We start from the raw sequence: 57671 nt of genomic DNA, 5'->3' as shown, positions 1-57671 counted from the left end.
TATGCTTTATCCCAAGCCAAATAAGTTGATCAATTTCGTCTTTTGGCTTTTCTTCTTCTACTTCGGTTTTGCTTTGTTCTCTCATTCTTCTATAAGGGTTATTAAGTTTGTTTTTTAGTGATAGTTCGAATAGTCTGTCCGATAATACAAGTATTTCTTCCAGGTTCCGTACCTTACTAATATAAACTCTCGGTATATTACTAAACCCAATATAAGCTCCAACTAAAGTTAAAGCCATACTTGTAACTGTATCAGTATCCTCTGCATTTAAACATTCTCTTAAAATTTCATCAAAGTTATTAGGGTGTCTTAAAAAGGCGTACATGGCTAAAGGAAGTGACTCTAACACATATGCACTACTCCCAATAATCTTTTCCACTTCACTTACTGTCCTATCTTCATCTAAATAATCATATAAATCAAAATTTATTCTGTTATATAAATTTGTGTCTTCCTTTGCTTTTGTTGTGTAAAGTGTGGTTTCTATCCCTTTTATACTTTTTCCCACCATAGATAAAATATCATTTAATTGCTTCTTGTCATTTAGAATAAAGGGTTCCGTATTAAGTAGCTGGGCAATAGCAACACTTAGTCCAATACTTGACGCCGTGGCCATCTCATCTACATGTGTAATAACACCTTGAATACCAGCTAACATCTTAAGAGAAGTATAATCACCATAATTAATAAGTGCCGCTGGGGCACATCTCATTGCTGCACCATTTCCAGCTGAATCTACACCACTTCTAAACCATTCTAATCTTCGATCTCTATAATTAGTAATAAATGTCTTAAGGGTTTCCCCGCTATCTGTAATGGGGTATTTAATAAATCGATTCGCTATATCTTCAGGATTAAACCCTTGATTAATTATTAATGACTCAGCAATTAAAATAGTCATCTCTGTATCATCAGTTACAGTTAATGACATAGAATGCCGGTTACTTTTAAATAAATTCATTGCATATTCTTTTTCATTACCATATTGCCCATCAACAAAATTGCCAAAGGCATCACCAATTGCTAGACCAACAAAGGCACCCCTTATCTTATCTAAGTAATCTATTTTCGACTTAGGAACTAAGTTTATACTTTCATTGAATTGCATAAATTTTGGTATATTATTTTCATAAACTAAAAAGTCATAGAGTTTTTCTAAAGTTTCTGAGTGCATTTTTTCACCTCTTAATAGCATATTAATCTTACTCGTGCAAATTGCAATTGAGAAAATTGCTAATTAAACTTAGGGATTAAATAAAAATAATGCAAAATAAAATTGTATAATTTCCTAACCTGACTTAATAGATGCTAAAGTGATTTATATATTTTTTCACATTAACTTTATTTCGACTTTATATCTCAATTTCCTTTAATTAATTAATATATCTTTTAAAGTAACAATTAACTTTACACTGACTGTATATTGACTTTACTTTTTTAACATGTTATATTTTAAGAAATTTACCTTTAAATTAGTTCTGAGAGACTAATAAGGGAGTATACACTCCCAAGAAAATTCTGTTAGGGAGGTTTTATGATGAAGTTAAAAGGAAGAAATCTAATTGATCCAAATGACTTTTCAATAGAAGAACTAAATAAAGTAATTGGATTAGGTTTAGATATTTACAAAAATCCTTCAGTTTATTCAGATATATGCAGAGGGAAAATATTAGGGACTTTATTTTATGAACCAAGTACAAGAACCCGTCTTAGCTTTGAGTCTGCAATGCTACGTATGGGGGGTAGTGTACTTGGTTTTTCTGATGCTTCTACTAGCTCTGTTAGCAAAGGGGAAAGTATTGCTGATACAATACGTGTACTGGATGGCTACGCAGATATTCTGGTTATGCGACATCCAAGAGAGGGTGCCCCTAAGCTTGCATCCGAATTTTCATCTGTTCCCGTTATTAATGGAGGCGACGGCGGACACCAACACCCGACCCAAACTTTAACAGACTTAATAACAATTAAGCATTATAAAGGAGATATTTCTAACTTAAAAGTTGCATTTTGTGGTGACTTACTATTTGGACGTACGGTTCACTCTTTGTTAAAAACCTTGAGTCGGTTTCCTAATATGGAATTTGTGCTTATTTCACCAGAGCAATTAAAAATTCCCCAACATTTAAAAGAGGACTTATTAACGCAGTATAATGTTACCATTACTGAAACAGATTCTTTAGAAAGCTATATTAATGAAGTAGATATTTTATATATGACACGAATACAAAAAGAGCGTTTTTTTAACGAAGAGGAATACGTAAAGCTAAAAGATAGTTATGTATTATGTAAAGATAAACTTAAAGAAGCTAAAAAAGACATGCTTGTAATGCATCCGTTACCAAGAGTTAATGAAATTCACTATGATGTTGATCATGATCCTAGAGCAAAGTATTTTGAGCAAGCAAAGCTAGGTGTTTATGGGAGAATGGCGCTTATGGCACTTCTATTGGGGGTGGTAGAATGTTAAAGGTAACTAGTATTCAGCGGGGGATTGTAATTGATCATATCTCATCGGGGAAAGGCTTAAAGATTTTCCAAAAATTAAATTTAGATAAGCTGAATTCTCCAGTTGTTCTTTTAATGAATGTACCAAGTAAAGTGCTTGGAAAAAAAGATATTATTAAAATTCAGGATTCTATTGATTTAGATTTAAAGGCCTTGGGGCTAATTGATCCAAACATAACGGTTAATATCATTGAAAATGGTGAACGAGTGGAGAAGAAAAAACTTGTGCTTCCAGAAAAAGTTACTGGTCTATTTCAATGTAAAAATCCTAGGTGTATTACCTCTATCGATGATTATGCAATATCAGAGTTTACCCTTGTTGAAGGAGATAAGACAAAATATAAGTGTAACTATTGCGAGGAGATTACCGAATATAAGCTGTAAAATTAAGCGGATTAATTCTAGTAAACTTTCAAATTTTATTTTTACTTATATTTAACTGAAAGAACACATTCGCTTTATTTTATTATCAGCGAATGTGTTCTTTTTAGTATTTTAAATCATTCTGATTTTGGTAAGAAAAGCGTTGCTTTTTCCTCTTCGTTTATTAGTTTAGTTAAAATATTTTCTTTTTTTCCATTGGCTAATACCATAGGTATGCCGTAATAGTTTACTGTCTTTGCTGCTTCAATTTTTGTACAGATTCCACCGGTACCAAAATCATTTGTATCTCCAACTTCAATGGTTTCTAACAAATGTACTGGGTCTGTTACGACTTCAAGTAGCTCTGCATCTTTAAATACTTTAGGATTTTTATTGTAAACACCATCAATATCACTAAATAATACTAGTAGATCTGCATTCCATAGATTAGCTGCTAGGGCTGCTAGGCTGTCGTTATCTCCTATTTTAATTTCTGCGACACAAACTGTATCATTTTCATTGATCACCGGAACAACGCCTTCATCAACCAGTGTAAAAAGTGTATTTCTAATATTTAATGTTCTGTTCGGGCAAGAAAAATCCTCTCTTGTTAAAAGCATTTGTCCAATATGAATTTCATGGGTTTCAAAAACTCTTCTATAAGCATCCATTAACTCGACTTGCCCTATTGCACAAAGGGCTTGTTTGTAATGAATATCTTCTTTTCTTCGCCAACGCTGTATTGTAGATACACCGGCTATTCTTGCACCGGAAGAAACGATCACAACTTGTTTCCCTTGATTCATTAGATCATTAACATTGTCACTTAATTTCTGCATAAATGCTTTATTTATTGTACCATCATCATTGGATAAGGTATTACTACCTATTTTAATTACAATTTTTCTGCTATTTTTTAATAACTCAGCTATCATGATGTACCCCTTATTCTCTTATTTGTCCTTGACCAACAATTGTGTATTTTACAGTAACTAATTCATTTAATCCCATTGGTCCTCGGGCATGCATTTTTTGTGTACTAATACCCATCTCAGCCCCAAAACCAAATTGAGATCCATCAGTAAAACGGGTAGATGCATTTACATATACTGCAGCAGCGTCGATTTCTCTGCTAAACCTGTTTGCATTTGATAAGTTCTCTGTTAAAATCGCCTCTGAATGCTTTGTTCCAAATTGATGTATATGATCGATCGCTTCGTCTATATTCTCTACTACTTTTACGGCTAATATAAAGTCAAGATATTCTTCTGCCCAATCTGTTTCTTTTGCCACTTTGACATCTATATGCACTCTAGATTTTTCACAAGCTCTTAACTCGACTCTACCATCTACACGCTTATGAAGCTCTTGCAATAAATCCTTAGCCATGTTTTTGTGTACTAGAGTGGTTTCACAAGCATTACATACCCCTGCACGTTGTGTTTTTGCATTTTCAATAATATCAACAGCATTTTTTACATCTGCAGTTTCATCTACGAAAATATGACAGTTACCTACGCCAGTTTCAATCGTTGGTACTGTTGCATTTTTCACTACCATTTGTATTAGGTCGTTTCCACCTCTTGGTATGATTAGATCTATATAGTCATTTAATGTTAACATCTCTTTTACAATTTCTCTATCCACATCGTCTATAAATCCAATAACATTTTCAGAAATTGGACTATTTCTTAATCCCTCTTTTACCACTTTAACTAATGCTCTGTTAGAGTTAATCGCTGTTGAGCTTCCCCTTAACAAAATACAGTTTCCACTTTTTAAGGTTAGGGCAAATGCATCGATTGTGACATTTGGTCTTGATTCGTATATAATCCCTACTACGCCAATCGGTACTGTCATTTTACTTACTATTAGTCCGTTCTCTAGTGTCCAAACATCATTACTTTTCCATACAGGGTCATTTAAGTCTATGATTGTTTGTATATCCTTTGTCATGCCATCAATTCTTGTTTCGTCTAACTTTAAGCGGTCAATTAAACTTTCTTTCATACCTTTTGCTCGTGCATTTTCAATATCCTTCATGTTTTCGTTAATAATGAAGTCTTGATTTTTCTTTAGGCTTAGGGCCACTTGTTTTAGTGCTTCATTTTTTGATTTCGTATCAACTGTAACTAAAGTTTGTGCTGCTTTTTTTAGTTCTTTACAAGTATTTAATAACTGAGACATATGATCACTCCTTTTTTATATTATATATCTGTATCCTTAACATATTAGAAAAAGTAACAAAAACTCAAAAAATCCCCTCCCTGTAAACAGGGACGAGAGTTTATTTTACCCGCGGTACCACCCTAAGTTGGTCTTTTGTTAGACCCTACTTAACAATTGTTAACGGAATTACCCGTAATAGCTTGTTAGGCTAAAAGACTCCAGAGTGGGTTCAAAAAGTTAAGTTTGCAAGGCTCTCAACTATGCCTTACTCTCTGTGAAACATCCCTTTTTTACTACTCTCTTTCTTTGTTTTTATATGTTTAATTAAAACTAATTATATATAAAATTCTTTTTTGTGTCAATTATAGAATTGGGAAGTGTAGGGTTTCCTCAATTATAATAATGAAGTCTAACTAATTCAATATAAATTATACTGTTATCGCATTATTCTACATGTTTCTACAATATGTATATGTTAGTGTTTTAATAAATCGAAATAAATTACAACTTACTAGGAGGGGATACTGTTGTTGGGCACTATTGAATTTAGTCTTATTGGTATTCTTATGTTAATTTTAAATGTTGGCGCACTAGCTTTTATAATTGCGCTACTATATCGGATTTATAAAAAACTTAAATAACTACCTTTGAAGCTTTATGGGTTTTGTACAATATGGTGTGGGTATATCCATAACATATTTTTATATTGGAAAGTAAAATTACTTATTTTATTCTTTTAAGATTTAAAAGAATAAAAAGTTTGTTTAAGTTATAGAATCTGTGGGTATACTTAACAATGTGAAATTATTCCATGATTATAAGGAAGGAGTTTTTAATATGAGATATGTTTGCATACCATGTGGTTATGTATATGATCCTGAGTTAGGTGATCCTGATGCAGGGATAGAACCAGGTACTGCTTTTGAGGATATTCCTGATGATTGGGTTTGCCCTATCTGTGGTGTTACAAAAGATATGTTTGAGCCTACAGAATAATAAATACTTGTTTACAGTTTACATCTCTCTTTAAAAAGGAGCAGATATTTTTTAATATCTGCTCCTTTTATATTACTAATAAAATAAATAAAATCTTTATTTTTGTATAGCATAAAAACTTATCTATTCTATTGTAATGGGTAAATCATTCTCTTCAAATTGTTTTTCTATCGCTTTCCACAAATCATCTATCCCTAATTTCTTTAAGGAAGATATGGGTACGACTTTTGCATCTGAAGCCATTTGTAGTTTTTGTCTAATATTTTTTATGCTTTTTTGTTGTTGGTTTTTTGATATTTTATCCGACTTCGTTGCCACAACAATTCTACCATAGCCATAATGTCTTATCCATTCATACATTAGCTTATCATCTGCTGTTGGGTCATGGCGTATATCAACAAGTAGAAGTACTTCTTGTAAATTAGGTCTACCCGCTAAATAAGTCTCCATCATTTTGCCCCAAGAAGCTCTTTCAGATTTAGAAACCCTAGCGTAACCATAACCGGGTAGATCTACTAAATAAAATTCTTTATTTATGATATAAAAATTTATTGTTCTTGTCTTTCCAGGATTTTGACTTACTCTTGCAAGATTTCTTCTACCCAATATCGTATTGATCGTTGAAGACTTACCAACGTTTGAACGGCCTACCATTGCAATTTCTGGTAATTCATCCTCTGGGTACTGGGCCGGTGCTACTGCTGAAATTACAATATCTGAAGTTTTAATCTTCATTGTTTTCGCCCCTTTTTAGCGCATATTCTAGTACTTCATCCATATGGTCTACAAAATTTAATTTAATTGTTTTTCTAATGTTTTCTGGTATGTCATCTGCATCTTTTTTATTCTCCATTGGAAGAATGATATTTTTAATTCCTGCCCGCTTTGCGGCTAATACCTTTTCTTTTACACCGCCTATAGGCAACACTCTGCCTCTTAGTGTGATCTCCCCGGTCATTGCAATATCTTTCCTCACAGGTATATTTGTTAATGCAGATATAACCGCAGTTGCCATGGTTATACCAGCTGATGGTCCATCCTTTGGTGTTGCACCTTCAGGGACATGAATGTGTAAATCAACTTTTTCATGGAAATCTGGATCAATCTCAAATTCTTCTACTTTTGAGCGAGTATAGCTTATGGCAGCTTGGGCGGACTCTTTCATCACGTCACCAAGTCTTCCAGTAAGGGATAGCTTTCCTTTCCCTTTCATTGGTGTTACCTCTATTGATAAAGTGTCTCCACCAACAGCTGTCCAAGCTAATCCTCTTGCTACACCAACTTCGTCTTTTTCATTCATCATCTCAAAAGAATAAATCTTTTTACCTAAATATTTATTTAGATTATTAGGCATCACTCTTACGGTCTTCACCTTTTCTTCGACTATCCTTTTTGCTGCTTTACGACAAACATTTGCAATCTGTCTCTCTAAATTTCTAACACCTGACTCTCTAGTGTAGTAGGTTACAATATCTCTAATTGCTTTTTCAGATACTTGAATTTGATCTTTCTTTAAGCCATGCTCTTTTACTTGCTTAGGCAATAAGTATTTATCCGCTATTTTATATTTTTCTTCCTCAGTATAACCGGCAATTCGAATGACTTCCATACGATCTAATAAAGGTCTTGGAATCGTATCTAATGAATTGGCTGTTGTAATAAACATAACCTTTGATAAATTAAAGGGTATTTCGAGATAATGATCTGTAAAAGTATTGTTTTGTTCTGGGTCAAGCACTTCAAGCAACGCTGACGCAGGATCCCCTCTAAAGTCACTAGCTAGCTTATCTATTTCGTCTAAAAGTAGTACCGGATTCTTAGAGCCTACTTGACGCATGGCAGAAATAAGCCTTCCTGGCATTGCTCCCACATAGGTTCTTCTATGGCCTCTTATCTCAGCTTCATCTCTAACTCCACCAAGAGACATTCTAACAAACTTTCTATTTAAAGATGCTGCTATGGATTTGGCAATGGACGTTTTTCCCACTCCTGGAGGCCCAACTAAGCATAGAATAGGCCCTTTCATGGATTTTGAAAGCTGTCTAATTGCTAGATATTCAAGGATTCTTTCCTTCACTTTTTCTAAACCATAGTGGTCATCATCTAAAATCTTTGATGAAACCTTTAGGTCTAGACGATCTTTTGTCTCTTTTTTCCAAGGTAAATTAAATATCCAATCAACATAGTTTCTAACTACCCCTACTTCAGCAGAAGATGGAGCTAGTTTCAATAGTCGATCTACTTCTCTTTGTACTTTATCGTGTATATCCTTTGGAAATTTTAGTTTTTTCAGCTGTTGTTTGTATTCGTCAACTTCTTCTACTAAGCCCTCATCTTCTCCAAGCTCTTTTTGTATTGCTTTTAACTGCTCTCTTAAGTAATATTCTTTTTGCACTTTATTGATTTGCTTTTTAACTCTGCTATTAATTTTCTTTTCTATTTCAAGAATTTGAATTTCTTCTAATATGTATTTGTATAAAACTTCTAATCTTTCTGTAACATCGAAGGCTTCTAAAATCTGTTGATTTTGGGTTGGTTTTAATACAATATTTGACGCAACCATATCTGCTAGTCTTCCTGGAACTTCAATTTCATTCATTGCTAAAAGCACTTCCGAAGAAATTTTATTGCTAACATCTATGTAGTTCTCAAATGCCTCTAACACACCACGCATAAGTGCTTCAATTTCTTCATTTGTTTCTTCTTCCTTGAACCCTTCTTGTTCTTCCACTTCTACTGTAAAGTAGGGGGTTTCTTGTGTGATATCACTTATTTTAGCTCTAGAAATACCTTCTACTAATACCCTGATCGTATCTCCAGGAAGTTTTAGCATTTGCTTAATTTTAGATATTGTTCCTGTATGATAAAAGTCTTCTGGTTTTGGTGCATTTACTTCAACATCTTTTTGAGACACTAAGAAAACAAGCTGATCGTTTACCATAGCTTCTTCTAATGCATTAATCGAACGCTCACGACCAACATCAAAATGTAACACCATATATGGAAAGATCGTTACACCTCTTAATGGAATTAAAGGAATCGTACGTGTCTTTATTGATTTTTCTTCCATCCTAAATTCTCCCTTCTCTTCTGCAGCATTTATATAAATATTTTACCCCTATCCGAAATATTATATCATTATTTACAGTTTTTTTCTTTCAAAATAAAATTTTACCACACTAAAAGGAAAAATACGACCTGTACTTTAATGATTCTATCGTAAAAGTCGTATTTTTTAGGGTATATTATTTTTTTTGTTCATCACGTCCTAATGCTGCTACTAAATCTATTAGATCCACAGGAGATTTTTTGTCATCTCTCTCATCATAAATAGATAATTGAATTACTTCTTCAATTGTTGTAACTGGAATTACTTCAATATCTAAGGTTTTAAAACGATCTTGATAATTATCTTTTGGTATAATCACTCTACTGCAACCAGCTTGTTTAGCTGCATTTATTTTTGAAGAAATCCCACCTACTGGCTTAACTTTCCCTCTTATAGAAACCTCACCTGTCATCGCTAGCTTGTTATCAATTAATTTGTTTGTTAAAGCAGAATATATTGCTGTTACCATTGTTATACCAGCGGAAGGACCATCAATTGGTATGCCCCCTGGAAAGTTTAAGTGGATTTCATAGTTATTGGGATTTATTTTAAAATTATTTTTAATAACCGTTAATACATTGTCTACTGAGTCCGAGGCTGTACTTTTTCTTTTTAGAGTTTTTCCTGGACTATTTGTCTCCTCAGATTGTATGATTCCTGTAACAATAACCCTTCCCTTATTTTCTTTTGGAACCTCTGTAGCTGTTACTTCGATGTCGATCAATACTCCCATATTTGCTCCGTAGACGGCTAGCCCATTTACACACCCAACAGAAGGTTCATCATAGACTTTTTTATCTGGTCTTGGGCTGTAGTGTCCACTCTCTATCACCCATTCTACATCTGCTATGGTTATCTTTTTGCGCCTGTTTGTTAAGGCTAGTCCCGCTGTAATTTGTACAATATTTACTGCCTCTCTACCGTTTGTAGCGTACTTCTTAATTTCTTCTACGGCTTGTTCTTCTATTTCAAATCCACTTTTCTTACTTGCATTTTTCGCAATTACCCCTACTTCTTCTGGTAAAAGTGGTCTAAAATAAATCTCTACACACCTTGATCTTAATGCTGGAGGCAATTCTGCTGGGCCCTTTGTTGTTGCACCAACTAATCTAAAGTCTGCTGGTAACCCATTTTGAAATATATCATGTATGTGCTGGGGTATATTTGTATCCTCTGCGTTGTAATATGCACTTTCTAAGAAAACCTTTCGGTCTTCTAAAACCTTTAGCAGTTTATTCATCTGTACTGGATGTAATTCACCAATTTCATCAAGAAATAGCATTCCTCCATGGGCTTTTGTAATCGCCCCGGGTTTTGGCTGCGGAATCCCTGCTTGGCCTAAAGGACCCGCACCCTGATATATAGGGTCATGAACGGAACCCATTAAAGGATCTGCTATGCCTCTGTCATCAAACCTTAGGGTTGTTGCATCCATTTCTACAAATTTTGATCTAAAGTTGAATGGTGAATGTGTGTTTTTTTTAGCTTCTTCTAAAATAACCCTAGCAGCAGCTGTTTTTCCAACTCCGGGGGGGCCATATATTATTACATGCTGGGGATTAGGGCTGCAAAGGGCTGCTTTTAGCGCTTTTAGTCCATCTTCTTGTCCAATAATTTCATTAAATGAACTAGGACGTGTATGTTCTGATAAAGGAACAGTTAGTGCATTTTCCCTTAATTGTCTTAGTTTTTCTGTTTCTTTTTTTGATTCCTTTTCTATGGCTGACTTGCTTCCATGTTGACTTTTAAGCAGTGTTAAAAAGTAAAGTCCAATAACAACAGCAAAAAAGAATTGAATTAAAAATATAAAGTTTGGCAAGATCCTGTCTCCCTTCTAAAGAAAGTCATTGGATATCTATAAATTTATTATACACATAGAAAGTTATTTTAATCCGTATATAGTAGATATCATGATAAGCAAATACAGGAAGTAAGAAAGGTACAGAAAAAAATCAAGTTATGTTATACTGGATAATGAGTAACTATATAACTGTGGTAATTACTAAAGGAAATTGTTTGTATATTTATTCTATGAAAACCTGTAATAATATAATTATTCAATTTCCTAATTTGTTGACGGATCTCATAATCAACATTTTATTTTTTTATCTGGAGGAATTTTTATATGCTGTCTTTAAAAAAGCTTTTTCTTATTTTTTTAAAAATCGGCGCCTTTACTTTTGGTGGTGGTTACGCCATGGTGTCTATTATGCAAAAAGAGTTTGTTGAAAAAGAGGGTCTTGTAACCGATGAAGAGTTTTTGGATATTACTGCAATTTCTCAAAGCTTACCCGGTCCAATTGCAGTAAGTACATCTTTATTTATTGGTTTAAAGTTAAGACAAAAAAAAGGCGCTACCGTAGCCCTATTAGGTACGATTTTACCTTCATTAACTGCAATCATTGTCATTGCCACTTTCTATCATTTAATTCGTGATATTGAGCAAATACAATACTTTTTTAATGGTATTCGTCCTGCAATTATTGCTTTAATTTTATTAGCTGCAATAAAGTTATCTAAGCCTCTCCCACGAACTTTATTTAATATTATTATCGTCATTTTATCCTTTATAAGCATTGTATTCTTTAATATCCATCCTATTTTTGTAATCATTGCTTGCGGTTTTTTCGGTTTCATTTTTCATCGTAAAGGAGGATCTGTATGAGTTATATAAGATTAATGATTGCTTTTATAAAAATTGGTGCTTTTAGCTTTGGTGGTGGATATGCCATGCTTCCAGTTATTGAAGAAGAAGTAGTACATATAAATCAATGGTTAACGGAGAGTGAATTTATTGATATAATTGCTATTTCCCAGATGTCACCTGGTCCCATTGCAATAAACTCAGCTACTTTTGTGGGCTATACGCATCTTGGTCTACCTGGTGCAGTCTTAGCTACACTAAGTGTGATCGCTGTTCCATTTTTATTAGTTTTATTTATATCTCAATTTTTAAATAAATACCGGGATTCTAATTTTATTAAAGGGGTTTTTTCCGGGATCCGTCCAGCAGTTATTGGACTTATTGCTGCAGCTTGTATTTCTTTAGTTGATACGTCTATTACAGATATCTATAGTGGTGTTATTTTCTTAGTTATTCTTTTAACTTTAATTAAATTTAAACTCCATCCTATTGGTGCAATTTTTATTTCTGGTTTTTTAGGGATGGTTTTATACGCTATCTAATTGCTTTGCTCATTATAAAATTTAATCAATTTTATTTGAAAGAGGAAATTAATTAATGTTATATGCAAATTTCCTCATATATTAATTCTTTTTATAGAAACTGATTTAGCACCTTAATTAAACTGCTTAGTTCATCTACAATTGGAGTGTGTCCACTATTCTCTAACACTGCCAAACTTGCATTTTCACCAATTTCTTTTACTACATAATCAGACATTTCCCTAGATATAACCGGATCTTTTTTCCCATGTATAACTAAGGTTGGCATTGTAATATGATCAACCTCTCCACTGCCTTCAACAACCCCATTATGTTTATGAGAAATATTAAATGTTATTAAAGCATAGTTTAAATCTACGAGATTTCTTTGTTTAATCATTTCTTCTAAGTAAGCTTTATATCGCATAAATGGTGGTTTTTTCACTGTGTATAGAAAATTATCACAGAATTTTTTTAGAATCCATGTATTTCTAAAAGAAATTGCCTTTAATAAGTAACGTACCTCTTTAGCTACCTCATCCTTTGTTGTAACCTGTTCGCCGTTGGGCTTTCCACTTAAAATGTCTTTTTTATGAAAAGGATATCCATAAGTACTAGCAGAGCATAACAAAACAAGCTTTTCTATTAATTCAGGATAGTCAACAGCCAGCTGCATAGCAACTGCCCCTCCAGCAGACCACCCCATTACTGAGCATTTTTTTATATTTAAAGCCTGTATAAATTGTTTAACATCTTCAGAAAAATCTTTCATTTTTTCTATTGGTTGATTATAAGTAGAAATTCCAAAGCCTCTTAAATCTACAGCATATATTTTGTATTGATTTTGTATTTTTTCCATTAACATATCATAATTTTTGGATGAATTCATATTCCCGTGTATTAATACTAAAACTTTTTCCCCACTTCCTGCTTCTCTATATCCTAAAATCTCACCATTTTCTAGCTTAATTTTTTTTAGTGAAATACCTCGCTCTACTTCTAAATCAAAGGGCTTAATTTTATAAGGAGAAACTGTGTTGTATGCTATATTACAAACTTTAGGATATAATTCTCTACTTTTTTGGCTAAAATCATACATTGCTTTGAATACTTTATAAGACACTTTTTTCACGCTCCTTTAATTGCCTTAGTTATTATAATCTCCTATTAATCTTTATATTATTAACTAACAAAGTAGTTTGTTAATTATGTAAAGACTAATATTGTCTTTATTACCACTTAGAACTTTACTATGTATAAACTAAAATGCCCCAGATACACTGGGGCATTTTTTATGATGCAGTTGTTTCTTCATCATCTTCTGATTTCTTGTTTAAATCTTCTTTTTTTAGTACGATTGTAGGTTCACTACCATGTTCCACCGTATCTTTTGTGATAATTATTTTTTCAATATCTTCTCTAGATGGTACATCATACATAATGTCCATCATAATATTTTCAAGAATACCTCTTAGCCCTCTAGCACCTGCTTTTCGCTCAATTGCTTTTTGAGCTACTAGTTCTAATGCTTCTTTATTGAACTCAACTGAAACATCATCTAATTCAAAGAGCTTGTAATACTGCTTTGTCAAAGCATTTTTAGGTTCTGTCAATATTCTTATTAAAGCCTCTTCATCTAAAGCATCAAGGGTTACTAACACTGGTAATCTTCCTGCAAACTCAGGAATTAGACCATACTTTAATAAGTCTTCAGATTGCATCTTCATTAATAGACTTCCAATATCTAAGTTTTCTTTACTCTTTAATTCAGCACCGAATCCCATGGATGATTGGCCCATTCTTTTCTTTATAATTTGATCGATACCATCAAATGCACCGCCACATATAAAGAGTATATTGGTTGTGTCAATCTGTATAAACTCTTGATGTGGGTGTTTTCTTCCACCTTGTGGTGGTACACTAGCAACAGTACCCTCAAGAATTTTTAACAGTGCTTGCTGCACGCCTTCACCACTAACGTCTCTTGTTATGGAAGGGTTTTCTGACTTTTTCGCTATTTTGTCTATTTCATCAATATAGATAATCCCTTTTTCAGCTTTTTCAATATCGTAATCTGAAGCTTGGATTAATTTTAATAAAATATTCTCTACGTCTTCGCCAACATAACCTGCCTCTGTTAAAGAAGTTGCATCTGCGATCGCAAAAGGTACATTAAGTAGCTTAGCTAATGTTTGTGCCAGTAAGGTCTTACCTGAGCCTGTAGGACCAACCATTACTATATTACTTTTTTGTAGCTCTACATCATCGCTTTTTCCTTCAAAATTAATTCTTTTATAATGGTTATACACTGCAACTGCAAGTGTCTTCTTGGCTTTATCCTGTCCAATAATATATTGATCTAGTATATCTCTTATCTCTCTAGGTTTTGGTAAATCCACCATACCTATGTCAACATTTTCTTCAAACTCTTCCTGAATAATTTCTTGACACAGCTCTATACACTCATCACAAATGTATACATTTGGACCAGCAATTAATCTTTTAACTTGGTCCTGGGACTTACCGCAAAAGGAGCATTTCAATTGTTTTTTCTCTTCATACCTAGACATATATTCACCTCTTTCAACAACTATTATTTCCTAGCGGTAATCACTTCATCTATAATACCATATTCCATTGATTCTTTAGCTGACATAAAAAAGTCACGATCTGTATCTCTTTTTACTCTTTCAAGAGGTTGCCCAGTTCTTTCAGCTAAAATTTCATTCATGGTATCTCTAGTTTTTAAAATACGCTCTGCATGTATACGAATATCTTCTGCTTGACCTCTGGTTCCACCTAAAGGCTGATGAATCATTACTTCTGCATTTGGAAGCGCAAAACGTTTTCCTTTTTCTCCAGCAGCTAGTAGAAAGGCTCCCATACTTGCTGCCATCCCAATGCAAATGGTTGATACATTCGGTTTTACATAGTTCATTGTGTCATAGATAGCCATACCCGCAGTAATTGATCCTCCAGGACTATTAATATAAAGTTGAATATCTTTATCTGGATCCTCCGCCTCAAGAAATATAAGTTGCGCAACAATTAATCCGGCTGTTGTATCGTTTACTTCATCATTTAACAAAATAATACGATCCTTTAACAACCTTGAATAAATATCGTAGGATCTTTCTCCCCTGTTTGTTTGTTCAACAACAACTGGTACTAATGCCATATATATCTCCTCCCAATGCCTTAATTAGAAATTAGCTTACTTTTGCATTCTCTACTAAGAAATCTACTGTTTTCTTTAATATTAGATTATCTTTTAAGTAGTTAATTTCTTGCTCACCTAATCTTTCTTTCAAAGCAGCTACTTCTTGGTTGTACTGCTCTGCCATTTTCTCTACTTCTTTTTCGATATCTTCTTCAGATACCTCAATATTTTCTTTATTCCCAATTTTATCTAAAACTAACTCACTTTTTACTTTTTTCTTTGCATCTTCTCTCATTTGATTTCTTAGATCCTCTTCTTTTGAACCTGTAATGTTAAAGTAAGTTTCTAAGTTTAGACCCTGATAACCTAAAGAATATTCAAATTCTTTTAGCATATTATCAATTTGTCTTTCAACCATAGCGTCGGGAATAGTAATGTCAACTGTATTTGATACAGCTTCTACAACATTATTTTGAAACTCTTGCTCAGCTTTATTTTTAGCAGTCTCTTCAAGTTTATTCTTTAGATCGGATTTTAATTCTTCAAGTGTATCAAATTCTGATACATCTTTTGCAAACTCATCATCTAGCTCTGGTAATTCTTTTTCTTTAATTTCATGAATTTTCACTTCAAATGTAGCTTCTTTTCCAGCTAGATCCTCAGAGTGATATTTTTCTGGGAAAGTTACATTAACTTTTAAATCATCATTAATGTTTGCACCAACTAATTGCTCTTCGAATCCAGGTATAAATTGCCCTGAACCAATATTTAAGTTTTGTTTTTCAGCTGTTCCACCTGGGAAAGCAACGCCATCAACCATTCCTTTATAATCGATGACTACCATATCTCCATCTTTGACTGCTCGATCTTCAACTGAGATCATTCTTGCATTTTTTTCAACCATAGCATCTAGTTCTTTTTGAACGTCCTCTTCTTGTACATTATACTCTACTTTTTCTACTTCTATACCTTTATAATTTTCAACTGTAAATTCTGGCATAACCTCTACTTCTGCTGTAAATACTACATCTTCGCCTTTTGTGATTTCATTTTCTATATCAATTTGCGGATGTGAAACAGGATCAATATTTTGCTCTTTTAAAGCCGCCTCATATGCTTCTGGGAAACAAATATTGATTGCATCCTCATAGAATACTTCTACTCCGTATTGTGCCTCAATAATTTTTTTTGGTGCTTTACCTTTTCTAAATCCAGGTATGTTAAACTTTGATTTCATCTTGTTATATGCTTTAGTTACTGCTTCCTCAAACTTTGATGCCTCTACAACAATCTTTAGGGTTACTTTTGTATCTTCCTTTTTAATTACTTCTGAATTCATCCTTAGTCCTCCTCAAATTTAAATGTATATATTTTTGTATAAACCTTCTCATATGTATGATTTTTCAAGCTTTAACTGCTATTGTTAACCATATGTCTATACAATTATAACAAATGTAGAAAAATTTAAAAACAAAGACATCCATAAATGTGCGGATGTCCTATGCCTATCAGATTCTTTCCAAATTTAATAGTATCGAATTTGACTAGTATTGTCAATAAAATTACTCTTTTAATTTTATAAAGCTTAAAGTACTCAATAACATCCTTTAAAAACCTTAATATTTAGTGCCTATTTTAAAATAACCCTGTATATTTCCACCTTTATTAAGTTTGGACTAAATACTTATAGACTTTATACTATTTTAATTCATAAAATAGGTGAAAAATTTTAATACTAATAGATGTATATATACCAAATCTCATTTTGTATTGTATTTATTCATATACAGAATAATGCTGATGATTTTGAAAATTATCAATTTTTTAATGCAAGTTATATTTACTGCGTAATTGGTGATGAGATACTTACAATTTTAATAAAGGAGTTGATAATTGTTGATTGAATTTAAAAGTGTGAATAAAAGCTATGATGGGAAAGTTAACATCATTGAGGGCTTAGATTTAAAAATTCAAGATGGTGAACTTGTTATTCTAATCGGAGAAAGTGGTTCCGGCAAAACCACGACAATGAAAATGATTAATCGAATCCACGAGCCCACTGGTGGATCAATATTAGTTAATGGAAAAGACATTATGAAACAGAACGTTATAGAGTTAAGAAGAAATATAGGATATGTCATTCAAAAGGTGGGACTTTTCCCACATATGACAATTGCCGAGAACATAGAATTAGTACCTTACTTAAAAAATTGGGATAAAGAAAAGCGCCGCAAAAGATCTTTTGAGCTATTAGAGTTAGTCAACCTAGACCCTAATATTTATTTAGATAGATACCCAAATGAGCTTAGTGGGGGTCAACAACAAAGAGTTGGGGTAGCCAGAGCCCTAGCTGTTAATCCTGATATTATTTTAATGGACGAACCCTTCAGTGCTCTAGACCCTATTACTCGGGAACAGCTTCAAGAAGAGCTGTTAAAACTACAAGATGAACTGCATAAAACTATTGTTTTTGTAACCCATGATATGGACGAAGCCTTAAAGCTAGGAGATAAAATTGCTGTGATGAAAGATGGCAAGGTTATTCAATTTGATACCCCAGAAAATATTCTTAAAAATCCTATTGATGAATTTGTTGAAAACTTTGTTGGTAAGGATAGAATCTGGCGTTCACCTGAAATGCTGTATGCAGAAGATATTATGATCAAGCGACCAGCTACTATTTCTTTAGAGAGAACACCGGCAAAAGCTTATGAAATAATGAAAGAAAAAAATACTGATTACTTGCTTGTTGTAGACAAACCTGGAGATCGACCTAAAAAAGTACTTGGTTTTATCAGACCAAGAGAGTTAAGAGGTCATGATACATCAGATTATAAAATGAAAGATTTACTTAATAAAAAAATTGTTACTGTAAATGAGAAAACAAATATGGTAGAAGTTTTAAACCTGATGAAAGAAAATAAAGTGAAAAACATATCCGTAATAGGTGAAGATGGTTATTTAAAGGGTCTAATCACCCAACCAAGTATTCTAAACTTATTTGCCGACGCAATTTCTGATATACAAGAAATGGAAGGTGATGATAACTAATGATAAGGGAATTTTTTGAATTTTTCATGAATAGAAGTGATCAAGTTATAAGGCTAACCCTTGAGCATTTACAAATAACAGGGACAGCAGTTTTTTTCGCAGTGCTCACCGGAGTCCCTTTAGGTATTTTAATTACCCGTTACAAATCATTGTCTAACCCAATCCTTGGTATTGCAAATGTGTTTCAAACTTTGCCAAGTTTAGCCCTATTTGGACTTATTATTCCAATTATGGGTATTGGTCGTATACCTGCGATTTTTGTACTATTTCTCTATGCTTTATTACCGATCATTAAAAACACTTATACTGGTATTAAGAACGTGGATGAATCCGTTATTGAAGCTGGTATTGGAATGGGTATGACAAGAAAACAAATTTTAACAATGGTTACACTCCCCCTTGCCCTTTCAGTCATTATGGCAGGTATTAGAATTGCAACCGTAATCAATATTGGCACGACCACCATTGCAGCGCTAATTGGTGCAGGCGGTTTAGGGGATTTAATTTTTAGAGGAATATCAATGGATAATGCATATATGATTTTATCCGGTGCTATACCTGCTGCTGTTCTCGCATTATTGGTTGACTGGCTTTTAGGTATTGTAGAGCATTACTTAACACCAAAAGGACTTAGAAATAAGTAAGAAATTTATAGGAGGCTAAATATGATGTTTAAAACGAATAAAATTAAAAAATCCCTAGTCTTATTATTAACACTCTTAATCATTTTGTCTTTCCCTTTAACCGGCTGTAGAAGAGGTGATGTTATAACTATTGGTTCAAAAAACTTTACAGAGTCAAGACTACTTGCTACAATGTTCCAAGTTCTAATTGAAGAAAAAACGGATTTAAATGCAGAGGTTAGAGAATTCGGTGGTACGCAGTTAGTTTTTAGAGCACTGCAAGGCGGAGACGTTGATGTATATCCAGAATATACTGGTACAGCCTATACTGTTATGTTAGACAAGGAAGCAATCGCCGATCCTGATAAGACATATCAAATTGTAAAAGATACTTTTAAAGCTGAGTATAACCTTGATTGGTTAGGTCAATTAGGATTTAATAACACTTATACCTTGACAGTACGAGAAGAAATGGCAAATGAATTAGGACTTGAAACTTTTTCAGACTTATTAGAACATGACCAAGATATGATTTTAGGGGCTACATTTGAGTTTCTTGAAAGATCAGATGGTTACCCAGGACTTCAACAGCATTACGGTTTTGAGTTTGCAGATACTAGAGGGTTTGATCCTGGATTAACATATAGTTCCGTTAGAAATGGTCATGTGGATGTAATTGATGGTTTTTCTACAGATGGTAGAATTCCTGCTTTCAACCTAGTTCCATTAGAAGATGATCAAAACTTTTTCCCTCCATATTATGCAGCACCATTAATTAATGGCGAGAGCCTTGGAGCTCATCCTGAAATAGGAGAAGCCCTTTCTCTTCTAGAAAATCAAATTTCTGAAGAAGAAATGGCAAATATGAACTATCAAATAGACGAAGAAGGACGAACAGAAGAACAGGTAGCAAGGGAGTTCTTACAGTCTAAAGGGATTATATAATTCAACATAGGCTTAATTTCAAAAGCGTAAGATCCATTGGATCTTACGCTTTTTTAAAATGTACTAATTTAATTTAAACTAATTATTACTCGGAATTTTGGTAACGCTTAAAATTCTGATTCAACAGTTGTTTCATTTTCCCCCTCTATTACTTGTTCATGTAGATTAGGATTTGAGAAACTAAATATTAGTACAGCTATATTTGTTAATAAAAGTAATGAAAAAATGATTATAGGTATAACCTCTTTAGAATATATATATATCCCCAAAGAAGTTAATAGTGAATACAGTAAAAGTCCTAAGGAAAAGTTTAAAAATTGCTGCCCTAACTTTTGTTTAAACACGATCAGTAACCCAGAAATAAAGAGACAAAAAACTGTAATGCCCTCGATAATAAGTTGGAAAGTCACACTGATCACTTGAGGATTTTCGCCCCCTACTTGACCTGTAAATAATAAAATCCCCCAAGTTACAGCAATTAGAAAACTAATGAAAAATGTATAAATCATAATGATCAGTCTCAAATTCCATCCCCTCCCAGAGTAGTTACACATTATTAATATATGAGACAAAATAACATAATAATCTTTATTTTATGCAATTCCGCTTTCTTTTATCATTCCATCAATTATTTTATCTATTTCTGTCCAGCCTTTAACCCTTACCATTCCTGGTAATAAGCTATGTTGATTATAGTTGCAGTCTAATAATATCACTTCAAACCCTGCTGAAGATAATTCAACACAATTTTCAAAACTGTCTTCAATAAAAATATCGCAATGAAGTTCTTTGGCTTTTTCTGCCTTGTGGTGACTCCCTAGCAGATATAGCTCTCCTTTAGGTAATTTATGATCCTCAAGCCACCTACGGGTAATGTCTGTCATATTTTCATTTCTAGCAGTAACATAGTATATTTGATGTTTTTCATTTAACTTCCATAAAACTTCATGAACATTACTACGTATCTGTGCTTTAGCATGCATTTCAGGTCCAAGGGCACGATAGAATTCTATAAATGCTTCAAAACTAACACCCATTACTTCATGTATCTCATACTGAATTACCTCTTCTACTCCAATAGTCTTATTAAAATATTGATTCGCATAGTCAAGCCAATAATAAGGTTCTGTCAAAGTACCGTCAATATCGATACATATATTTAAGCCGGTCATATAACTCCTCCATTCTTTCTATTTATATTATACGCTTTTTCCAAGGTTTTTTCATTAATCTATAGATTTTTAATTGCAGTAGATTTGTATTGTAACCTTATCAGCTATTTCTCATAAACTGTTAAGAAGAACAATATTTAAAGAAGGTGATCTTAGTGGAATTATTAAATTATAAATCAAAATACCGTGACTTAGTATGTGGGGCAGACACTAAAATCCCTCTAATCGACGGAAGATACACAGAAAATATTAACTTTGACAATGCAGCAACCACTCCCCCATTTAATTCTGTATTAAAGGACATTGTTGAGTATGCGCCTTTATATTCCTCCATTCATAGAGGAATGGGGTACAAATCACAGCTTTCTTCCAATTTATATGAACAATCTCGCTATATTATATCAAAATTTGTAAATGGAGACTTAAATCATAAAACAATTATTTTTGTTAAAAACACAACAGACGCTATTAATAAACTTTCCTATCGGCTTTTAGAAGATTATAAAGATGGTGTAATCTTATCCACTACAATGGAGCATCATTCCAATGATTTACCCTGGCGAGAAAAATATAAAGTAGATTATGTAGATGTGGATCAGGAAGGCAAACTATCCTTAAGTGACCTAGAGGATAAGTTGAAAAAATACGCTGGTAAGGTTAAACTTGTTGCCGTTGCAGGCGCCTCTAATGTAACTGGTATTATCAATCCTATTCACAAAATAGCTAAACTTGCCCATAGGTACAATGCTAAAATATTGGTCGATGGGGCTCAATTAATTCCCCACGCCCCTGTAGATATGAAACCAGTAACCTCAGATGAACATATTGACTTTTTAGTTTTTTCATCTCATAAAATGTATGCACCTTTTGGAGTCGGTGTCATTATCGGGTGGAAAGATATATTTGAAAAAGGAAAACCTGATTATGTAGGTGGTGGTACTGTAGATATCGTTACCCATGATTATATAAAGTGGAACAGTGCGCCTTACAGAGATGAAGCTGGCACACCAAATATTATTGGTGTCATTGCTTTAATATCAGCAATAAAAACCTTAAGCCATATTGATATGAAATCTGTTCATGCCTATGAGGATCAGTTAGCTCAATATGCATATAAATCTATGAAGAAAATTCCTGATATATTGCTCTACGGTACAGAAAGTTTTGGTGAAACACGTTTAGCAATTATTCCTTTTAATATTTCTGGCATACATCATGAAACCCTAGCATCAATTCTTTCCTATGAAGTAGGAATCGCTGTAAGGAGTGGGTGTTTTTGTGCTCAACCTTATGTGCAGAAATTATTAAATCTTACAGATAAAGATGTAAAAAAATATATGTCAAACAAAGATGCTAAAAGACCAGGTATGGTTCGATTAAGTTTCGGTCTTTATAATACTTATGAGGAAATTGATGTTTTAATTAAAATGCTTCATAAAATTTCATCAAATAAAGCACACTATATAAAGAAGTATAGTTAAGTTTTTATATTACAAAGGAGGTCGTTCATTGAACAAAAAGATGAATCTTCTAATGTTTAGTGGCGAATATGACAAAGCTATGGCTGGCCTCATTATTGCAAACTCGGCTCGGGAGATGGATATTGATGTAACAATGTTTTTCGCTTTTTGGGGACTGTTGCTTTTGCGAGATCCGGATAAAATGACTTTAGAAGATAAAACAACCTATGAAAAAATGTTTTCTATGATGACACCTAAATGTGCTGAAGATCTACCCTTATCTAATATGAACTTTGCAGGGCTAGGAAAAGAAATGTTACTTGATATGATGGAAGATGATGACGCACCACGTCTAAAAGATTTTCTTAATGGTGCACGAAAAAAAAATGTGCATTTCTCCTGCTGTAAGCTCTCTCTTGAAATTATGGGACTTAAGAAAGAAGAGTTAATTCCCGAAGTAGAAATTGTCGATGCCAAACATTACATTAATAATGCAATAGAGTGTAATATGCAACTTTTTATATAATTAAAGAATGTATATATTAGAAAACAAATAAAGCTGTTGTCGTTAAGACAACAGCTTTGTTATGGTTTAATTGTGAGATGCTGCAACTTCTTTTAAATACTCTACACTTACTTCATTATCCGTATCATTGTGAATCGGGTATTTTTCTTTAGCCAAATAATGTGTATGCAATAATCCATGAGCTTTATGGCTATTTGGCTTTCCAAGAAACTCTTTATATAGTTTTTGTATCACTGGATTTTCATGAGATTTTCTTACTTGTTGTAGAGCATCTTCTTCATATAATGCTTTTGCTCTCGCAACTCTAATGTCTAAATCCATCTTTTCTGTTGCTGTCACATGAGGTTGGCCTCCACCTGTAACACAACCACCACTACATCCCATCATTTCAATGAAGTGATACTCTTTTTCTCCTGATTTAACCATCTCAAGTAACTGAGCAGCCTTTGATGTTCCATGGGCTACGGCAACTTTTATGGTTTTATCCCCTACTTTTACTTCTGCTTCCTTTATTCCTTCTATTCCTCTTACTTCTGTAAACTCAACATTTTCTAAGGCTTCTTTACCTAGGACATCTGCCACTGTTCTTAAAGCTGCTTCCATTACGCCACCAGTTGCACCGAAAATGACACCGGCCCCGGAATATTCGCCTAATGCAGAGTCGAAGGATTCATCTTCTAATTTAAGGAAGTTGATTCTTGCCTGCTTAATCATTTTTGCCAGCTCACGAGTTGTTACAACCGCATCTACATCTCTCAGACCGTTTACTGTAAGCTCTGGTCTAGCTGCCTCACTTTTCTTAGATGTACAAGGCATAACAGATACAACATATATATCTTTAGGGTCAATATTTTCTTTTTCAGCGTAATAGGATTTAACCATAGCACCCATCATTTGATGTGGTGATTTACAAGTAGATAGATTTTCAATAAATTCAGGATAGTTATATTCACAGTATCTAACCCAACCAGGTGAACATGAAGTAATCATTGGTAATTTCCCATGGTTCTCTAAACGATCAATTAACTCATGTCCTTCTTCCATAATTGTTAAATCCGCAGCAAAGTTTGTATCAAAAACTTTATTAAATCCTAGCCTTTTTAATGAAGCTACCATTTTTCCTGTTACTCTTGTTCCTATTGGCAATCCAAATTCTTCACCTAGGGCGGCTCTTACTGCTGGTGCCGTTTGTACGACAACATGTACGTTTGGATCTTCGATTGCTTCCCAAACCTTATCTATATCCTCTTTTTCTCTTAAAGCTGCTACTGGACAGGATGTAATACACTGACCACAATAAATACATGGTGTATCCTTCATACTTTTATTAAAGGCCGGCGCTACTTCTGTATGGATCCCTCTATTTGTAAAGTCTAGAATTCCAATTTTTTGAACATCTTTACAGACACTTACGCATCTACCACATAAAATACATTTACTACTATCCCTAACAATTGAGTCTGACTTGCTATCTAATTTGCTTTCGGATTTTCTATTTTTAAAGGTTATTTCCTCTACACCTAATTCTTCTACCATTGTCTGCAACTCACAATTATTGTTTCTGTTACAGGTTAAACACTCTCTATTATGACTTGCTAAAGCTAATTCTAGTACTTCTTTTCTAGTTTCTCTTAATTGTTTGGTATTTGTTTTGATTGCCATACCTTCCCTTACGGGATGAACACAGGCAGTTTGCATTCCATTAGAACCTTCAATTTCCACAAGACAGACACGACAAGATGCAACTTCATTAATACTTTTTAAATAGCATAGTGTTGGTATATCTATGTTTACAGATCTAGCTGCTTCTAAAACTGTATAGTTTGCTGGTACCTCAGTCGTAATATTATCGATTGTAATCGTTACATTTTTAACATTCTCCACCGAAAAGGCACTCCCTTCACAATTTATATTTTAATGACAAAAGTGTATATAAAAATTAAAAATTTCTTATCACTTTATAGTATAATGACCTTTATTTAGATTGTCAATAATTTAACATAGTTAAATAAAACTTTAATAATTCAGAATTTTCAATAAAACTAGTAGTACTAATATAGTGGCCGGGATTTTATCTATCTATTTCGTAATAGACTTCAGTAATGTAATGATCCAACTACTCTTAATCCAAAAGACTCTATTACAATACCATTGTAATAGAGTCTTGGTTGTTATGCTTTTATTATCTTTATTCCAGTCATATGGTCATTTAGATTTTGTTTTTCTAGTTCTTCATTTTCACTTAGTACCATTTCTTGCGCAAGGGTTTCCTTCATTATATAGTCTTTAAAGGCTTCAACTGCTGTATTTACAGCATCATCACCATAGTATGATATATTTATTTGATCCGTTACTTCTAATCCACTGCTTTTTCTCATTTGTTGAACCTTAGACACAAATTCCCGAGCAAATCCTTCATTTACTAAAGTCTCCGTAAGGGAGGTGTCAAGGATCACAAATAAGTTATTCGCCATTTCTACAGTAAATCCTGATTTGGCTGCAATGTTAATCATTACATGGTCTTTTCCTAGTTCAAAAGTTTCACCATCTAATTCAACAGTGATTAATTCTCCTGCTTCTAGTTTAGGTACCACACTCGATGCATCTAACTCAGCTAAAGCTTTTCCTAAAAGCTTTATTTTACTACCTAATAAAGGTCCTGCTACTTTAAAATTAGGTTTTAAATTAAAGTCCATAAAGTCTTTTAAGTTTTTCTCAAAGCTTACTTCTTTTATATTTAGTTCTTCTTGGATTAAAGGTACTAAATCTGAAATAAGGGATTCATATTTACCATCAATTAATATTTTTTGCAGTGGTTGACGAACTTTTATTTTAGCTTGTGACCTTGCAGCTCGGCCTAAACCTACTAAATCTCTTACTAAATCCATTCTTTCTTCTACATCTTTTTTAATTAGATTTTCATTAACCACTGGATAGTCAGCTAAGTGTACTGATAGTTCTCCCGTCAGCTTTTCAAATATTTCATCAGCTAAGAATGGTGCAAATGGCGCAACTAATTTTGTTATTCCTACTAAAATTTCATAGGTCGTATTGTAAACCGCTTTCTTATCATCGGTTAATTCTGAATCCCAAAAACGTCTTCTTGCTCTTCTTATATACCAGTTTGAAAGATCTTCATTTACGAAATCCTGTATCTTTCTTACAGCCTTCGTTAGGTCATAGATTTTTAATTCCTTCTCAACCTCTGCTAATAAACTGTTGTATTTAGATATAACCCATTGATCTAATTCTGGGCGATCTTTATATTCTATAAAGAAGGTTCTTGGATCTATATTATCTGTATTTGCATATAGGGTAAAGAAAGTGTATACATTTTTAATCGTTGTAAAGAATTTACTTTGTACCTCTTTTAAACCGTCTATATCAAATCTTGTTGGTGTCCATGCTGGAGATACATATAGTAAGTACCATCTTAGGACATCTGCTCCATATTGATCGAATAATTCAAAAGGATTGACTGTATTTCCTTTAGATTTTGACATTTTCCTTCCATCTTTATCTAAAATCAAGTCATTTACTAGCACATTTTTATATGGTGCTTTACCCATTACAAATGTTGATATTGCTAAAAGAGAATAGAACCATCCTCTTGTTTGATCAATTCCTTCGCATATAAAATCAGCTGGGAATAGCTCTTCAAAGTTTTCCTTATTTTCAAATGGGTAGTGATGCTGTGCAAAAGGCATAGCTCCACTATCAAACCAGCAGTCTATAACGTCTGTTACTCTTGTCATAGAACCGTCACATTTTTCACATTTTATATGAATGTCATCTACATATGGTCTGTGTAGTTCTACACGCTCATCTATGTCTTCTATTGCTTTTTCTGCCAACTCTTTTCTAGAACCAATAGAAGCTGTGTGGCCACAATCACAACGCCAAATATTTAACGGCGTTCCCCAATACCTACTTCTTGAAATCGCCCAATCATTAAGGTTTTCGAGCCAATTTCCAAATCGTTTTTCACCTACATAATCCGGGTACCAGTTTACAGTATTATTATTCTTAATTAATTGATCCTTTAGCTTTGTCATTTCAATATACCAGCTTGGCTTTCCATAGTACAATAACGGTGTAGAACAACGCCAGCAATGTGGGTAATTATGATCAATCTTTTCTTTTTTGAATAATTTTCCTTCTCCATGAAGCCACTTGATAATATCAACATCGCAATCCATTACAAAGCGACCTTCCCAAGGAGTTGTCGTGTATTTTCCAGCTTCACATACAGGTTGAATCACTGGTAGGTCATATTTCCTTCCAACTTGGTAGTCATCTTCCCCAAAGGCTGGTGCAATATGAACGATCCCTGTACCATCACCTGTCGTAACAAAATCAGCTAAAGTAACAAAGAATGCTTTTTTATCTGGCTTTGTAAAAGGCATTAATTGTTCGTACTCTACATGTTCTAAATCTTTTCCTGTTAGTTTTTCAATAACTTCAAAAGACTCCCCTAGTACTTTATTTGCTAAATCCTCAGCTAAAATGTAAGTTTTACCGTCTAGATTCGCTTTTATATAAGTTACCTCTGGATGAACAGCTAATGCAACATTTGATGCAAGGGTCCAAGGCGTAGTTGTCCATACTAGGAAGTATTCTTCAACATCCTTTCTTTTTATTGGTACAATTACTGTATTAGATTTAATTTCTTTATAACCCTGAGATACTTCGTGAGACGCAAGACCTGTTCCACATCGAGGGCAAAATGGTAATATCTTATGACCATCATAAATCATGCCCTCTTTAAAGAATTTATCTAATATCCACCAAACTGATTCAATATAATTATTATCTAACGTGATATAAGGATTATCTAAATCAATAGAATATCCCATTCTCTCTGTCATTTCTCGCCATTGTTTTTCATAAGTAAAAACAGATTCTCGGCATCGATCATTAAAAGGTGCAATTCCGTAGTTTTCTATCTCTGCTTTACTCCCTAACTCTAATTGTTTTTCTACCTCTATCTCCACTGGTAGTCCATGGGTGTCCCAGCCGGCTTTTCTTTTTACTTGGTATCCCTTCATGGTCATATATCTACATACAGAATCCTTTAGGGTTCTAGATATAACGTGGTGAATTCCTGGTCTTCCGTTTGCAGTAGGTGGTCCTTCATAAAAAACAAAAGGCTCCGCACCATCTCGGTTGGTAATACTTTTTTCTAAAATATCATTTTGTTTCCACTTTTCACTTGTAACACTTTCCTTTTGTGCTACAGGCTCATTGGATAAGGATTTAAACCCTTCCATTACATTCATCCTTTCGTTACTTTTTATAGTCTAAATTTAGTATTAATATTAGATATATATCTTTTAACTTTAAAATCAAAAAATCCCTAAAGTAAACATGAATTTACTTTAGGGACGATATTTATCGCGGTACCACCCTGATTGCACATAATATGTGCCTCTCTTATCGCATATAACGTATGCCTACGTAAAAGCTTACTTTATAACATTTCAGCTTTTAGACTCCAAGGTGATCTTCATAAAAAACGTTACAATAATCTCTCAGCATATGATTATCTCTCTGTAGTAATCGGACTTTTTACTAATTATCCTTTTCATAGCCTCTAACCTATTTTAGATTTCCATATTAAAAAAGATTATACACTTAATATTAAAAGAATGTCAAGAATATTCTAGGAAAAATGCGTAATTCCCTTGCTATTTGTTGACGAATTTTTATATAAAAAGTATAATTATACATACGGTAAAATAATTACACAATTCTAAGCAATATTTCTAATCAATTTTCCAAACCTTTTCTTATATAAATACAATTGATGTTCACAATGATACAAATAATTTGCCCATTATGATATAATATTATTAGAATTTCTACTGACTTATATAATTATTACCAAATTATATTGTAAATATACTGAATATTGTTAATTAAGGCTCAATTCAGATATGTTTTATTACACTGAATTTATAGTCGTTTTATAAAATTACAAAAATATAAAGGAGTATGATATTAATGAGTGGAAAAAATTTAGCTTACAAAATTCTTGAAGATCATCTACTCTCTGGCACTTTAAAAACCGGTGAAGAGATTGAAATCAAAGTTGATCAAACCTTAACGCAAGACTCAACTGGAACAATGGTCTATCTTCAACTTGAAGCAATGGGTATCGATAAAATCAAAACCGACTTATCTGTTGCTTATGTAGATCATAATACATTACAGGCAGGATTTGAAAATGCAGATGATCATGAATTTATTAAAACTGCAGCCGCTAAATATGGTCTTGTTTACTCAAAACCTGGCAATGGCATTTGTCATCAGCTTCATGTTGAAAACTTTGGCAAGCCTGGAGCTACTTTGATTGGTTCCGATAGTCATACCCCAACAGCAGGCGGTATCGGTATGATTGCTATTGGTACAGGGGGATTAGATGTTGCAATAGGTATGGCTAGCGGTAGCTACTTTGTTCAAGTGCCTAAAATCCTTAACGTTAAATTAAGTGGCAAATTAAATGATTGGGTATCTGCAAAAGATGTTATTTTATATATTCTTCAAAAGCTTTCTGTAAAAGGTGGCGTAGGTAAAATTGTTGAATATTCAGGTGAAGGTGTTAAATCGCTTTCTGTTACAGATAGAGCAACTATTACAAACATGGGCGCTGAACTTGGTGCAACCACTTCTGTATTCCCAAGTGATGAATTAACTTACGAGTTCTTAAAGGCTCAGGGTAGAGAGGAAGATTACAAAGAACTAAAGGCAGATGATGATGCTACATATGACGAAGTACTTGAAATTGATCTTTCAGAAATTCCTCCATTATTAGCTCAACCCCATAGTCCTGATGCAGTTGCTTCAATTGATGATTTGACAGGTATTAAAGTTGATCAAGTTTTAATCGGAAGCTGTACGAACTCATCTTATAATGACTTAATGAAGGTTGCAGCAATTTTAAAAGGTAACAAAGTACATCCTGATGTAAGTTTAGGTATTTCTCCTGGATCAAGCAACATTCTTCAAATGCTTTCTGACAATGGGGCTTTAGGTGATATGATTCAAGCCGGGGCTAGAATTTTAGAATGTGCTTGTGGTCCATGTATAGGTATGGGGCAAGCGCCTGCTACTGATGCAGTTTCTTTAAGAACTTTCAATCGTAACTTCTATGGTCGAAGTGGTACAAAAAGTGCTAGCGTTTATTTAGTTAGCCCTGAAATTGCTGCTACTGCAGCCATTACTGGACAGGTTTCAGACCCTCGTTCTTTAGAAGGAGACGTAGATATCACTATTAAAGAACCAGATAACTACTACACAGATAAAAACTACTTCATTTTTCCTTCAGAGGATAACAATCAAACTAAGGTGAAAATGGGACCAAATATTAAACCTTTCCCAATTAATAAACCTTTAAAAGATACCGTAGAAGGTAACCTAGTTTTAAAGGCTGGGGACAATATAACAACTGATGATATCATGCCATCTAATGCAGCTTTATTACCATTTAGATCAAATATCCCTCATCTATCTAAGTTTTGCTTCAGCACGATTGATGAAAACTTCTGGAAGCGTTGTGAGGAAAACAATGGTGGTATTATTCTTGGAGGCGACAACTATGGTCAGGGATCTAGCCGTGAACATGCTGCTTTAGCACCACTATACTTAGGTATAAAAGTTGTTGTAACTAAATCATTTGCAAGAATCCATAAAGCTAACTTAATAAACAGTGGAATTGTACCTTTAGAGCTTGTTGATGAAAATGATTATGATCAACAGGATCAAATGGATGAATTAGTAATTAAAGAAGTTGTAACCGCACTAAAAGAAGGTAAAGTAATTGATATATATAACAAGACAAAAGATACAACTTTTAAAGCTAAATTTAACGGTTCTTCTAGAGATGTTGCGATCTTACTAGCAGGCGGTAAATTAAACTACACAAAAGAGAATTTGGAGGGTTAAGTATGGGAAATAAAATAACTTTAAAAAACGGCGCTTTAAATGTTCCTGACCGTCCAATTATCCCATTTATAGAAGGAGATGGCACTGGTCCAGATATTTGGGCTGCTGCTTCCAGGGTAATTGATGCTGCTGTAGACAAAGCCTATAATGGCAATCGTTCTATTGCTTGGCAAGAGGTATTTGCTGGGGAAAAAGCATTTAAAAAGACAGGGCAATGGCTACCTGAAGAAACTTTAAATGAAATTCGCGATAAAGTGATTGCGATCAAAGGACCATTAACAACGCCAATTGGAGAAGGGATCCGTTCATTAAATGTTGCATTTAGACAAGAACTTGACTTGTATGTTTGCTTAAGACCTGTTCGTTATTTTGAGGGTGTACCCTCACCTGTAAAAAAACCAGCGCTTACAGATATGGTTGTTTTTAGAGAAAATACAGAGGATATATATGCAGGTATTGAATATGCTAAAGGCTCGGATGAGGTAAAAAAAGTAGTAGAATTTCTCCAAAAAGAAATGAATGTACATCAAATTCGTTTTCCTGAAACATCTGGAATAGGTATTAAGCCTATTTCCGAAGAAGGTAGTAAGCGTCTTATCCGTGCAGCTATAGAATATGCTATAGCTGAAAAACGAGCTAGTGTTACCCTAGTTCATAAAGGTAATATTATGAAATTTACAGAGGGTGCATTTAAAAAATGGGGCTATGAGTTAGCGGAAACAGAATTTTCAGACCAAACTTTCACTTGGAATCAATATGACAAAATCAAAGCATCTGAAGGGGTTGATGCAGCAAACAAAGCTCAGGATGAAGCGATCGCTCAAGGCAAGATTATTATAAAAGATTCTATTGCTGATATCTTTTTACAACAGATCCTTACAAGACCTGATGAGTTCGATGTTGTTGCAACAATGAATTTAAATGGAGACTATGTTTCTGATGCATTAGCAGCGCAAGTTGGAGGTATTGGTATTGCACCTGGAGCAAATATTAATTACTCCACAGGTCATGCTATATTTGAAGCAACACATGGAACTGCACCTAAATATGCTGGCCTTGACAAGGTTAATCCTTCATCTGTTATCCTTTCTGGTGAAATGATGCTTAGACATTTAGGATGGACCGAAGCTGCAGATTTAATTATTAAATCAATAGAGAAAACAATTACTGATAAAACGGTTACATATGATTTTGCTAGAATGATGGAAGGTTCTGTAGAGTTAAAAACATCTGAATTTGCTGATGCATTAATAAAAAATTTATAACTGAAACTAAAATAAAGGAGGCCTAATGGCCTCCTTTTAATATTAGCTATTTGCTGCTTTTGCTGGTTTTTTATCGTTATTCATGTCTTTCCCTAAGTTTTTAACTTCTTTTCTTAAATCATTTAATGCTTTACTTAAGCTTTCCATATCTTTCTTTGTTGAGAAAGGTAATTGTTCTAATTGTTCTTCTACTAACTTTTGATAATTCTTTTTAAAAGTATTTCCTGCTTCAACAACTTGCTCCATTAGGTTTGTAAAGTCTTCGTTGTTAAACAACTTTTTATAAGAATCTTGGTTTTCTGTCCACCAATATGTATAAAATTCTTGGAAAGTTTTTGGTTGCGTACCTTCCTTCAACATTTCTTGATAATTTTTAACTATCTTATCCATACTTTCATATCCTACTTTAACAATTGTTCCACCAAATTCATTTAAGTTATTATAATACTTTACAAAAGCATTCATACTTTCCATTTGTTTATTGTAGAAATCTTTACCCATATCCAACTTCGTCATATCTACTAGTTGACCAAAGCTTGTTTTATAGTTATCATTCCATATTTTTGCATACTGTCGGAATGCGTCTTGATCCCCTAACATACTTTTACCTAATAATTCTTGTAATTGATTTGCATTTTTCGTCCATGGCTCAAAGAATTTTTCCGTTCTATTCATGAACATTTCTTGCATTTGCATTGCTTCTTGAAATAATTTTTGTGCTGGTTCTGGTAAATATGGAACAAACTTGTCAGATAATTCTTTCATGTATTCATCCACCTTTATGTAGCTTATAAAAGTTTGAGCATCATTACTCTCGTTTCCAACAAACTTATCTCTCATATCATCCCAAAATCTCTTTAAATTGCTATAAACATTTGCTCCTGACATCATATTGTTGTAAAAGTCAAAATAAGTATTATCCCCTAGCATCGTGTTATTTCCTTTATACATATCACTTACTGCTTCGTACCATTTATTGTACATATCAATAGAGGATTTCATCCCATCTGTTACTAACTTATTTCCCTCAAAGTAGCCTGAAAAATCTTTTGCAAACTTCGGAGTTGCATTTTCCTTCCAAACATCAAACATTTTCTTTTGTACATCAAACCATTTTCCTACATAATTTTCTTGTCCATTCATCATACCCATTTTCATATCCCCCTTGAAATTTAATTTAATAATTTAATTTGTTACACGTTAATAATATGTGTTTAAAATTTTTTTATGACAGTTTTTATAAACTTTTTTTATTTTTTTTGGATAAGCATAGGAGACCCTATAAAATCTTAAAGGTCTCCTTATGCTCCACTCTGATGTCAAGTATTATTTCTCTCTTTTCATGATCCATTCTGCCATTTTTGGTGCTATCTCTTTTTGTGATTTTGAACTAACATACATTCCAATATGTCCTACTGGGAAAGATACCAGCTCTTTATCTTTGCTTCCTACTAAGTCATTTAACGGTTTCGTTGCTGCTGGTGGTACAAGATGATCCTGCTCAGCGTATATTGTCAATAGCGGCATTTTTATATTTTTTAAATCTACCTTTTTACCGCCAATTTCTAAAGTGCCTTTTACCAATTTATTTTCCTGATATAAATCTTTAATAAACTGCCTAAAAGCTTCCCCTGCCTGACCAGGACTATCAAATATCCATTTTTCCATTCGCATAAAGTTTGCCATAACATCTGGATTGTCAATATTATCAATTAACCCAACATATTTATCCATCATAAGTTGGAAAGGTTTTAACATATTGAAGCCCATATTTAAGAAATCTCCTGGTAAGACACCAAAAGTATCTACCATATTGTCAACATTCATATTTTTGCTCCACTTAAACAGTAATGCTTCCTCTGACTCTGCACCTGCTTCAAAGTCTATTGGCGTAACCATAGTTATAAGGTTTTTAACTTTATCAGGATTCATTGCTGAATATATTGTAGAGAAAGTTCCTCCTTGGCATACACCTACAATATTAACTTTATCAGAACCTGTTTCTTTTCGTATATGTTCAACAGCACTATCAATATACCCATTTATGTAATCGTCTAGCGTTAAATACTTATCATGAGCCGTTGGGTATCCCCAATCTATAATATACAGGTCTAGGCCTAGCTCTAGTAAGTTCTTTATAACACTACGATCTTGTTGTATATCCATCATATACTGACGGTTTACCAATGCATAAACAATCAGTGTAGGGACTTTACATACCTTTTTCGCTAATGGCTTATAATGAAAAAGTTGCATTTTATCTTCTGAATAAACTAATTCTTTAGGCGTTACCCCACACTCAGGTTCCTCTAAGTTAAGTAGTACATCAACCCCCCGAATTAATTTTTTCTGCGTATCAAACATATCATTTAAAGTTTTCTCCATATCAATCGCTGTATTCGATATCATTCACTAGGCCTCCTTTGCCGTCGTTTTCTTAGTAGTTGTTGTTTTTTTAGGCTTTTCACTTTCTGCCTTCAAAGTACTAACTTCCTTTGATAGATTTCTAACTTCTCTACGCAAGTCATTTACAGTTTTATACAAGCTATCCATGTCTGTTTTTGTAGGGAAGGGTAAAAACTCTAACTGTTTTTCTAAAAGTCTATCAAAATTTTTTTTAAAGTTTACGCCAGCATCGGATAATTGACCTACTAACTTGGAAAAATCCTCTGTCTTAAATAAATTCTGGTATGCAGCTTCATTTTGCGTCCACCAGTATGTGTAAAACTCTTTAAAGGTTTTTGGTTGTGTTCCATCGGCTAATTTTTCTTGATAATCTTTTACTATGTTTTCTAAGGTTTCCTGATTCACCTTTATCATTGTAGCAGAAAACTCATTTATGTTATTTAGAAACTTAATTAATGCATTTAAGCTATCCATTTGTTTTTGCATATACTCTCTTGAGATTCCCATTTGAGGTACGTTCAACAGTTTTCCAAAGGTATTTCCAAAATTATCATTCCATAATCTTGTGAACTCCACATAAGCATCTTTATCACCAGTTAATGCCTTTGCTAACAAGTCCTGCTGGTCTTGTGCACTATCAATCCATGGTTGTAAAAGCTTTTTATTTGTTTCTGTCTGCATTGCATAAATATCAATTGGTTCTTTAAAAAATACTTGAACCGGTTCTGGTAAACATGGAATAAAATTATTAGAGCAAATTTTTAAATATTCTTCTTTCCATTCGCTGTAGAATTTCACAACATCACTTTCTTTTGTTGTTATTTTGGTTCTTAAATCTTCCCAAAATGTATTTAAATTCTGATAAACGTTTACACCATTTACCATCTTATTTATTAGTTCTTGATATGTACTATCTCCAAAAGACTTTATGTTTTTACTATAAGTATCATTTGCTACTTCAACCCACTTTTTAAAAACTTCTACAGTAGGTTTCATGCTTTCCCCTATTACATTTTGCATTACGACAACTTTATCATCTTCTGTGTTATTTTTTGGCATAATCCCCTCTTGCCAAAAATCAAACATCTTCTTTTGTGCATCAATAACTTGCCCCCAAAAATTTTCTTGAATCTTCTCACTTGTCATGAATGACATCCCCCTTTAGTCTTCTTAATCATTTTCTAAGATTTTGAATATTATAAAGATATAAAATTTTAAGAATATTTAACTTATGTTTTGGAGCATAATGCTAAATGAAATGAGTCTAGCCCATATACTTACCACCTATGCTACAAAATTAAAAGCTACTATTCCCCCCTTTATATAATATTGAAGTATGTCCATACAGACTTATTGCATATATCCTTTATGGACATCTTCTTATATATTTTTATACCCTATAAGCACCCCTATAAACAGCTATTCCTACAGACTTTCATCAATATTTATAATTATCTATAATATCAGTTATCTATCTTGTTTACGTTAATTTGTATGCTTTTATGCATACTGTTCTATAGCTGCCTTAAATTCCTCTACTGCTTTTTCAAGATCATCATTTAGAATAATATGGTCAAAAAGATGTATCTTGGCCTCTTCAAACTCTACTCTTTTAAGACGATTTTCAATTTCCTCTGAGTTCTCTCCTCTTTGGATTAGCCTAGCCTTTAATGTTTCTGAATTAGGTACTTTTATAAACAGTAGCACCGCGTCTTCTTTAAATATCGACTTGACCTTTGTAGCACCTTTGACATCTAGATCCGATATTATATGGTATCCATTATCAATGGCATACTTATATGTAGCAAGATGTGTACCATAGTAATCTAATCCATGAACTTTTTCATATTCTAAAAATTCATTTTTGTCTATCATTCCTTCAAAAGTCTCTTTGCCTACAAAAATATATGGGTTACCGCTACTTTCACCTTGACGCATTTTTCTAGTAGTGAATGAAGGAATAAAAGTAATTCCTAAATTCATGTCAAGTATTCTTTTAATTAATGTATTTTTACCTGATCCTGCAGAACCAGCCACTACAAAAATCTTTCCTTTTCCTTTGCTTTTTTTGGATTCATTAAAATTCACAATTGTGCTCATACTTATCGCTCCTTATTTTTGACTGTTAGCTATTTCTTCTATTATAAGCATTCCCACACATATTGTAAATAAATTATCCGTTTCCTTTGTAGACTTGTAAAACAACTTTTATTATTAAATGATACTTTATGAGTATATATAAAAATCATTAAAAATTCAATGGGTTTGACTGTATTTTCGTTCATCAAATTCCACTATAAAACAACAATTTTTACAATATATTTCGACAGCATTTTTACTTTTATATATAGGACATTGTCATCAATGAGAATACTAACTTTTTTTAATTTAGAGGATATATTTTGCTACTCCTGTACCGACTCTAGTTCTATAACGACTTCAAATGCATCGCTTTTAAATACACTTCTTATCATTCCTAGTTCTGAAGCATAATAAACAATATTTTCACTTTCTTCATCTCTGCTAATTTCCCGTACTCTTATCGTATTAAATGTCCCGTATGGCACTGTAATTTCTTTATCAATTGCCTCTATCTCATAGGTCATTCGCTCATCTTGCCACTGATTACCAACCTCTAAGGGCTCTCTTAGTATTATTCTCTCTTCACCAATCTCTACAAGATCTGTTGTTAAATCTCTGTCATCATAAACCTCTTCTTCCGAAACTATTAAAGCAATCTCATTTTCTCTTAACTGGTATATCTTTGCTACTGTTGTGGCCGCAGTTTCCTCCATCTGTTGTATTAAATTATCCGTTCTATGGGCTACCCACATAATCCGATCAGCATGAGCATACCCTTCTTCTCCTGAAAAATTAAGTCTTACTCCTTGCTCTGTTAAAAAATAGGGTTCAAGTACGCTACTTTGTTCAATGGACGCTCCTTCTTCTATGGCTTGCTCCTCAGTATCTTCCATTCTTTCTTGGTCACCATCATCTTCATTATTAATTTCATCAATTATGTCATCTTGGGGCATTTCTTCGATTCCCGTCCTAGTAAAAGCCAAAATAGCACCCAGTATTAAAAATATTGCAGCTATCATAATTATTGCTGTTCTTTTCATTGTTATGTACCTCCTTTTTTATATGAGGAAATTGCATAATAGGATTTAGCGGAGTAAATATAAAAAGTACTTCTTTTTCTGTTTCAAATTAGTTAACTTCTTTTCTGTTGTAAATTAAATGATATAATTCAGCAAATGAGATGCCATATCCATCCACATTTTAAACACAGCAAAAGTGACTTTGTTGTTATTTTATATATTTACGTTACAAAAATTTATATATTGGAATTATGCAATATCCTTTAAGTAATATTAATATCGTACCCACTTATAGACAACTAAATCAGAACGTTCTAGTAGCTAGAACTGGTTTTTCTTTTTATTTTTAAAGCATATAAAATAAATCCTACTAAAGGAATCACAAAAAAGTTCATAAAACTAATATAAGCATAATAATTCAAAAATATAAATAAAACGTTTATATCCATGGATATAATAAAAGAAAAACCAAAAACAATAAGGGTTACAATATAAATTAGGTACTTATCTTTCATCCCCAATGCATTCCAAAGCTTTAGTAAGGCATAAAAAGTGATAACATACTTTAGATACCACCCACCCACCATTTGTAGCATTACGAATAACTCTCCAAATTCTACAAACCTAGCATAGCTGACAAGTTGTGTTTGTAAAAGCTTAGGGTATGCCATTTCATAGGTCCTACTAACATCGAAGGTGGACAAAGTACCGGTAGCCGATACTATTTGCATTTGAATGACAAAAAGTAAACCGATTAAAGTGTCTCTTAATAGTTTACCTTTATCTTTTATTTCAGTTAAGTATGGAAAAACAATGACTATGGATCCGTATAACCCTAGAATTTTTAAAATTGCTAATAGAAACCCCAAAGTAACGCCATCTTCAAATACTGGAAATAATAGATTGTAATCCTTGTATCCTGTGGTTAAAATACCTAAGTTTATACCTGCTATGGTTATTAACGTAATCCCAATTAGGGTCACACTTACAATTGCTACTATATCTTTTTTTATTGTATATATTGCAGGGAAAATAAAAAATATAAGAAAAAACCATGGTGGTGTTTCTACTAGCATATTCATATGCATTGCATTTGACTGTACGCTGGCACTTTCTATTAGGGTCAGTAATAGTGTTATTATAAATAACCCTATAAAAAACTTCCCTAATTTCTCTCCGTAAGCTTCTTTATAAACTTGCGCAAAATTAAACTCCTTACCCTTCTGAAATACTTTTATTGCGAAAAAAGTAAAAGCAAAAATTAGGAATGAAGCAATGATCATAGCAACCCAAGTGTCTCGTCTTCCATTACTGATATAAATATCTGGATAAGTTTTTAATGATACGATTGTTGTTGCGGCAATTAAAAATGCAAAGTGTTTTGTATTAAACCGGTCCATAGCGTTACCCCTTTTCAATTTGATAATTATTTGCATTATTAACCAACTAAATGCATATTATTCCCTCCTCTGTTGCACAATAAGCTTGGTGATAAAAAATGAGCAAAAAATCTATTTTTGAGAAAAAATATACGAATAATTTAAATACAATTAAAGAGCAGTTAAAAAATACTTTTGATATTAATTATCGGGAGATTGACACTAAGAATGGTCGTATTTGCGCTATTTTTATTGATAATATGGTTGATAATCACTTTATAAGCGAAAATATTATCAAACCCCTTATGACTGTGAATCCCCTTCCCATTACAATAGAACAAATTAATACAGAAGTTTTATCTGTTAATACAGTCAATATGGTTCCCAATATAGACGAAGCTTTATTGAACATATTATCAGGAAATGTTCTATTACTTTTCAGTTTTTGTGAGGGAATTTGCTATTGTGAAGCTAGGGGAATAGAACAACGTGCTGTTGAACAACCAGTATCTGATGTATCTATACAAGGGCCAAAGGAAAGTTTTACAGAAGATTTAAATGTAAATTTATCTTTAGTGAGAAGAAGAATTAAGAACCCGAGCCTTAAAGTTGAAGAATTTCGTCTCGGCAACTTTTCAAAGTCCGACGTGGCTTTAATGTACATTGAAGACCACGCCCCGGAAGAGCTTGTCTCTTATATTAGGTCGAAAATTGAATCAATGGACGAAAAAGAATTTATAATAGGCTTAAACAATATTGAAGAAACACTACGGTCTCGTAATACTTTTGTTAATACAATCGGACATACAGAAAGACCGGATACCATTGCTTCTAATTTAACAGAGGGTAGAGTATGCATTTCTGTTAATGGGTCTCCTTTTTTTCTAATCGCACCTTACTTTTTTATTGACCACTTTACTACAGCGGATGATTATTATAACAATAAATTAATTGGAAGTTTTGATAGAATCCTAAGATGGTTAGCATTTGCCATAGCCCTTTTGCTACCTGGTTTATATTTAGCCCTAACCACCTATCATTTTAAATTGGTACCTACTATGTTATTGTTTCGAGTAGCAGTTTTAAGGGCCGGTGTACCATATAATACAATTGTAGAAATTTTTGTTATGTATTTCTTTTTCCTTATTTTACGGGAATCAGGAATTCGATTACCCTCGCCTATAGGACAAGCAATTAGTATTTTTGGCGCCCTGATTTTAGGAGATGCTGCCATTGGCGCGGGACTTACTTCCGAAATTACAGTTTTAGTCGTGGCGTTATCTTCTATTTGTACTTTTTTAGTTCCTAGCCTCTTTAACGCTCTAGTTGCTTGGACTGCTATCATCTTAGTGTTTACAGGTTTCATCGGACTTCCAGGGTACTATATCGCTTTTACGCTTTTTGTAACCCATATTGCGGGATTAACTAGTTGTGGATACCCTTTCTTATTCCCTTTAGGAACTTTGCGAAGCTTTAAATTTAGAGATATATTCTATCGTCAAAATCTAAAGGATATATCCAACACAATTTTACAGGGAGATGATCAGTGATGCTAAAAACTAAGATGTTTATAATATTTTTACTCATCTCCTGTACTTTAACAGCCTGTTTTAGCTACAATGATACTAATACAACAATTTTTGTTACATCTTTAGTTGTTGACGTTAATGAAGATCAAGAGATTGTCGTTTATGCTGAAGCTTATCATTCCTATAGAAGTAATTTAGAGAATGCGGAAGAAGGACAGCGACTGATCTATAGTGACAGGGGAGACTCACTTTTCACAACCCTACGTAGACTGAACGAGGCATCTAGATATAACATTGACTATACCCAGTGCAAAGTATATGTTTTAACTGAAAGAGCAGCACAACATGGATTAGGTGATATTTTAGATTTAATTAAAAGAAATCAAGAAACGCTGATACGGTCCTTCATTACGGTTTTTATGGGCACCCCGGAGGAGTTTTTTGCAACAGATATAAGACAAGACGAATTTATCGGTATTTATTTAAACGAATTATTCCAAGATCGTCGCTTATCTTCTATGCTTCCTAATTATCGTTTAAATGATTTTCTAAATGATAGAACTGCGGGCAAAAGTATAAGTAAAATAAATGCCCTTCGCGTAGTGAATACAAGCTTTGAAGACTTTATACGAGTGGATGGGGTTGCTATATTAGAAAATGATATTATGGTTGAATTCATGCCTTCAGATGAGGTGATGATTTGTAATTATTTAATTGATCGAATTCAATCCGGATCTATAGAAATAGAACATCCTGAAAAAGAAGATAAAATTCTAACTTTAGTTATTCGTAGGAGTGAAACAGAAACAGATTTATATTATGAGAATGGGGTTATCCATTTAACGAAAACAATCGATAACGAAGTGTTCATTGCAGACGCGCAACAAGGTATGGAATGGAACAGTGAAGTAATCGCGCAAATTGAAAATAGCGCTGCTGAGAAAATTAAATCAGAAACTGAAACCCTATTTGCAAGATATAAAGAGAAAGGATTAGATCTTTTTGATATTCAACATCTTGTAGAACAAAAATACCCTGGATCTGATGTTGAAAATGCAATTAAAATTACCCAGCTCACTTCTGAAGTAAGCGTAAACGTTCGGGGTGGTGGTTATGTTAGAGGCTCTAGATAATACGTAGTCTCTTAGGATATTACCTAAGAGGCTATGTTTTTTCATTTTATAAGTTAAATAATATGGATTTTTTTGGGTATCAAAGTTGTTTTCATCCCATATGTATATACCAATGATCGATCTCAATACATAGCAAAGGAGTGTGAGCAATGTTAGATCCCATTCAACTAAAAGCAATCCCCCTTCCTAACGGTGAACTTATAGGGTATCGGGAGGCGGGTAACGGACAGGAAACCCTACTTCTTATTCATGGTAACAACGCCTCTTCTAAACATTGGGATATTCTGATGGAATCTCTTTTGAATGATTATACAGTTATCGCTGTGGATCTTAGAGGTTTTGGTATTTCAACCTATGATGCGCCTATTAGGGCTATAAAAGACTTTGCTGATGATTTATATGCTTTTGTATCTACCCTTAACTTAAAAGACTTTACTATTGCAGGGTGGTCTATGGGTGGTGCAGTAGCTATGAGCTTTCTTGTAAATTACCCCGATTATGCAAAAAAACTGATTCTTATTGAATCTATTGGAATTAAAGGCTATCCTGTACATAAAAAGGATGAGAAGGACAAGGGAATTAACGAAGAATATTTAGTAACTGAAGAAGATCTTGTTGATGATTCAGTCATAAAATCGATAATTGATGCAAATAAGCATAAAGATAGAACTAAATTAAAAGATATTTGGTGTAGGTTAGTATATAATTTTAGTCAACCTAATAAAGAACAATTTGAGAGATACTTGGATGATATGCTCACACAAAGAAATCTCGACGATGTTTACGATGCTTTACACCGTTTTAATATATCAAAGGAACCTAATGGTGTCGTTAAGGGCACAGGGGAAGTGGATCACATTAATATCCCTACACTAGTTATTCATGGTGAAGAGGATCTAGTCATACCTATAGAAGCAGCTTTAGAACTTAAGGATGCTTTAGGGCATCTAGCTAATTTAGTTGTCTTTAAAAATTGTGGTCATTCTCCGCTTGTAGATGCTTTGGAAGAATTGGTTTTTAATATTAAATCTTTTATAAATAACACAAGCACAGATTAATATCTGTGCTTGTTTGGTTAATCTAAACTAAAAACTACGGTTAATAGCATTTTAAAATTTTCTTTTGCTAATAATGCATGGGGTACCCCTGCTGGCATAACAATTGTTTCTCCTTTTTTCAGTTCAAACGTCTCTTCTCCAATTGTGATCTCTGCCGTACCATCCAGAATGACTACCATTGCATCTCCTGAGGCAGTATGGGAGCTGATTTCTTCTCCTTTATCAAAAGCAAATAAAGTTAAGCTAAGTGGTTTTCCTTGGGCTAATGTCCTACTCACAACTCTACCTTCTTGATAGTCTACTAATGACTCTAATTCATAAGGTTTTGATAAGTCAATATTTTTAATTAATTTTTTCATTTAATTTCCTCCTAAATATTTTAATTAAAATCAATTTTTCCTTTTCTTAATAATTTTATTTTACTAACTTTACCTATTTATTTCCGTGACTTAGGTCACACACAAGCTAAATATTAAAAAATATTTTTGAAAATAAAAAAACAGAGCATACTTATAAAAGTACTTCTCTGTTTTTGTCTTGAAAATATTTTCTATTACTATTATTTTTATGCCTCATCTGCATCACATAAGGCTTTTCGTACAAGTATTGGGCCGATCAATTCAAAAACTACTACAGCCGCAAGGATTACGGGCATAATTGTATCTGGTTCAAAAATTGATTTTTGTTCCGCTATAATCCCTAGACCAATGGCTACACCGGCCTGAGGCGTTAAGGCTCTGCCTAGATTTCGTTTCCAACTTAATGGAAAAAGTGTAAGTGTTGTTCCTACTCGACTACCCACAAGCTTTGCTATAAACCGCGCACTAATATATACAATACCTATTTGACCAACCACAGGCAGAACTGACAAATCCAATTTAGCTCCTGCTAAGGTCAGAAAAACTAGTAATATAGGATCTTCCACATTCAAAAGTGAACGTCTTATACGTTGTGGTTTTTTGGAGATATTCGTATAAAATGCACCTGCTGTAATTGCAGCTAACAATGCCGGTGTATCCCAGTGATTTGATAATCCTACTGTTATCAAAATCGCACCTAATACTGATACTAAAATCCGAGCATCGCTTTTAGCTTTGTGGGACGTAAGCACTAAAAAGACGCCGGAAGCTATACCTAGTAATATAGATACACCAAGATCTTTTGAAGCCATTATTATAGCCGATGTATTGCCTGCATCCCCCATAGTAATTCCAGCTTGCATAAAACTTATTACTATGCCAAAAACCGTAATGGCAAATAAATTATCTAGTGCTACCACAGACAATAGAACCTTTGAAAAATCTCCTTTAGTTGGTGTTTCTCTTATACAGGCTATTATAGCACCTGGCGCAGTGGCTATACTAATCACACCAAATACAAGTGCATACCTAAAGGGTAAGCCAAACAGATATAAAGCCCCAAACACTGCAGCAAAAGTAAATAAAGCTTCTATTATAAATACCTTCGCTGCATCTTTGGCAAGTTTCCGCATAGTACCCCAATGAAGCTCTGCACCAATTGACAAAGCAATAAGCCCTAGTGCCAATTCATTGATTGGGGATAATTCATACATTACCTCTGTACTGACTAAACCCATTACAGATGGTCCTACAAGTATCCCAGCTAATAAATTACCTGTTACAGAAGGAAGTTTTATTGCTCGGGCTAATTTTCCACCAGCAGCACCGGCTAAAAAAATAATTCCAACTGCTAAAGAAATATTCATTATAATGATTCATCTCCCTCTGTTTTTACCAATCCTTTGCAGAAATCAATTGGTAGTGTCATTACAATACCAGTTTCCGGTTTATTTAAATCTCCAACGATTTTTTCTATAGCATCTACTGCCTTTTTTAAGTACTCCTCTGTGGGTACTGTAAGAAAAATTGTTTTGTTATGTCCAGGATCTTTCCCAAACTCAGCAAAACGGGAGAAAAATGGTATGTGATCCGCTATCATATGGGCCATACCTGTACTTTCAATAACTGTTGCTCCTTTTATATTATCTTTATAAAATTCATCTAGAATATCTACCACTAGATCTGGATTATTAATAATTGCAATTAATAATTTCAATTAAACATGCCTCCTTAAATTTTTCTGAAAATTTTAAAACTATTATATGAAAATCATATCACTTGTAATTAGAAATATCAAATAGCTATGAGTTAAATACATTATTTAAATTTATTGCTATGTCTGTTCGTTAAAAAACTTATACCATTTAAGATAATTAGTAATCATAAATATATCTTATTTATCAAATACTATAATAGATTATTTGTTAAAAAGTTTTGGAAAGGGAGATCCCAATAATGACAGTACAAAAAGACGGTATTCATGTTTATAATGAAATTGGTCAATTGAAAAGTGTGCTTTTACATTGTCCTGGAAATGAGATAGAGAATATTGTACCAGATTACTTAAGGAGACTTTTATTCGATGAAATTGCTTATTTAAAACAAGCACAAAAAGAACATAATCAGTTTTCAGATTTACTTAGAAACGAAGCCGTAGAAGTACTTTACCTTACTGACTTAATGGCAGAGATTTTAGAAAATAAAGATGTCAGAACGCAGTTTTTAGAAGATTTTATGGAGGAAGGTAAAATTGCAACAGAAGGATTAAGGGAATGCTTAAGGGAGTATTTTAATAAAATGACACCGAAGGATATGATTCGCAAGTGTATATCTGGTGTCCAAAAGTCAGAAGTACCTGGAATAAAAAATAAATGTTTAGCTGACATGGTAAAAAATCCTTATCCTTTTTATCTTGACCCGATCCCTAATCTCTATTTTCAAAGGGATCCGTTTTCTTCAATTGGTAAAGGAGTTACACTAAATGTTATGTCCTCCATCACAAGAAATAGGGAAACTTTATTTGCTACGTACCTATTTGATTTTCATCCCCGCTTTCAAAATGTGCCTCGCTGGTATAACAGGGATAAAACTCACCCAATTGAAGGCGGTGACGAATTAGTATTGTCTGATAAAGTTGTAGCTGTAGGTGTTAGTGACCGTACTGACCCAATTGCTGTTGAGAAAATGGCGAGAAAATTATTATACTCGGAGGAATCTTTTGAAGTGGTTTTAGCCTTTGATATACCAAAAGCTAGAGAATACATGCACCTTGATACGGTATTTACAATGGTGGATTATGATAAATTTACAATTTATCCTGGAATTGAAGCACCCCTTGATGTCTATAGTATTAAAAAAGGTGCTAACCAATTATCCATTAGTTATGAGCATGAAAAACTTTCTCAGGTCCTAAAAAAGTATTTAAATTTACCGTCTGTTAAACTAATACGATGTGGTGATGGCAACCCTATTGCTGCTGGTAGAGAACAATGGAGTGACGGCAGTAATACATTGGCCATTCATCCAGGGAAAGTGATTTGCTATGATCGTAATTATGTTACAAATGAAGCATTAAGAAAAAACGGGGTTGAAGTACTTGAGTTTGAATCCTACGAGCTGTCAAGGGGTCGAGGAGGACCACGATGTATGAGTATGCCCTTAGTGCGATCAAATCTATAATATGAAAGTAAGGGTAGGCATTTGTTAATGCTTACCCTTTTTTTATATTTGTAGATCTATAGGGCTAATCAAAGGATTAGAAGACATTAAACGTAGCCTTCCATCATCAAAGAAGACTTTCTTAAATGTATTATGTAGTTCTACTAAATGAGTTTTGTTCCATTCATAACAAGCTCAAACCTTGCGTTTAAAAAGTCTGCTGCTCTTCTACACATAATCATACGTTTCATGAAAATCTCAAAATACTCCATCAAAGAAATAATATTCGTATCTATGGTTAAGTCTAACAAAATTGCACGTTTATCTTCATCAACATGCACTTCTGATTTTACTACAGCATAGTTAACTCGATCATGTATATCAAATTTTACGAATTCGGTATTTCTAACGCGACTGCGTCTTACATCGGTTTTATCCGATAGTATTAAAGCTGCGGAAACATTATTGACTGCGGTGCCTGTCTCTTCATCATGATTCCCTATTGCAGAAACAACTATAGCAATTTCTTCTGGTTCCATACCTAAACGCGTTAGAATATTAAAGGCAATAACTGCACCGGTTTGTGCGTGTTCTACTCTGTTGATCATATTACCAATATCATGGGTATATCCAGCGATTCTTGCTAACTCGGCTTCCCTTTCAGTATATCCTAGTTTTAACAATATACTAGCTGCTGTTTGTGCTGTTTTACCTGCATGAACAACTGCATGTTCTGTAAAGCCTAATACACCTAGTAGCTCATCCCCCTTCTCTATATAAGTTCTTACTTCTTCATTTTTAATTATCTCTTGGTAAGTAATCATACTGTTCACGATTAATTGCCTCCTATTTTCTTAGTTAATAAATTGCATAATTAATATTACTCATATAAATATAACCCTTAATAATGTAATTAGTAATTTCCTCAATTATTTTTATTATGTCCAAAATCAATGCTATATAGAAAGTTATTTTATAAAAAAAGAAAAACACCACTAATCGTGGTGTTCTAAGACATAATTTAATCCTTTTTCTCTAATGATCGGTATTAGGTTATTTTGCATAATATACTCGGATACTTCTGTTTCCATAATTGCCCGCTCATACCCCTCCCGACAATCTTCTATATCTACAGGTTCATCTGTGTGTATATTCCAAGCTCTACTGTTCTCAAATATTCCATCAGGAGACATAATAAAGATTTTATCATTGTCAATAAAAGATCCCCTCATTACATTAATTTGCTTAGCAACAAAACCTTCCTCTATATTTAATAGATCTTTTCCGAAGTTTATTCTAGGTAAGTCTATCCCTACTAAATTTGCTACCGTTGGAAAGAAGTCAATCTGTCCACCAGTTGTTGTAATCTCTTCTTCTATCCCACTATCTGGAATGTGTATTATAAAGGGTACGCGAAACATTTCGTCTTCTTTATATGGGTTATCTAAGTAGTCACTTAGTACTTCACTTACTTCCTCATCTCTCATGTGCAAGCCTTGATGATCTCCATAGATAAGAATAATTGAATCTTCGTATAATCCTTCTTTCTTTAAATCTTCTATAAAAATACCAATTTGTTTGTCTAGATAGTGCACCGTTTGAATGTAATGATCTAGTACTGTATCTTTATAGGGTTCTTTAATATTCAAATGTCTATATTCATCTGGCATATAGTAGGGATGGTGGGATGTTAATGTTATATAAAAGGCATAAAAAGGGTCTACTTGATCTTTAAGATAGGGTAGCGATTGTTTAAACATAGACCCATCACTTAAGCCCATTCCCAATTCCTCATCAAAATCAAAATCTTCTATACTGACATATTTATCAAGTCCTTGAGATGGATAAATTTCATCTCTATTCCAAAATCCAGCATCATTGCCATGAAATACCATAGTAGAATAATTCATTTCTTTTAATGCCATTGGTAACGTGTAAAATTCACTGTCTTCATATGCTTTATAGCTAAATAATTTTCTAGATGGATGATAACCATTGTGGGACACAAATTCAGAGTCCGAAGTGTTTCCCCATCCTACTTGTTCAAAAAACTGACTAAAGTAAATACTGTCTTGATTAATTAATTTGTTTAGATTTGGTGTAATATATTGACCATTTATTTTATTATTAATAACGAAACTTTGAACCGATTCCGCTTGAATCACTATAATGTTCTTATCTTTGGCTATCCCGTAGCCTCTTTGTTCTGTTCCATCTAACTGATTGATGGTCTCAATAACCCCTTCTGCACGACTTACATCAAAGGGAGCTCTATAAAAAAAGTTTAACATATCATATGCATGAAAATTTACTACCCCTAAATTATAGGGCGTATAATTTCCTTCTGTTTTATTAATTACAAATCCAGTCAGGGAACCTGAAATTAACAATAGAATTATGCTAGTAATAAAAAAAGGTTTTTTTCTGGGATCAGTCATATGATTTAATATTTTGCTTTTATTTCGTTTATAGTAAATACCTAAAACAATACAGTCTATAAATAATAAAAAATAGTAAATTCTTAAAAGTGCAAAAACACTGTCAGAGACAGGCCCAAGCTGACCAATTTGATATATACTATGAAAAGGCACTAGGGTATGAAAATGACTATAGTACATTGCATCTATAAACAGCAACATCGAAATAATAAAATTAATTGTAATATAAATTGGCCATCGTCGTTTTTCTTTTGCTAGGCTTGCTAATGTAAATATGCCAACTACTAGAAATAAGTTTTTAAAAGTTACGGAAATTATACTACCAGGCATATCCATAAAGCTGTGAAATACAACTAACTTTAACATAACCAAAGCACTAAACAGTAAGATATGTTTATATCTTTTCCTGTAGTCTTCAATACGTTCCAGCATATGATCACACTCCGTTTATTTATTATAATCTTATATTAACATATTTTTCTATATATAGGAATGTTCCTTAATAATCTTTATTATCTAATACTATATTCGAAGCATTCTTTCAATAAATTTCAGTTGATTTAATGATCAGCTTAATGAGTGAGGATTCCAGAATTTAAAAAACACACTATCCTTATAAGTAGGGAAGTGTATTTTTTTATTATACCACTTTCTGTTTCTCTAATAACATTAATAATAATTCTTCTGCTTCTTCTAGGTTTTTTGGGGTATCGACAATGTACCCTCGTTTTCTTAATCGATTAAATAACTCCCCTATAACCGGTGGTTCAAGATTTGCTTCTTTAAGTATATCCACTCTAGAAAAGACCTCTTCTGGCGTCCCCTTCATAACAATATCTCCTTTATTTACAATGTAAATAACATCTGCAATGGATGGGACTATATCAATATCATGGGTAGTGATAATTAAAGTGGTTCCTTCTTTTTTATTTAAATCATTTAGTGTACTGACCATTTCTCTTTTTGATTTTGGATCAAGGGCATCAAAGGGTTCGTCCATAACTAATAGCTTTGGATTCATTGATAGTGCCCCGGCTAAAGCAACTTTTTTCTTTTGGCCTCCACTTAAATAATGAGGAATTTTATAGAGAAACTCACTTATACCTAGTCTTTTAGAAATATGATTTACTCGGCAATCTACTGTTTCTTTTTTCATCCCTTCATTTCTCAATGTAAAGGCAATATCATCAAAAACCCTTGGTCCGATTATTTGCTCATCAACATTTTGAAAGATAACACCAATTTCTTTTCTTATTTTATTAAAATCTTTGTGTGGAGAAAGTCCCATCACTTCTACAGTTCCTTCAACTGGTGATAGTAGTCCTAAAACATGGGATAGCAATGTTGTTTTACCAGAACCATTCGGTCCTAAAATAACCACCCTTTCGCCGGGATTAACAATAAAATCCAAGCCACATAAGTTCACTTCCGTTTTGTCTGGGTAAATATGCTTTAAGCATTTGACCTTAATTAAAGGTTCCATGGTATCACCGTCCCTACAAATATTAATATACCCATCATAATAACCATATAATCGACTTTGTGCAATGGAAATACGCTAGCTTCTATTGGAATTTTTCCATTATACCCTCTTAATGCATATATTTTGTACATTCGTTCACTCATATCAAAAGAGTGTATGATTAATACCCCTATTGTGCCAGCAATACTTTTTAAGTTTTTGAATACATTTAATGAACTATAACCGCCTCTTAGCTTCATGTTTTTTAACAATCGCTCTACTTTATCAATAAGAATAAAAAAGGATCTATAAGTTACTAAAAATATATCCACTAATATGCTAGGCATTACAAAGGAGAGGGTTGCAAACAAATCCACATATGGAGTAGTTGTTATTAACATCAACATAGTTAATGCAGCGCCCAAGGCCCTAAGTATAATTACAAAGGCAATTGTCCATTCATTTCGTCCCATTATCAATGCGAATAATAAACTAAAGAATACCGGGTATATGGCTAAGTGTATCACTTTTTTGATCGGGATTTTTCCAACTACAAAGAATAATACTTGTATAATAATCAATCCTAAAAGTGTTGTTAGATCACTCGTAATCAAAAAACTTGTTAAAAAACTAAGTACCAAAATTAATTTAGATATTACTTTGCACCGATGCAAAATGCTGTTCCCATTAACTGATAAATGGTCTATATCTGCTAAATGCATATAAACGCCTCTCTTACTTACGTATTTTGTTGCGTCTCAACTGCTGAAATAAGTCCTGGCCTTACTTTCATAAAGTACTTTACAATTAGGGTGGTTCCAATAGATTCTAATAGAAGTCCCGCTGCAAAAATTAAACCAACAGCAGTCCATCCAGTGAAAGCTAGATAGTGTACGTCTTCTAATTCTTCATGGAAATCATGATGGTGATCATAAACATTAACTTCGTTACTTTCATCAAGAATTTGCTCTTCTCCATGATCGTGACCACAACTATGAGGTAAAGCCTCAGATAAGTGACCAGTTGTAGCTACAACGCCTACCATTAAAGACATAGAAATAATAACCGCTACAACTGTAGCAACCATTGTTCCCATTATGTATCTTCCTTTTTTCGCCAAGAGTTTAAATATTGAATAACCAATTAAAACTTCTGAACCAATGATCAGTGTGTTTAGACCAATTAAAGTAATCCCACCATGACCAAACAATGCTAAAATAACATTAACAATAAAGACCGCAATAAAACCAAGTTTGGGCCCAACTAAAATCCCCGTAAGCACCGCTAAGCTTAAGTGTACTGGTACAATTACTAGGGGCACCGACATTCCTAGGAGCATGATAGCTGCTGCAACCCCAGTGTAAGGGATCTTATGCATTACTTCGTCTTTATTGATCGTTCTTAAAATAATAAATAAAATTGCAAAAGTTATCAGTAGTGCGCCGATCCATAAATTATAATTTAGAATTCCATCTGGTATGTGAATGTGACTCATAACATATCACTCCTTATCTATTTGAATTTTTTTCCTTAATACATGAGATGAGTTATCAATTACAACATTTATATGTTATCCTTTTTCATAATGTTTGTCAATGAAAGACAATATGTTTGTCCTTATCTATATATACGCGGATTTAGAAAATTTATACCCATTCTATTCTTAAATATCCCATATTTTATTAGTTAATTTCCAAATAAAAAAACCAAAAATGAGGATCATTTTTGGTTTTACTATGGCACGTCCTGAGGGACTCGAACCCCCAACCTACTGGTTCGAAGCCAGCCACTCTATCCAGTTGAGCTAAGGACGCCTATTAAATTGTAAAATTGAGTTAGCACTGCTAACTCAATAGTTTATCTCTTATAAAATTATTTTGTGGCGTGCCCACAGGGATTCGAACCCCGGACACACGGCTTAGAAGGCCGTTGCTCTATCCAGCTGAGCTATGGGCACAAAATTGGAGCGGAAGACGGGATTTGAACCCGCGACCCTCGCCTTGGCAAGGCGATGCTCTACCACTGAGCCACTTCCGCATATAAAAAATAATGGAGCGGGTGAAGGGAATCGAACCCTCGCGGTCAGCTTGGAAGGCTGAAGTTCTACCACTGAACTACACCCGCACAGTGCAGTAATTAATTATCCTGACAAGAAATAATTTTACCAGCTTTTTAATGGATTGTCAACATATTTTGTAAACTAAATTTCAATATGTTTTATGGTAATTTCTTCATCCAAGTCAATTATTGCACAACTCCGTTTTGATAAACCTCTTGGTAATGCAACACTACCGGGATTTAAAATAAACATTTCATCCATTTTGGTTATACAAGGCATATGGGTATGTCCAAAAATAACGATGTCCGCATTAACTTCTTTCCCCTTATAGTATAGCCTTTGTAAATTATATTTTACATTGTACTGGTGTCCGTGACAAATGAATATTTTGTATTTACCCATAGTAAGCGCCAATTCATCTTCTCCGTCTATTTCATCATCACAATTCCCTCTTACGCCTACTACTTTCATTCCATACTGTTTCTGAATATAGCAACCATCATGAAATAAGTCCCCTGTGTGAAAAATAAGGTCTACTTTTTCTAGGTGCTCCATGGCACGATCTATTCTTTCTAAATAACCATGACTATCGCCCAATACACCAATTTTCATGTCAATACACCTACTTTTATTTATTTTGAGAAAATTGTATAATTGCATTATTGAAGGTTTTCATAGAATAAATAGAAAAAATAGCGACTAAGGTCGCTTTCGCTAGGAAACCCTAGGTTTCCTTCGACAACAGGGAAGCTGTCTGAGCACCTTCCTGAGTACGGGTAGGGGATTTCATCCGCTACAACCCCTATTTATATAGAAAGAAAATACCATTTTCTTTCTATATAAATGTTACCTGAGGTCGCGCCTCATTTGTTGACTTGTGTCATTGAATTTATAGCAGTAAAACAAGTCGACAAATTCGAAGCAGGGAAGGTATATTTTTTATATTTATTCATCTAAATTTAATTATGCAATTTCCTCAATTATTCATTAATAGTTGTTGCTTTAATTTATCTAAGGCTTTTCCTCGATGGCTTATTTTATTTTTGGTTTCGGCATCGATTTGTGCAAAAGTTAATTGTAACTCAGGAACAATAAAAAGGGGATCATACCCAAAACCACCTTGTCCTACTGGTTCAAATCCAACTTTTCCTTCACACTCACCTCTTGTTAATATCCTTTCTCCATTTGGGAATAACATAGCTATACAACTTACAAACCTGGCAGTTCTCTTTTCAATTGACGTATTTTGCAATAGCTTTAGTAGCTTTTCGTTATTCTCCTGATCTGTTGCATTTTCCCCTGCAAATCTAGCTGAATATATTCCTGGAGCTTTATCAATTGCATCGACCTCTATTCCAGAATCATCTGCTATTGCTATGCATCCGGTCTGATCCATTACAACCTTAGCCTTAATCTCTGCATTTTCTTCAAAGGTTTTACCATCTTCTATAATTTCTAAACCATCTAACCCCATATCTGCTAATGACTTTACATCATAAGGATACCCTTGAAGTATGGTCTTTATTTCCTCTAGTTTATGTTTATTGTTTGTTGCAATAACAACGGTATTATCCTTCATTTTCATCACCTAAGGATTCAATGTTTTTCCCTACCATTTCTGCTAAATCACCAAGGGATTTCTTTTGTAAATCAATTAAAGTTCTGTTTCCTTTTTCCGCTAACTCGATTAGCTGCATAAAGTCCGTTTTAGAAAAAGGTGACTCTTCTCCCGTACCTTGAACTTCAATAAATTCATCTTGATCTGTCATGACAATATTCATATCAACTTTAGCCTTTGAATCCTCTTCATAGCATAGGTCTAACACAGGGGTTTCTTTCACAATTCCGACACTTATTGCAGATACAAAATTTTTAACTGGAAACTGTTTTAAATTTTCTTTTGTTACTAACTGGCTTACAGCATCCACCAATGCAACAAATGCACCAGTAATCGATGCTGTCCTTGTACCTCCATCGGCTTGTATAACATCACAGTCAACCCAGATGGTTTTTTCTCCTAATGCATCTAAATCTACAACTGATCTTAAGGCCCTACCAATTAGACGCTGGATTTCCTGTGTTCTCCCATCAACTTTTCCTCTACTTGACTCTCTTATTTTCCTAGAGTGAGTTGAGCTTGGTAACATTGCATACTCTGCTGTTAACCATCCCTTTCCTGTGTTTCTTAAAAAAGGCGGTACTTTATCTTCAATTGTAGCGGTACATATAACCTTCGTATCTCCCATTTCAACTAAAACGGAACCCTGGGCATGTTTTGTATAGTTTCTTGTAAATTTAACTGCTCTTAGCTCATCTAATTTTCTTCCGTCAATTCTTTTCATTTCACATCTTCCTTTCAAATTGTCTTCTTTAGATTGTAACATATTGTTTTTAATCTTTGTAGAATATAATTCCTGTATATCTTTAAATTACATCATTCATTTATTTTTTCCAATACATATAAAAACATACTAATTTTCAATCTAAAACCTCGGTGGATTGTCTAACAGGGCCAAATAATTTGAGACCTTCGAATGAATTCGAAGCTACGGATTAAGAATAGGAACTATTTCATTGATGAGTATACATTCAAATTTCATTTCTGAAACCTTCGAATGAATTCGAAGCTACAAATTAAGAATAGGAACTATTTCGTCGATGAGTATACATTCAAATTTCATTTCTGAGACCTTCGAATGAATTCGAAGCTACAATTCAAGGCTAGATTTATTTTACCAATGAGCAAATTCATATTTGTTTTTGAAACCTTCGAATGAATTCGAAGCTACAGATTAATTATAGGAATTGTTGCAATAAAAAATAAATCAAATTATATGTAGGGGCGAATTCATTCGCCAGAAATAGATTAATAAAGTTCTGTATCTTAATTAATTGACTAATACATAAAATAGGATAGAAGCAATGCCTCTATCCTATTTTAATTAGTACATGTTGGAGAATACGGGAATATTCATGTTTACATTTGAATCAAGGTCTATTTCCGTTCCATTACTTAAAATGCGTACTTGTTGAATAGCTGGTTCCATAGCATTTAATGTAAGGCCTATTTCATGTATAACTGATTGTTGTAAATTAGCATTTTGAGGCATTCTATTGATTTCTTCAGAGAAATCTATATATGCAATACCATCTCTAACATAAACATGATTCACTGTTGTTCCTTCTGGTATTTCACTAAATAATCCACTACCCTCTGGTGCACCTTCAACCAATGTGGTTAAGACCGTTTTTACATCTGCTCTAAATGACATAACTCCCTTTGTTACAGGAACAAAGAAACTCTCTTCTCCATTTGTTGTGCCTTTATAATAAACGACTATTGGAATCTTTTCTTCACTCAATTCAGTCTTTAAATTAATATGATTCGGCTTAATAGGATTTTTAACCTTTGTGCCATGTTTTAATTTTTTTCGTTCTTGCCCTTCTACCATTATTTGTACCTGATCAACATCTTCAAACTCTGTTAAAGTAAACACGATTGCATTAACAATTGTCTGTTCTTCCAACTTTGTTTCGTATTTTAATACATTTTCATTTAAATCAATTCTACAGATCCCTTCATTAATTGTCATTCCAAGTACTTCTGTTCCTGATGGTAGAACAGGTGATAATCCTAAAGCCGATAAGTAATCCCTTAGTGCAGGTTGGTCCACAAGCTGATTTATTGCAGCTCTACCCATTCCCTCTTCCCTTGGAATCCTCCGCATTACAGGAACCAACAAACCATTTTCATTCTGATAATAGAGGACTGTACTCCTTAATCCTTCATCTTCGCCATCAATAAAACCTTCCTCATTAAGCACAGCTACATCCTCACTGTTATTTCCAATTAGTTTCCCTATGGGATCTTCTCCCTCTGTTATGACCATAACTGTTAGTAGTAAAAGTCCTAGAAGAATAATCACTTTATTTCTCACAGCTTTTTTCGCTCCCCTCTTTTTCTTTGAATAATTACTTTAGTTCATTATATTAGTTACAGAGGCGAGCTATTCTCATTCTTCTATTTTCTTTTAATCGGATTAAAATACCCCCCACGGATAGATCTTGCATCAGTGATCGTTATAAAAGCTTTGCTGTCGAATTGATCTAATATTTGATAGACTTTTTTTATATGCTTACGACTAATTGTAATATAGAGCAAATGATGTATCCCGTCTCTTCCGTAACCTTCCATTACTGTTACACCGAATCCATCTTCTCTAAATCTATCTACAATTGGTTGAGGGTTATGGTGGGTGATTATTTGGATAATGTTGTTCCCTAATGCCAATTTATCTTCAAGATAAACACCTAGATAATTTCCTGTAGCAAATCCTAAGGCATATACCAACACATTCACCGGATTATCTAAACCACTTAACACTTGGCCTATCGCTAATATATATACAATTACTTCAAAAAATCCGATAAGAGCTGCTTCTAACCGTTTTCCTTTCACAACCATTATCATTCGAACCGTAGCCATACTTACATCTGTTAATCGAGCAAAAAAGATAAATAAGTATCCAAACATTAACTCCATATTAAAATCCCCCCGTTCCTATCCAAACTTTACCTTCCTCTTCATTGTACATAATATAGGTTATAAATCAATAAAAATAAACCAGTTTAATCTTACTAATTTAGCAGATTAACCGGTTTTATATTTGAGAAAATTGCATAATTACATTTTAAAAACGATCACATGAAAAATATGCTAAATACTACTCAGGGCGCGCCTCATTTATGAAAAAATTTTTTTCCATTGATTTATTGTCTGCACTCTATGATCAGATACGATAAATAATGGACGAATATTTTCTGGAGGAATTTCATGAAATATAAGCACTTCTGCATCATAATTTTCTTTTTGATCCGCACGTTCTAATAGGTTGTTTTCAAAACTTAATGAAGTACTCCAGTAGTTTTTAATGATTTCTTTACCCTTCGTCTGTAAATAATTTTCAGCACTATTATATTCCAAAATATTTTTCAAAATAAAAGGTTCATATAACTGATTTGCCTTATTTTCATTAGCAATCCAACATCTTTTTATATCAATTTTTAAAGCCATCACTACTGTATGGGAGTGAAATCCAGGCTTTTTTCTATAATTCATGGTAGCGAAAATA

The 57671-nt window shown here is 33.5% G+C and carries 48 protein-coding genes, 4 tRNA genes, 1 pseudogene and 2 other annotated features (2 of these 55 cut by a window edge); of the genes and pseudogenes, 16 read left to right on the top strand and 37 right to left on the bottom strand.

Translation table 11 applies throughout. The features are described from left to right. Positions 1–1174, bottom strand: the 5' portion of a protein-coding gene (locus tag RH915_RS04145) for an ADP-ribosylglycohydrolase family protein (protein WP_310478083.1). 356 nt of this gene lie to the left of the window's left edge; 1174 of the gene's 1530 nt are visible here — the first part of the coding sequence; the start codon lies at positions 1172–1174; the stop codon falls past the left edge of the window. Positions 1175–1537: 363 nt separating this feature from the next. Here RH915_RS04145 and pyrB point away from each other — a divergent pair, with 363 nt between their 5' ends. Then, positions 1538–2470, top strand: coding sequence for an aspartate carbamoyltransferase (pyrB, locus tag RH915_RS04140; protein WP_310478082.1), 933 nt, complete (start codon positions 1538–1540; stop codon positions 2468–2470). Beyond that, a complete protein-coding gene (locus RH915_RS04135) occupies positions 2464–2892 on the top strand; it encodes an aspartate carbamoyltransferase regulatory subunit (RefSeq protein ID WP_310478080.1) in 429 nt (142 codons plus the stop codon). The genes pyrB and RH915_RS04135 overlap by 7 nt, the downstream gene beginning before the upstream one ends. Before the next feature lie 116 nt (positions 2893–3008). Here RH915_RS04135 and proB read toward each other — a convergent pair whose 3' ends face one another. After that, complete coding sequence (gene proB, locus RH915_RS04130; RefSeq protein WP_310478079.1) at positions 3009–3806, bottom strand: glutamate 5-kinase; 798 nt, start codon at positions 3804–3806, stop codon at positions 3009–3011. A 10-nt stretch (positions 3807–3816) separates the two neighbouring features. Next, complete coding sequence (locus RH915_RS04125; protein ID WP_310478078.1) at positions 3817–5058, bottom strand: glutamate-5-semialdehyde dehydrogenase; 1242 nt, start codon at positions 5056–5058, stop codon at positions 3817–3819. Positions 5059–5143: 85 nt separating this feature from the next. After that, positions 5144–5356, bottom strand: a binding site (T-box leader). Positions 5357–5877: 521 nt separating this feature from the next. Here RH915_RS04125 and rd point away from each other — a divergent pair. Next, positions 5878–6036, top strand: a complete 159-nt coding sequence (gene rd, locus RH915_RS04120) for a rubredoxin (protein ID WP_310478076.1) — start codon at positions 5878–5880, stop codon at positions 6034–6036. Positions 6037–6159: 123 nt separating this feature from the next. Here rd and yihA read toward each other — a convergent pair whose 3' ends face one another. The 3 genes from yihA to lonB form a co-directional block, all read right to left on the bottom strand. Further along, positions 6160–6771 carry a ribosome biogenesis GTP-binding protein YihA/YsxC gene (gene yihA / locus RH915_RS04115; RefSeq protein ID WP_310478074.1) on the bottom strand — a complete coding sequence of 204 codons (612 nt, stop codon included), beginning with the start codon at positions 6769–6771 and terminating at the stop codon, positions 6160–6162. Continuing rightward, positions 6761–9106 (bottom strand): endopeptidase La, encoded by a 2346-nt coding sequence (gene lon / locus RH915_RS04110; protein ID WP_310478072.1) that lies wholly within the window; start codon positions 9104–9106, stop codon positions 6761–6763. The genes yihA and lon overlap by 11 nt, the downstream gene beginning before the upstream one ends. 175 nt (positions 9107–9281) lie before the next feature. After that, positions 9282–10964, bottom strand: a complete 1683-nt coding sequence (gene lonB, locus RH915_RS04105) for an ATP-dependent protease LonB (RefSeq protein WP_310478071.1) — start codon at positions 10962–10964, stop codon at positions 9282–9284. A 306-nt stretch (positions 10965–11270) separates the two neighbouring features. Here lonB and RH915_RS04100 point away from each other — a divergent pair, with 306 nt between their 5' ends. Both RH915_RS04100 and RH915_RS04095 read left to right on the top strand, forming a co-directional pair. Next, positions 11271–11810: a chromate transporter gene (locus tag RH915_RS04100; protein ID WP_310478070.1), complete on the top strand. Its 540-nt coding sequence runs from the start codon at positions 11271–11273 to the stop codon at positions 11808–11810. Continuing rightward, a complete protein-coding gene (locus tag RH915_RS04095) occupies positions 11807–12331 on the top strand; it encodes a chromate transporter (RefSeq protein WP_310478069.1) in 525 nt (174 codons plus the stop codon). The genes RH915_RS04100 and RH915_RS04095 overlap by 4 nt, the downstream gene beginning before the upstream one ends. Before the next feature lie 91 nt (positions 12332–12422). Here the strand turns inward: RH915_RS04095 and phaZ (RH915_RS04090) are convergent, their stop codons facing one another. From phaZ (RH915_RS04090) to tig, 4 genes are all read right to left on the bottom strand, one after another. Continuing rightward, complete coding sequence (gene phaZ, locus RH915_RS04090; RefSeq protein ID WP_310478067.1) at positions 12423–13433, bottom strand: intracellular short-chain-length polyhydroxyalkanoate depolymerase; 1011 nt, start codon at positions 13431–13433, stop codon at positions 12423–12425. Positions 13434–13602: 169 nt separating this feature from the next. Then, positions 13603–14880 carry an ATP-dependent protease ATP-binding subunit ClpX gene (clpX, locus tag RH915_RS04085; RefSeq protein ID WP_310478066.1) on the bottom strand — a complete coding sequence of 426 codons (1278 nt, stop codon included), beginning with the start codon at positions 14878–14880 and terminating at the stop codon, positions 13603–13605. A gap of 23 nt (positions 14881–14903) precedes the next feature. After that, complete coding sequence (gene clpP / locus RH915_RS04080; RefSeq protein ID WP_310478065.1) at positions 14904–15488, bottom strand: ATP-dependent Clp endopeptidase proteolytic subunit ClpP; 585 nt, start codon at positions 15486–15488, stop codon at positions 14904–14906. Between the two features lie 31 nt (positions 15489–15519). Beyond that, positions 15520–16809, bottom strand: coding sequence for a trigger factor (gene tig, locus RH915_RS04075; protein ID WP_310478063.1), 1290 nt, complete (start codon positions 16807–16809; stop codon positions 15520–15522). A 557-nt stretch (positions 16810–17366) separates the two neighbouring features. On the opposite strand from tig, the gene RH915_RS04070 reads away from it, so the two are divergent. From RH915_RS04070 to RH915_RS04060, 3 genes are read left to right on the top strand one after another with little or no spacing between them, the layout of a single operon-like run. Beyond that, positions 17367–18521: an ABC transporter ATP-binding protein gene (locus tag RH915_RS04070; RefSeq protein WP_310478062.1), complete on the top strand. Its 1155-nt coding sequence runs from the start codon at positions 17367–17369 to the stop codon at positions 18519–18521. Further along, positions 18521–19165: an ABC transporter permease gene (locus RH915_RS04065; RefSeq protein ID WP_310478060.1), complete on the top strand. Its 645-nt coding sequence runs from the start codon at positions 18521–18523 to the stop codon at positions 19163–19165. Before RH915_RS04070 ends, RH915_RS04065 begins: the two co-directional genes overlap by 1 nt. A gap of 21 nt (positions 19166–19186) precedes the next feature. Next, positions 19187–20089: an ABC transporter substrate-binding protein gene (locus RH915_RS04060; protein ID WP_310478058.1), complete on the top strand. Its 903-nt coding sequence runs from the start codon at positions 19187–19189 to the stop codon at positions 20087–20089. Positions 20090–20196: 107 nt separating this feature from the next. Here the strand turns inward: RH915_RS04060 and RH915_RS04055 are convergent, their stop codons facing one another. After that, positions 20197–20613, bottom strand: a complete 417-nt coding sequence (locus RH915_RS04055; RefSeq protein ID WP_310478057.1) for a hypothetical protein — start codon at positions 20611–20613, stop codon at positions 20197–20199. Between the two features lie 69 nt (positions 20614–20682). After that, positions 20683–21261, bottom strand: a complete 579-nt coding sequence (locus RH915_RS04050; RefSeq protein ID WP_310478056.1) for a hypothetical protein — start codon at positions 21259–21261, stop codon at positions 20683–20685. A 155-nt stretch (positions 21262–21416) separates the two neighbouring features. Here RH915_RS04050 and RH915_RS04045 point away from each other — a divergent pair, with 155 nt between their 5' ends. Together RH915_RS04045 and RH915_RS04040 are read left to right on the top strand one after the other, a co-directional pair. Further along, on the top strand, positions 21417–22742 hold the full coding sequence (locus tag RH915_RS04045; RefSeq protein WP_310478055.1) for an aminotransferase class V-fold PLP-dependent enzyme: 1326 nt from the start codon (positions 21417–21419) through the stop codon (positions 22740–22742). Between the two features lie 28 nt (positions 22743–22770). After that, entirely contained in the window at positions 22771–23247 is a 477-nt protein-coding gene (locus tag RH915_RS04040) for a DsrE/DsrF/DrsH-like family protein (RefSeq protein ID WP_310478054.1), read from the top strand. 66 nt (positions 23248–23313) lie between these two features. Here the strand turns inward: RH915_RS04040 and RH915_RS04035 are convergent, their stop codons facing one another. Further along, entirely contained in the window at positions 23314–25131 is a 1818-nt protein-coding gene (locus RH915_RS04035) for an NADH-dependent [FeFe] hydrogenase, group A6 (protein WP_310478053.1), read from the bottom strand. A gap of 287 nt (positions 25132–25418) precedes the next feature. Further along, positions 25419–28517, bottom strand: a complete 3099-nt coding sequence (gene ileS, locus RH915_RS04030) for an isoleucine--tRNA ligase (protein ID WP_310478052.1) — start codon at positions 28515–28517, stop codon at positions 25419–25421. Between the two features lie 107 nt (positions 28518–28624). After that, positions 28625–28844: a binding site (T-box leader), on the bottom strand. Between the two features lie 406 nt (positions 28845–29250). Here ileS and RH915_RS04025 point away from each other — a divergent pair. Together RH915_RS04025 and icd are read left to right on the top strand one after the other, a co-directional pair. Next, entirely contained in the window at positions 29251–31191 is a 1941-nt protein-coding gene (locus RH915_RS04025) for an aconitate hydratase (protein WP_310478051.1), read from the top strand. Between the two features lie 2 nt (positions 31192–31193). Continuing rightward, complete coding sequence (icd, locus tag RH915_RS04020) at positions 31194–32456, top strand: NADP-dependent isocitrate dehydrogenase (protein WP_310478050.1); 1263 nt, start codon at positions 31194–31196, stop codon at positions 32454–32456. 42 nt (positions 32457–32498) lie between these two features. On the opposite strand, the gene RH915_RS04015 is transcribed toward icd, so the two are convergent. The 6 genes from RH915_RS04015 to RH915_RS03990 form a co-directional block, all read right to left on the bottom strand. Then, positions 32499–33608 (bottom strand): poly(R)-hydroxyalkanoic acid synthase subunit PhaE, encoded by a 1110-nt coding sequence (locus RH915_RS04015; protein ID WP_310478049.1) that lies wholly within the window; start codon positions 33606–33608, stop codon positions 32499–32501. A 174-nt stretch (positions 33609–33782) separates the two neighbouring features. Then, a complete protein-coding gene (phaC, locus tag RH915_RS04010) occupies positions 33783–34865 on the bottom strand; it encodes a class III poly(R)-hydroxyalkanoic acid synthase subunit PhaC (protein ID WP_310478048.1) in 1083 nt (360 codons plus the stop codon). 3 nt (positions 34866–34868) lie between these two features. After that, positions 34869–36008 carry a poly(R)-hydroxyalkanoic acid synthase subunit PhaE gene (locus RH915_RS04005; protein ID WP_310478047.1) on the bottom strand — a complete coding sequence of 380 codons (1140 nt, stop codon included), beginning with the start codon at positions 36006–36008 and terminating at the stop codon, positions 34869–34871. Positions 36009–36362: 354 nt separating this feature from the next. Continuing rightward, positions 36363–36962 carry a guanylate kinase gene (gene gmk, locus RH915_RS04000; RefSeq protein ID WP_310478045.1) on the bottom strand — a complete coding sequence of 200 codons (600 nt, stop codon included), beginning with the start codon at positions 36960–36962 and terminating at the stop codon, positions 36363–36365. A 305-nt stretch (positions 36963–37267) separates the two neighbouring features. Next, complete coding sequence (locus RH915_RS03995; RefSeq protein ID WP_310478044.1) at positions 37268–37984, bottom strand: hypothetical protein; 717 nt, start codon at positions 37982–37984, stop codon at positions 37268–37270. Between the two features lie 293 nt (positions 37985–38277). Then, positions 38278–39363 carry a GerAB/ArcD/ProY family transporter gene (locus tag RH915_RS03990; RefSeq protein WP_310478043.1) on the bottom strand — a complete coding sequence of 362 codons (1086 nt, stop codon included), beginning with the start codon at positions 39361–39363 and terminating at the stop codon, positions 38278–38280. 98 nt (positions 39364–39461) lie between these two features. On the opposite strand from RH915_RS03990, the gene RH915_RS03985 reads away from it, so the two are divergent. From RH915_RS03985 to phaZ (RH915_RS03975), 3 genes are all read left to right on the top strand, one after another. Further along, positions 39462–40892 carry a spore germination protein gene (locus tag RH915_RS03985; RefSeq protein ID WP_310478042.1) on the top strand — a complete coding sequence of 477 codons (1431 nt, stop codon included), beginning with the start codon at positions 39462–39464 and terminating at the stop codon, positions 40890–40892. Beyond that, on the top strand, positions 40892–42004 hold the full coding sequence (locus RH915_RS03980; RefSeq protein ID WP_310478040.1) for a Ger(x)C family spore germination protein: 1113 nt from the start codon (positions 40892–40894) through the stop codon (positions 42002–42004). Before RH915_RS03985 ends, RH915_RS03980 begins: the two co-directional genes overlap by 1 nt. A 149-nt stretch (positions 42005–42153) precedes the next feature. Then, positions 42154–43062 (top strand): intracellular short-chain-length polyhydroxyalkanoate depolymerase, encoded by a 909-nt coding sequence (gene phaZ / locus RH915_RS03975; RefSeq protein ID WP_310478039.1) that lies wholly within the window; start codon positions 42154–42156, stop codon positions 43060–43062. A 17-nt stretch (positions 43063–43079) separates the two neighbouring features. Here the strand turns inward: phaZ (RH915_RS03975) and RH915_RS03970 are convergent, their stop codons facing one another. From RH915_RS03970 to RH915_RS03960, 3 genes are all read right to left on the bottom strand, one after another. Continuing rightward, entirely contained in the window at positions 43080–43421 is a 342-nt protein-coding gene (locus RH915_RS03970) for a cupin domain-containing protein (RefSeq protein WP_310478038.1), read from the bottom strand. A 206-nt stretch (positions 43422–43627) separates the two neighbouring features. Then, positions 43628–44788, bottom strand: a complete 1161-nt coding sequence (locus RH915_RS03965; RefSeq protein WP_310478037.1) for a cation:proton antiporter — start codon at positions 44786–44788, stop codon at positions 43628–43630. Beyond that, entirely contained in the window at positions 44788–45138 is a 351-nt protein-coding gene (locus RH915_RS03960) for a hypothetical protein (RefSeq protein WP_310478036.1), read from the bottom strand. Before RH915_RS03960 ends, RH915_RS03965 begins: the two co-directional genes overlap by 1 nt. A gap of 239 nt (positions 45139–45377) precedes the next feature. On the opposite strand from RH915_RS03960, the gene arcA reads away from it, so the two are divergent. After that, positions 45378–46601, top strand: a complete 1224-nt coding sequence (gene arcA, locus RH915_RS03955) for an arginine deiminase (RefSeq protein ID WP_310478035.1) — start codon at positions 45378–45380, stop codon at positions 46599–46601. 143 nt (positions 46602–46744) lie between these two features. Here the strand turns inward: arcA and RH915_RS03950 are convergent, their stop codons facing one another. The 14 genes and pseudogenes from RH915_RS03950 to RH915_RS03880 form a co-directional block, all read right to left on the bottom strand. Continuing rightward, positions 46745–47404 carry an HD domain-containing protein gene (locus RH915_RS03950; protein WP_310478194.1) on the bottom strand — a complete coding sequence of 220 codons (660 nt, stop codon included), beginning with the start codon at positions 47402–47404 and terminating at the stop codon, positions 46745–46747. Positions 47405–47575: 171 nt separating this feature from the next. Then, complete coding sequence (locus RH915_RS03945; protein WP_310478034.1) at positions 47576–49450, bottom strand: LTA synthase family protein; 1875 nt, start codon at positions 49448–49450, stop codon at positions 47576–47578. Between the two features lie 208 nt (positions 49451–49658). Continuing rightward, on the bottom strand, positions 49659–50501 hold the full coding sequence (locus RH915_RS03940; protein WP_310478033.1) for an energy-coupling factor ABC transporter ATP-binding protein: 843 nt from the start codon (positions 50499–50501) through the stop codon (positions 49659–49661). After that, positions 50489–51202 (bottom strand): energy-coupling factor transporter transmembrane component T family protein, encoded by a 714-nt coding sequence (locus tag RH915_RS03935; RefSeq protein ID WP_310478031.1) that lies wholly within the window; start codon positions 51200–51202, stop codon positions 50489–50491. Before RH915_RS03935 ends, RH915_RS03940 begins: the two co-directional genes overlap by 13 nt. A gap of 17 nt (positions 51203–51219) precedes the next feature. Then, positions 51220–51975 carry an energy-coupling factor ABC transporter permease gene (locus RH915_RS03930; RefSeq protein WP_310478029.1) on the bottom strand — a complete coding sequence of 252 codons (756 nt, stop codon included), beginning with the start codon at positions 51973–51975 and terminating at the stop codon, positions 51220–51222. A gap of 242 nt (positions 51976–52217) precedes the next feature. Next, positions 52218–52294 (bottom strand) — tRNA-Arg (locus tag RH915_RS03925). A 66-nt stretch (positions 52295–52360) separates the two neighbouring features. Next, positions 52361–52437: transfer RNA gene (locus RH915_RS03920), tRNA-Arg, on the bottom strand. Positions 52438–52442: 5 nt separating this feature from the next. Beyond that, positions 52443–52517 (bottom strand) — tRNA-Gly (locus RH915_RS03915). 13 nt (positions 52518–52530) lie between these two features. Beyond that, positions 52531–52604, bottom strand: a tRNA-Gly gene (locus tag RH915_RS03910). Positions 52605–52680: 76 nt separating this feature from the next. Beyond that, complete coding sequence (locus tag RH915_RS03905) at positions 52681–53151, bottom strand: metallophosphoesterase (RefSeq protein ID WP_310478028.1); 471 nt, start codon at positions 53149–53151, stop codon at positions 52681–52683. A gap of 364 nt (positions 53152–53515) precedes the next feature. Further along, positions 53516–54881 (bottom strand): annotated as a pseudogene (rph, locus tag RH915_RS11500) (ribonuclease PH). A gap of 600 nt (positions 54882–55481) precedes the next feature. Beyond that, positions 55482–56477 (bottom strand): GerMN domain-containing protein, encoded by a 996-nt coding sequence (locus RH915_RS03890; RefSeq protein ID WP_310478024.1) that lies wholly within the window; start codon positions 56475–56477, stop codon positions 55482–55484. An 83-nt stretch (positions 56478–56560) separates the two neighbouring features. Next, positions 56561–57082: a DUF2179 domain-containing protein gene (locus RH915_RS03885; RefSeq protein ID WP_310478022.1), complete on the bottom strand. Its 522-nt coding sequence runs from the start codon at positions 57080–57082 to the stop codon at positions 56561–56563. A 201-nt stretch (positions 57083–57283) separates the two neighbouring features. Continuing rightward, a protein-coding gene (locus RH915_RS03880) for a hypothetical protein (RefSeq protein WP_310478020.1) crosses the window boundary here: on the bottom strand, positions 57284–57671 show its 3' portion. The gene runs 194 nt beyond the window's last position; 388 of the gene's 582 nt are visible here — the last part of the coding sequence; its start codon lies off the right edge, out of view; its stop codon occupies positions 57284–57286.

It is taken from the genome of Serpentinicella sp. ANB-PHB4, from assembly GCF_031432315.1.
GTDB lineage: Bacteria > Bacillota > Clostridia > Peptostreptococcales > Natronincolaceae > Serpentinicella.
The sequence above is the reverse complement of the archived record's forward strand: the minus strand, read 5'-3'. Positions and strand labels throughout refer to the sequence as shown.

Excerpts from the sequence above, each read along its gene's own strand:
- pyrB (WP_310478082.1), top strand. The coding sequence starts at position 1,538 with ATGAAGTTAAAAGGAAGAAATCTAATTGATCCAAATGACTTTTCAATA.
- RH915_RS04135 (WP_310478080.1), top strand. The coding sequence starts at position 2,464 with ATGTTAAAGGTAACTAGTATTCAGCGGGGGATTGTAATTGATCATATC.
- proB (WP_310478079.1), bottom strand. The coding sequence starts at position 3,806 with ATGATAGCTGAGTTATTAAAAAATAGCAGAAAAATTGTAATTAAAATA.
- RH915_RS04125 (WP_310478078.1), bottom strand. The coding sequence starts at position 5,058 with ATGTCTCAGTTATTAAATACTTGTAAAGAACTAAAAAAAGCAGCACAA.
- rd (WP_310478076.1), top strand. The coding sequence starts at position 5,878 with ATGAGATATGTTTGCATACCATGTGGTTATGTATATGATCCTGAGTTA.
- yihA (WP_310478074.1), bottom strand. The coding sequence starts at position 6,771 with ATGAAGATTAAAACTTCAGATATTGTAATTTCAGCAGTAGCACCGGCC.
- lon (WP_310478072.1), bottom strand. The coding sequence starts at position 9,106 with ATGGAAGAAAAATCAATAAAGACACGTACGATTCCTTTAATTCCATTA.
- RH915_RS04100 (WP_310478070.1), top strand. The coding sequence starts at position 11,271 with ATGCTGTCTTTAAAAAAGCTTTTTCTTATTTTTTTAAAAATCGGCGCC.
- RH915_RS04095 (WP_310478069.1), top strand. The coding sequence starts at position 11,807 with ATGAGTTATATAAGATTAATGATTGCTTTTATAAAAATTGGTGCTTTT.
- clpX (WP_310478066.1), bottom strand. The coding sequence starts at position 14,880 with ATGTCTAGGTATGAAGAGAAAAAACAATTGAAATGCTCCTTTTGCGGT.
- clpP (WP_310478065.1), bottom strand. The coding sequence starts at position 15,488 with ATGGCATTAGTACCAGTTGTTGTTGAACAAACAAACAGGGGAGAAAGA.
- tig (WP_310478063.1), bottom strand. The coding sequence starts at position 16,809 with ATGAATTCAGAAGTAATTAAAAAGGAAGATACAAAAGTAACCCTAAAG.
- RH915_RS04065 (WP_310478060.1), top strand. The coding sequence starts at position 18,521 with ATGATAAGGGAATTTTTTGAATTTTTCATGAATAGAAGTGATCAAGTT.
- RH915_RS04060 (WP_310478058.1), top strand. The coding sequence starts at position 19,187 with ATGATGTTTAAAACGAATAAAATTAAAAAATCCCTAGTCTTATTATTA.
- RH915_RS04050 (WP_310478056.1), bottom strand. The coding sequence starts at position 21,261 with ATGACCGGCTTAAATATATGTATCGATATTGACGGTACTTTGACAGAA.
- ileS (WP_310478052.1), bottom strand. The coding sequence starts at position 28,517 with ATGGAAGGGTTTAAATCCTTATCCAATGAGCCTGTAGCACAAAAGGAA.
- RH915_RS04025 (WP_310478051.1), top strand. The coding sequence starts at position 29,251 with ATGAGTGGAAAAAATTTAGCTTACAAAATTCTTGAAGATCATCTACTC.
- icd (WP_310478050.1), top strand. The coding sequence starts at position 31,194 with ATGGGAAATAAAATAACTTTAAAAAACGGCGCTTTAAATGTTCCTGAC.
- RH915_RS04015 (WP_310478049.1), bottom strand. The coding sequence starts at position 33,608 with ATGGGTATGATGAATGGACAAGAAAATTATGTAGGAAAATGGTTTGAT.
- phaC (WP_310478048.1), bottom strand. The coding sequence starts at position 34,865 with ATGATATCGAATACAGCGATTGATATGGAGAAAACTTTAAATGATATG.
- RH915_RS04005 (WP_310478047.1), bottom strand. The coding sequence starts at position 36,008 with ATGACAAGTGAGAAGATTCAAGAAAATTTTTGGGGGCAAGTTATTGAT.
- gmk (WP_310478045.1), bottom strand. The coding sequence starts at position 36,962 with ATGAGCACAATTGTGAATTTTAATGAATCCAAAAAAAGCAAAGGAAAA.
- RH915_RS03995 (WP_310478044.1), bottom strand. The coding sequence starts at position 37,984 with ATGAAAAGAACAGCAATAATTATGATAGCTGCAATATTTTTAATACTG.
- RH915_RS03990 (WP_310478043.1), bottom strand. The coding sequence starts at position 39,363 with ATGGACCGGTTTAATACAAAACACTTTGCATTTTTAATTGCCGCAACA.
- RH915_RS03985 (WP_310478042.1), top strand. The coding sequence starts at position 39,462 with ATGAGCAAAAAATCTATTTTTGAGAAAAAATATACGAATAATTTAAAT.
- RH915_RS03980 (WP_310478040.1), top strand. The coding sequence starts at position 40,892 with ATGCTAAAAACTAAGATGTTTATAATATTTTTACTCATCTCCTGTACT.
- phaZ (WP_310478039.1), top strand. The coding sequence starts at position 42,154 with ATGTTAGATCCCATTCAACTAAAAGCAATCCCCCTTCCTAACGGTGAA.
- RH915_RS03970 (WP_310478038.1), bottom strand. The coding sequence starts at position 43,421 with ATGAAAAAATTAATTAAAAATATTGACTTATCAAAACCTTATGAATTA.
- RH915_RS03965 (WP_310478037.1), bottom strand. The coding sequence starts at position 44,788 with ATGAATATTTCTTTAGCAGTTGGAATTATTTTTTTAGCCGGTGCTGCT.
- arcA (WP_310478035.1), top strand. The coding sequence starts at position 45,378 with ATGACAGTACAAAAAGACGGTATTCATGTTTATAATGAAATTGGTCAA.
- RH915_RS03950 (WP_310478194.1), bottom strand. The coding sequence starts at position 47,404 with ATGATTACTTACCAAGAGATAATTAAAAATGAAGAAGTAAGAACTTAT.
- RH915_RS03945 (WP_310478034.1), bottom strand. The coding sequence starts at position 49,450 with ATGCTGGAACGTATTGAAGACTACAGGAAAAGATATAAACATATCTTA.
- RH915_RS03940 (WP_310478033.1), bottom strand. The coding sequence starts at position 50,501 with ATGGAACCTTTAATTAAGGTCAAATGCTTAAAGCATATTTACCCAGAC.
- RH915_RS03935 (WP_310478031.1), bottom strand. The coding sequence starts at position 51,202 with ATGCATTTAGCAGATATAGACCATTTATCAGTTAATGGGAACAGCATT.
- RH915_RS03930 (WP_310478029.1), bottom strand. The coding sequence starts at position 51,975 with ATGAGTCACATTCACATACCAGATGGAATTCTAAATTATAATTTATGG.
- RH915_RS03905 (WP_310478028.1), bottom strand. The coding sequence starts at position 53,151 with ATGAAAATTGGTGTATTGGGCGATAGTCATGGTTATTTAGAAAGAATA.
- RH915_RS03885 (WP_310478022.1), bottom strand. The coding sequence starts at position 57,082 with ATGGAGTTAATGTTTGGATACTTATTTATCTTTTTTGCTCGATTAACA.